Annotated in this window: 41 protein-coding genes and 1 pseudogene; 23 read left to right on the top strand and 19 right to left on the bottom strand. The window is 34.0% G+C overall.

Features of this window, described 5'->3' with window-relative positions; genetic code table 11:
* The first annotated feature begins 383 nt into the window (after window positions 1-383).
* The 9 genes from PGOND44_RS13660 to PGOND44_RS13620 all read left to right on the top strand — a co-directional run bounded on the left by PGOND44_RS13660 (window position 384) and on the right by PGOND44_RS13620 (window position 9,146).
* Window positions 384-593 (top strand): hypothetical protein, encoded by a 210-nt coding sequence (locus PGOND44_RS13660; protein WP_003443965.1) that lies wholly within the window; start codon window positions 384-386, stop codon window positions 591-593.
* 139 nt (window positions 594-732) lie between these two features.
* Window positions 733-1,041, top strand: a complete 309-nt coding sequence (locus PGOND44_RS13655; protein ID WP_003443963.1) for a hypothetical protein — start codon at window positions 733-735, stop codon at window positions 1,039-1,041.
* 92 nt (window positions 1,042-1,133) lie between these two features.
* A complete protein-coding gene (locus PGOND44_RS13650; protein ID WP_003443960.1) occupies window positions 1,134-1,601 on the top strand; it encodes a hypothetical protein in 468 nt (155 codons plus the stop codon).
* A gap of 484 nt (window positions 1,602-2,085) precedes the next feature.
* Window positions 2,086-3,333 carry a DUF2254 domain-containing protein gene (locus tag PGOND44_RS13645; RefSeq protein ID WP_003443956.1) on the top strand — a complete coding sequence of 416 codons (1,248 nt, stop codon included), beginning with the start codon at window positions 2,086-2,088 and terminating at the stop codon, window positions 3,331-3,333.
* Window positions 3,334-3,523: 190 nt separating this feature from the next.
* Entirely contained in the window at window positions 3,524-4,024 is a 501-nt protein-coding gene (locus tag PGOND44_RS13640) for a hypothetical protein (RefSeq protein WP_003443953.1), read from the top strand.
* Between the two features lie 605 nt (window positions 4,025-4,629).
* Complete coding sequence (locus PGOND44_RS13635; protein ID WP_003443951.1) at window positions 4,630-4,908, top strand: hypothetical protein; 279 nt, start codon at window positions 4,630-4,632, stop codon at window positions 4,906-4,908.
* A 58-nt stretch (window positions 4,909-4,966) separates the two neighbouring features.
* Window positions 4,967-5,743 carry a GLPGLI family protein gene (locus PGOND44_RS15050; protein ID WP_003443948.1) on the top strand — a complete coding sequence of 259 codons (777 nt, stop codon included), beginning with the start codon at window positions 4,967-4,969 and terminating at the stop codon, window positions 5,741-5,743.
* Entirely contained in the window at window positions 5,725-8,397 is a 2,673-nt protein-coding gene (locus PGOND44_RS13625) for a carboxypeptidase-like regulatory domain-containing protein (protein WP_003443944.1), read from the top strand. Before PGOND44_RS15050 ends, PGOND44_RS13625 begins: the two co-directional genes overlap by 19 nt.
* Window positions 8,398-8,582: 185 nt before the next feature.
* Complete coding sequence (locus PGOND44_RS13620) at window positions 8,583-9,146, top strand: hypothetical protein (RefSeq protein WP_003443941.1); 564 nt, start codon at window positions 8,583-8,585, stop codon at window positions 9,144-9,146.
* Window positions 9,147-9,276: 130 nt separating this feature from the next.
* On the opposite strand, the pseudogene PGOND44_RS15950 reads toward PGOND44_RS13620, so the two are convergent.
* Window positions 9,277-9,498: pseudogene (locus tag PGOND44_RS15950) on the bottom strand (IS110 family transposase); the annotation flags it as partial.
* Between the two features lie 154 nt (window positions 9,499-9,652).
* On the opposite strand from PGOND44_RS15950, the gene PGOND44_RS13615 reads away from it, so the two are divergent.
* Window positions 9,653-10,099, top strand: a complete 447-nt coding sequence (locus tag PGOND44_RS13615; RefSeq protein ID WP_003443936.1) for a GNAT family N-acetyltransferase — start codon at window positions 9,653-9,655, stop codon at window positions 10,097-10,099.
* Between the two features lie 54 nt (window positions 10,100-10,153).
* Here PGOND44_RS13615 and PGOND44_RS13610 read toward each other — a convergent pair whose 3' ends face one another.
* Window positions 10,154-10,540 (bottom strand): transposase, encoded by a 387-nt coding sequence (locus PGOND44_RS13610; RefSeq protein ID WP_040556190.1) that lies wholly within the window; start codon window positions 10,538-10,540, stop codon window positions 10,154-10,156.
* Window positions 10,541-11,514: 974 nt separating this feature from the next.
* Here PGOND44_RS13610 and PGOND44_RS13605 point away from each other — a divergent pair.
* Window positions 11,515-12,132: a TlpA family protein disulfide reductase gene (locus PGOND44_RS13605; protein WP_003443931.1), complete on the top strand. Its 618-nt coding sequence runs from the start codon at window positions 11,515-11,517 to the stop codon at window positions 12,130-12,132.
* Between the two features lie 437 nt (window positions 12,133-12,569).
* Here PGOND44_RS13605 and PGOND44_RS13600 read toward each other — a convergent pair whose 3' ends face one another.
* The 5 genes from PGOND44_RS13600 to PGOND44_RS13580 all read right to left on the bottom strand — a co-directional run bounded on the left by PGOND44_RS13600 (window position 12,570) and on the right by PGOND44_RS13580 (window position 21,353).
* Window positions 12,570-15,800, bottom strand: coding sequence for an efflux RND transporter permease subunit (locus PGOND44_RS13600; RefSeq protein WP_003443928.1), 3,231 nt, complete (start codon window positions 15,798-15,800; stop codon window positions 12,570-12,572).
* Window positions 15,801-15,805: 5 nt separating this feature from the next.
* The gene (locus tag PGOND44_RS13595) at window positions 15,806-16,873 is read right to left on the bottom strand and encodes an efflux RND transporter periplasmic adaptor subunit (protein ID WP_003443926.1); all 1,068 of its coding nucleotides are present in this window, start codon (window positions 16,871-16,873) and stop codon (window positions 15,806-15,808) included.
* On the bottom strand, window positions 16,863-18,191 hold the full coding sequence (locus PGOND44_RS13590) for a TolC family protein (protein WP_040556188.1): 1,329 nt from the start codon (window positions 18,189-18,191) through the stop codon (window positions 16,863-16,865). Before PGOND44_RS13590 ends, PGOND44_RS13595 begins: the two co-directional genes overlap by 11 nt.
* A gap of 431 nt (window positions 18,192-18,622) precedes the next feature.
* Window positions 18,623-20,920 carry a TonB-dependent receptor domain-containing protein gene (locus PGOND44_RS13585; protein WP_003443919.1) on the bottom strand — a complete coding sequence of 766 codons (2,298 nt, stop codon included), beginning with the start codon at window positions 20,918-20,920 and terminating at the stop codon, window positions 18,623-18,625.
* Between the two features lie 49 nt (window positions 20,921-20,969).
* Complete coding sequence (locus PGOND44_RS13580; protein ID WP_003443916.1) at window positions 20,970-21,353, bottom strand: hypothetical protein; 384 nt, start codon at window positions 21,351-21,353, stop codon at window positions 20,970-20,972.
* Window positions 21,354-21,487: 134 nt separating this feature from the next.
* On the opposite strand from PGOND44_RS13580, the gene PGOND44_RS13575 reads away from it, so the two are divergent.
* From PGOND44_RS13575 to PGOND44_RS13560, 4 genes are all read left to right on the top strand, one after another.
* Window positions 21,488-22,084 (top strand): Crp/Fnr family transcriptional regulator, encoded by a 597-nt coding sequence (locus tag PGOND44_RS13575; protein ID WP_003443914.1) that lies wholly within the window; start codon window positions 21,488-21,490, stop codon window positions 22,082-22,084.
* Between the two features lie 88 nt (window positions 22,085-22,172).
* Entirely contained in the window at window positions 22,173-22,457 is a 285-nt protein-coding gene (locus PGOND44_RS13570) for a hypothetical protein (protein ID WP_003443911.1), read from the top strand.
* Window positions 22,457-22,849: a group III truncated hemoglobin gene (locus PGOND44_RS13565; RefSeq protein WP_003443908.1), complete on the top strand. Its 393-nt coding sequence runs from the start codon at window positions 22,457-22,459 to the stop codon at window positions 22,847-22,849. Before PGOND44_RS13570 ends, PGOND44_RS13565 begins: the two co-directional genes overlap by 1 nt.
* 37 nt (window positions 22,850-22,886) lie before the next feature.
* A complete protein-coding gene (locus tag PGOND44_RS13560; protein ID WP_003443904.1) occupies window positions 22,887-23,348 on the top strand; it encodes a hemerythrin domain-containing protein in 462 nt (153 codons plus the stop codon).
* On the opposite strand, the gene PGOND44_RS13555 is transcribed toward PGOND44_RS13560, so the two are convergent.
* The 10 genes from PGOND44_RS13555 to PGOND44_RS13510 all read right to left on the bottom strand — a co-directional run bounded on the left by PGOND44_RS13555 (window position 23,345) and on the right by PGOND44_RS13510 (window position 32,404).
* Window positions 23,345-24,187 (bottom strand): hypothetical protein, encoded by an 843-nt coding sequence (locus PGOND44_RS13555; RefSeq protein ID WP_236612003.1) that lies wholly within the window; start codon window positions 24,185-24,187, stop codon window positions 23,345-23,347. The genes PGOND44_RS13560 and PGOND44_RS13555 overlap by 4 nt on opposite strands.
* Window positions 24,188-24,590: 403 nt before the next feature.
* On the bottom strand, window positions 24,591-25,310 hold the full coding sequence (gene ric / locus PGOND44_RS13550; protein WP_003443898.1) for an iron-sulfur cluster repair di-iron protein: 720 nt from the start codon (window positions 25,308-25,310) through the stop codon (window positions 24,591-24,593).
* An 80-nt stretch (window positions 25,311-25,390) separates the two neighbouring features.
* Complete coding sequence (locus tag PGOND44_RS13545; RefSeq protein WP_003443894.1) at window positions 25,391-26,173, bottom strand: hypothetical protein; 783 nt, start codon at window positions 26,171-26,173, stop codon at window positions 25,391-25,393.
* A complete protein-coding gene (locus tag PGOND44_RS13540; RefSeq protein ID WP_003443890.1) occupies window positions 26,166-26,873 on the bottom strand; it encodes an ABC transporter ATP-binding protein in 708 nt (235 codons plus the stop codon). The genes PGOND44_RS13545 and PGOND44_RS13540 overlap by 8 nt, the downstream gene beginning before the upstream one ends.
* Window positions 26,867-28,114 (bottom strand): nitrous oxide reductase family maturation protein NosD, encoded by a 1,248-nt coding sequence (locus PGOND44_RS13535; RefSeq protein ID WP_003443887.1) that lies wholly within the window; start codon window positions 28,112-28,114, stop codon window positions 26,867-26,869. The genes PGOND44_RS13540 and PGOND44_RS13535 overlap by 7 nt, the downstream gene beginning before the upstream one ends.
* Window position 28,115: 1 nt before the next feature.
* A complete protein-coding gene (locus PGOND44_RS13530) occupies window positions 28,116-28,568 on the bottom strand; it encodes a nitrous oxide reductase accessory protein NosL (protein WP_003443884.1) in 453 nt (150 codons plus the stop codon).
* Window position 28,569: 1 nt separating this feature from the next.
* Window positions 28,570-29,175, bottom strand: coding sequence for a hypothetical protein (locus PGOND44_RS13525; RefSeq protein ID WP_003443881.1), 606 nt, complete (start codon window positions 29,173-29,175; stop codon window positions 28,570-28,572).
* Window positions 29,176-29,264: 89 nt separating this feature from the next.
* Window positions 29,265-31,229 (bottom strand): Sec-dependent nitrous-oxide reductase, encoded by a 1,965-nt coding sequence (nosZ, locus tag PGOND44_RS13520; RefSeq protein WP_003443877.1) that lies wholly within the window; start codon window positions 31,227-31,229, stop codon window positions 29,265-29,267.
* Between the two features lie 19 nt (window positions 31,230-31,248).
* A complete protein-coding gene (locus tag PGOND44_RS13515) occupies window positions 31,249-31,902 on the bottom strand; it encodes a fasciclin domain-containing protein (RefSeq protein ID WP_003443875.1) in 654 nt (217 codons plus the stop codon).
* Window positions 31,886-32,404: a c-type cytochrome gene (locus tag PGOND44_RS13510; RefSeq protein ID WP_003443873.1), complete on the bottom strand. Its 519-nt coding sequence runs from the start codon at window positions 32,402-32,404 to the stop codon at window positions 31,886-31,888. The genes PGOND44_RS13515 and PGOND44_RS13510 overlap by 17 nt, the downstream gene beginning before the upstream one ends.
* Before the next feature lie 494 nt (window positions 32,405-32,898).
* On the opposite strand from PGOND44_RS13510, the gene PGOND44_RS15945 reads away from it, so the two are divergent.
* Window positions 32,899-33,138: a cytochrome d ubiquinol oxidase subunit II gene (locus tag PGOND44_RS15945; protein ID WP_316928554.1), complete on the top strand. Its 240-nt coding sequence runs from the start codon at window positions 32,899-32,901 to the stop codon at window positions 33,136-33,138.
* Window positions 33,139-33,568: 430 nt separating this feature from the next.
* Complete coding sequence (locus tag PGOND44_RS13495) at window positions 33,569-34,297, top strand: energy transducer TonB (RefSeq protein WP_003443866.1); 729 nt, start codon at window positions 33,569-33,571, stop codon at window positions 34,295-34,297.
* Between the two features lie 113 nt (window positions 34,298-34,410).
* Here PGOND44_RS13495 and PGOND44_RS13490 read toward each other — a convergent pair whose 3' ends face one another.
* Together PGOND44_RS13490 and PGOND44_RS13485 are read right to left on the bottom strand one after the other, a co-directional pair.
* Entirely contained in the window at window positions 34,411-34,800 is a 390-nt protein-coding gene (locus PGOND44_RS13490; protein WP_003443863.1) for a PUR family DNA/RNA-binding protein, read from the bottom strand.
* Window positions 34,801-34,875: 75 nt separating this feature from the next.
* On the bottom strand, window positions 34,876-36,636 hold the full coding sequence (locus PGOND44_RS13485) for an ABC transporter ATP-binding protein (protein WP_003443860.1): 1,761 nt from the start codon (window positions 36,634-36,636) through the stop codon (window positions 34,876-34,878).
* 229 nt (window positions 36,637-36,865) lie between these two features.
* Between PGOND44_RS13485 and nusB the strand changes: the two genes are divergently transcribed.
* The 6 genes from nusB to PGOND44_RS13455 all read left to right on the top strand — a co-directional run bounded on the left by nusB (window position 36,866) and on the right by PGOND44_RS13455 (window position 40,736).
* A complete protein-coding gene (gene nusB, locus PGOND44_RS13480) occupies window positions 36,866-37,807 on the top strand; it encodes a transcription antitermination factor NusB (RefSeq protein WP_003443857.1) in 942 nt (313 codons plus the stop codon).
* Window positions 37,808-37,851: 44 nt separating this feature from the next.
* Window positions 37,852-38,325 (top strand): DUF1573 domain-containing protein, encoded by a 474-nt coding sequence (locus tag PGOND44_RS13475; protein WP_003443855.1) that lies wholly within the window; start codon window positions 37,852-37,854, stop codon window positions 38,323-38,325.
* Between the two features lie 5 nt (window positions 38,326-38,330).
* Window positions 38,331-38,663, top strand: coding sequence for a preprotein translocase subunit YajC (gene yajC / locus PGOND44_RS13470; RefSeq protein ID WP_003443852.1), 333 nt, complete (start codon window positions 38,331-38,333; stop codon window positions 38,661-38,663).
* A gap of 80 nt (window positions 38,664-38,743) precedes the next feature.
* Window positions 38,744-39,304 (top strand): thioredoxin family protein, encoded by a 561-nt coding sequence (locus PGOND44_RS13465; RefSeq protein WP_003443849.1) that lies wholly within the window; start codon window positions 38,744-38,746, stop codon window positions 39,302-39,304.
* Between the two features lie 99 nt (window positions 39,305-39,403).
* Window positions 39,404-39,721, top strand: coding sequence for a thioredoxin (gene trxA, locus PGOND44_RS13460; protein WP_003443846.1), 318 nt, complete (start codon window positions 39,404-39,406; stop codon window positions 39,719-39,721).
* Between the two features lie 82 nt (window positions 39,722-39,803).
* Window positions 39,804-40,736 carry a DUF58 domain-containing protein gene (locus PGOND44_RS13455; RefSeq protein WP_003443842.1) on the top strand — a complete coding sequence of 311 codons (933 nt, stop codon included), beginning with the start codon at window positions 39,804-39,806 and terminating at the stop codon, window positions 40,734-40,736.
* Window positions 40,737-40,888: the final 152 nt, after the last annotated feature.

Genomic DNA, 40,888 nt, shown 5'->3' with positions numbered 1-40,888 from the left:
AAAAAAACTAAAGTTAACAAAGAACTTAGATAAAAAATAACTCTTTTATACTTTAATTTGAAACACTATTAGTCTAGGCTCATGGATTCACAAAGCTGATTCTTTGAGCTTTTTAAATTGATTTTTCTCTATTTATTTAGGCAACACAGAAACGTAACTTTCATCATAAGGTCTACCATATTTTGCAATGGTAAACCTTCGTCGCCTTAGAATCTTGGATGCAGCATTTTTAGTGGTTAATTAAAAGTTCCTTGGATAAAATGTTTGAAAGTGTTAATTTAGTTGATAATAAAACAACGTCCTAAATAGATCTATACCTTATACTGAAGATTTGAATAGGGTTATACGGATGTTGGCGGGCATTGAAAAAAGACGAACAAAGAATGAAAGTACATGGATATTTAACAATAGTATTTGGACTGATTTTATGCAGTTGTAATCAAAGTCCTCAATCGACAACTGTTACGGAAAATAAAATTGAAACACCTACAGGTATGGTTAAAACTTCAATGAATGAAAAACCAGAAGACAAAACTGAAATCCTGAATTTAATAAGAAGTACTAAAATGGGCAGACTCAAAAAATTCAATTGATTTACTTCCTGTTGTTGCTGACAGAAACGACAGCATTTATATTGGATTCGACTTTGACGCACTAAAGCAAAACCTTAGTAAGCTAAAAAATACCAACTTTTTCGCTGAAGAATTTAATGAGAACTACAATCAAATAATTTTGACACTTGACAGAAAACTAAAAGCTAATGAATTTGAATATGGTCCTTGGCTTGTTGGAGATATGCCTCCATTTAATTTCGTAAGTGATGTGAATCCTTGGTGTTCATGCCAAGATAATATGGATTGGAAATCAGTAGAAATTGAACAAATTAATGGAAATGAATATATATGGAAATGGGGCGGATTAAATCAAGATACGCATCAAAGTTGGAAAGATTATAACTATAAATTCAAAGTGATAAAAGTAGAGTCCAAGTGGAAAGTATCATATTTAGATGGATTTAATATTAACGAAATAAAGAAATAACGACCCGCCAACAATGGCTAAAAAATCATAGCTACCCTGCGGGATAGCGACGATTTTTAGCCGGGTCGTTACCAAACATTGAAAACGATATTATGAAAAAATGGAATTTTAAAGTAGAAAGTAGTCCTAAAGAGATTAGTAAGAATATTGAGTCCGCACTTGAATCTGTTAACGGATTAGTGTTTAATATGAATCACGATAAAAATAATTCAATAACATTTAAAATGCGTAAACGGATTCTATATGCATGGTACTTGTTCTATTTAAACAGCATTGTTGTAAATGGAAAATTATCAAAAACAGATATTGAAAAGGAGACCGATGTAGAAATTTCTTTTAATCAACACTTTTTGTGGAAATTAGTAATATTTACAGATATGTCGGTGGGATTAGGTTTTTTAATTGCTGTAATCTCAGGTAAAATTAGCGGTGCTTCAATGTATATAATTGCAACAACAATTTTAGCAGTTGGAGTTATATTATGGATTAGAGTTCAGAAAAAATATGAAAGAAATATTCAAGAATATAAGACAATGATTTCTGAAATATTAGCGATTTAAAAAGGAAAAACGTTTGGCAATAACTAAGCATATGGCGTTCCAATAGGCCATCGCTATATGATTTGTTGACTGATCTGGGATTGCTGGTAAGGGGGAATTCGACGATTAGGTATACACCTTACAAGAGGAGAAGGTCGTTTTTAAACTGCTATCCAAATGGGGAAATACCTTTATGAAAATAAATAATGCCCTTGAAAATAATTGTGGAAATGAAAATAACGAAAACCTGCGTTTGTGATACAAGGAAAAAATAAGCGAGTAGTGCTGGCAAACCTCCGTTACTTTAGAATCTCGACTACAGCATTTTTAGTGGTTAATTAAAATTTCTTGGATAAAATGTTTGAAAGTGTTAGTTTAGATAAAAATAAAACTACGTTCTAAATAGATATATACCTATACTGAAGATTTGAATAGGGTTATATGGATGGTTATGAACCATCTATAAAAACTGTTGTGACCGCCTATAAACTCAACTAAGAATACTATGAAAAAAAAGATCATCATATATTTCAATAGGCTTCGTGAGCATTTATGGTTTAGACCTTTTGTATTTTGTTTATTCTCAGTGGTAGCCGCACTGATTGCCCATCAAGCCGATGGGACCAGACTTAATGATGTTGTTCCAATTATAAAAATAGAATCGATTGAAGGACTTTTGGACATTCTATCAGCTAGCATGTTGGTCATCTCAATATTTGCAGTTGGATCGATGATTTCAGCTTACTCTGCTGCAGGTAGAACAGCAACTCCAAGGTCATTTAAAATTGTAATCACAGACGATGTGTCGCAAAACGCTCTTTCTACATTTATAGGAGCATTTATATTTAGCATTGTGGCTACAGTTGCCATGGATAATGGTTATTATAATCAGGCGGGGAAATTTATTCTCTTCTTGATCACTCTCATATTCTTTGCCTTAGTCATTCTAACCTTTTTAAAATGGGTAGACAATATTTCGAGATTAGGAAGATTGGAGCATACCATCATGCAGGTAGAAGCAGTTGCCACGAAATCTTTGTCCAGCTACATTAAAAATCCTTTGCTCAATGCTCTTCCCATAACTGGAGTATTCCCAGATGGACAATCAGTTCTTGGTGATTCAACTGGATATGTTCAACATATAAATATGGATGCTTTACAGGAAATGGCTAAAGAGATGGAATTGAAAATTAGGCTTAATTGTCTTCCTGGTAAGTTTATTCATGAAAATTTTGAAATTGCTTTCGTCCGCATTGGACATGATGCAGATATGAGTAAAGTGACTCAAAAGGTCAATAGTGCTATTCACATTGGTCATACAAGATTATTTGACGAAGACCCTCGATTTGGGTTAATTACATTAACAGAAATTGCCAGTCGAGCATTATCTATTGGTACTAATGATCCCGGAACGGCCATACAAATTATTGGTAGCCTAGAGCGACTCCTTTTTTTATGGAATGCTGAGACTGAAAATAGCACAGAAACTAATGTACTTTATGATTGTATAGAAGTTCCACAAATCTCGATGGAAGATTTTTTTGATGATGTATTTAGACCAATTTCTAGGGATGGTGCCGAAAATATAGAAGTAATGTTACGATTGCAAAAAGCATTTAATTCATTATACACCATAAATCATACTGAAATTAAAGCAGCCGCAATTCAATATTCAAAGTATGCTTTCAATAGAGCCGAATTGGTGATAAAATTGAAACATGACCTGGATATTTTAGAAAAGCAATGCTTATGAAGTAAATAGAAGACAGATACACAACACATGGTATATTGTATTTGGATTTCAGAGGTTTTTGAAGGTTTGTGGCTTGTAAAAAAAAAGCAGGTGTAACCTTATAGGAAATCGCTTCGTAATCCCACCACGGTTCATACACATCAAAGTTTGGTTAATATAACTTACTTCCCTGAATTCAATAAGAAAAATAATGGAAATAGAATCTGAAATTTTAGTCGTAATTATTGCCTCGATGGCCTCACTTATTATTGGAATTATAAATATTAATTTTAATCAAAAAATTTCCTCAAGACAAAACAAAATAGAACTAAAGAAAACTAAAATAGACCTATTCGAAAACCGAAGGCAAAAGCTAGAAAGGTATAAGTTTGAAATATCAAATCGAGAAAGTGAAGTTCATGAATTAAGCTCAATGGAACATGTCGGTCTGCTTGCTAATCATTTTTCAAAAAACATCAAAGACGTCATTGTAATCTCTCATATATTAAATGAAGAATTTGTAAATAAATTAAAGCTATCTATGAGCAAATTAAACCAGCATAGAATTGATGAAAAAATTGGTAATAAAGCCGATTATGAGAAGGCATTTGAAGAAGTAAAATATATGAGTAAATTGAATGAGCTTATTCCTATTGAGCTTGAAAAAAAGGTGTTCGAGATTGAGAATAAAATAAATAGATTAATAAAATAAAATATTAACCATAATAACTAAGAAGCATTCGTGTTGCCAGTAAAGCTTGTGCCATATTCTTGGTAACCCAACAAGAATGCTCCGATCCTCCTGGCTTGAATGAATCGATTGTTTGACGATGATCCTAGGGGGTGTGTTGATTTTTGGGGATGGTTTTCGAGTTAAGCATAAGTATTTCTTTTTTTTTATATCATCATCATACTAAGTGTATACAAATTTAAGTAGTCTAGACCCCTAGCTATGTTGTGGTCAGCCTGTTTTTAACATTGTAAAGAAAGCGGCATTAAACCATCAGGCCATTGGATAATAGGTATGAAAGTGCTAGTTTAGATGAAAATAAAACAACGTTCTAAATACATATATACCCTATGCTGAAGAGTTGAATAGGGTTTATACGGATGTTGGTAGCCATTTGAACACAAACGACAGAGCAATTACATGACCATCCGACTTACGGAAATGAAAGAAAAAAATGTAAATTGACTCTTGAAAAGTGTTAAATTGTAAACCAAAGGTCTAAAAAAGTGCGGAATAATCCGCTTGTCGAATTACGAAGACCTAAAAGATGTATAGTTTGGCAAACTAACCGTTAAAAACAAATAACGATGAAAAATTTATTTTTTACTTTAGCTTTTATGCTAATGGGAACTTTTGCTTTTGCAAATGTGGATGCAAAACCATCTATTGAATCAACTACAATAACCAAATTAGTTGAAAAATTGACAACAACTTACATTGTTGAAATCAAAAATGCCGATGGCACTTGTAGCATACATCATTATGTTTACAGAGCAGATGGTTCATTAATGGGTAGCTTCACAATTACTGCACCTGACACACATGAAGATTGTAACGGTGTTGTTTTCCATATGACAAATTTATAATCACAAGAGTATGGTCAAAATCCAAATATTGACCATACTCTAATTTAAAAAATTCAAAATGAAAAAATTAAATACTTTAATACTTATTTTATTTATCACAATAAATATTAATGCTCAAAATGACTCAATAATTACTATTGTGGAGTACCAAACTAGCTTAAAGCTTGGATTACCATCACAAAATATATCTCAATTATATTTTAATAAAAATCAGTCATGTTTTATAGAGGGTAAATATCACGTAACAAATATGCCAATTGATGTTAAAATAAAAAATGACGAGAAAAATGAAAAAAAAGAAAAAAAATATTTTGTGGATTTAAGTAAAAAACAATTATACAAAGAAGAATTATTTAATAACGATCTTTATTTAATAAAAGAAAAATTACCAAAAATTAAATGGGATTTATCTTTCAAAGAGACTGATTTAATCCTAGGTTTTTTGTGTAATAAAGCCAAAGGACATTTTAGAGGTAGAACTTATTCGGTTTGGTATACTTCGGGTATTCCCGTACGTTTTGGACCTTGGAAACTTCAAGGACTTCCTGGGTTAATTCTAAAAATATCGGATGATTTAGGACAAGTAGAGTTTACAGCAATTAGCCTACAATACAAAAATAAAGAAGAATATTCTAATATTTTTGAATTGTCCTCAAATCACTTCAAAACTATTAGTTTAGAAGAATCTGTATCGCTCAAAGACAAAGAAGAAGAAGAAGAGTTAAAAAAAATTATGGCAAGTATGCCTAGGGATAGTAGAGTAGGTAATATGAAAATAAATAAAGATAGAACATCAAAAATTGAAATGAAATATGAATGGGAGCAAGAAAATTGAAATTACATTATTTTATCATCGTATTATTCGTTTGTAAGCTCTCGTTTTCACAAACAGAAATATCGGGTATTGTTTCTAACAAATATAACAATACCCTGAATTCGGTCAACGTTGTATTAAAAGGCAAAGCAAATGACTCAATAATTAATTACTGCTTTACGAATGATTATGGAGAATATGAAATCAGTACCAAATCAAAAGGTAATTTATTTTTAGAATTTTCATCATTAGGATATAAAAAATTTAAGGTTGATTTATTTTTAAATGGAACTAAACAAAAAATTATAAAAAATATCACCTTGAGTGAAAAATCATTAAAATTAAATGAGATAATTGTTCAAGCAACTAAACCAACTACACAAAAAAAAGATACTATAAGTTTTATTGCGAAATATTTTACCCAAGGAAACGAACAAACAGTAGAGGATTTACTGAAAAAAATTCCCGGTCTACAAATTGATAGTGAAGGCATCATAAAAATAGGCAATCAAGAAATTGAAAAATTAATGGTAGATGGTGATGATTTTTTTGAAAAAGGATATAAAATTCTGTCCAAGAACATGCCTGCTTATCCTGTTAAAGAGGTAGAGGTGTTATTGAACTATTCCAATAATAGATTATTAAAAAACATAGAAAAAAGCAATAAAGTTGCCTTGAATCTCAAACTAGACGAAAAATCCAAACGTATTTGGTTTGGCAATGTTGAAGCCAGTTTAGGAAATGATACTTTTTACCAAGCTAAAGGTAATCTAATGAATTTTGGAAAGAGTAATAAGTATTATTTCCTAGTAAATTTAAACAATATCGGAAATGATGTTATTGGTAGTATTAATTATCTAATTAGACCACAGCGTAATGATGAACCTGCAAGTATTGGCGATAACCAAAGTGTAAATTCTTTAATCAATTTTACGCAAAAAAATTTAAACTTTAAGCAAAACAGAACAAATTTCAATAATGCAGAATTAGTATCACTAAATGCCATTTTTAACCCAACGGAAAAGTTAAAAATAAAAACACTTGGTTTTTTTAATTGGGATCAAACTAACTTTTTTAGAAATAGCATTGATGTTGTAAATGTTAATAACGCAAATTTTACAAATACAGAAAATTACAAACTACGCAATAAAAATAAAATAGCATTCGGCAAATTAGATATTACAAATAACATATCAAAAACCCAAATGCTTGAATTAACGACCAAATATAATAATGGCAATTTTAACGATAGTTCTAATTTAATATTTAACGGGAATTCTACTATTGAGAATTTACAACATGAAAATACTCTTTTTGACCAAAAAGTGAGCTACACTAATAAATTTAGAGAGAAAAAAGTTTTTTTACTTACAGGACGTTTTATCGATGAAAAAACACCGCAGAACTACACTATTAATCAGTTTTTTTATCAAGATTTATTCCCCAGTTTCAGTAATATCAATAATGTTTCGCAACAAAACATCAATCAAATGCAGTTTGCTGGAATAAATGCACATTTATTAAACCGAAAAGAAAATGGAAATTTATTGGAACTACAAATCGGCAACGAATTCAGAAAAGATAAACTATCAACCATATTTTCACTTTTAGAAGACAATTCGATTATTGAAAAGCCAAATGGCTTTCAAAATCAAACCAATTACAAAGTGAACGATTTATATTTTAAAAGCAAATATTATTTAAAAATTGCAGATTTTGGAGTTATTGGAAAATTAGATTTTCATCAACTTTTTAATCGTTTGGATAATAATGGAAACTCATCAAGCCAAAATCCGTTTTTCATTAACCCTAGTTTAGGTTTCGATTGGAAAATTAATGATAGTAACAATATTACATCTTCCTATTTTTATAACACAACAAATGCAAAGATTTTAGATGTTTTTAGTGATTTTGTATTAACCAGTTTTCGTTCCTTTTCAAAAGGAACAGCAAATTTCAATCAATTAGATGCTTCGGGCTTCGTACTTAATTATCAACTTGGTAATTGGAGCAACCGTTTTTTTGCAAATACATTTATACTTTATAACAAAAATCACGATTTTTTTTCAACAAATACAGCTCTAAACCAAAACTTTACACAATCAGCAAAAATACTAATAAAAGACCGAGAATTTATAACCATTAATTCTAAACTTGACTATTATTTTAAATTTATTTCTTCTAACCTAAAACTGGATTTAGGATATACCAAAAGTGATTTTAAGAACATTGTAAACAATTCCAATTTAAGAAAAGTAACGTCTAATAATTACAGTTATGGTTTAGAATTGCGTTCAGGCTTTAAAGGTGTTTTCAACTACCATATTGGGGCAAAATGGACAATAGCAGAAATAAAAACCACAATTAATAATTCGTTTACAGATAATGTAAGTTTTTTAGATTTATCATTTGTGTTTAATAAAAAGTTTGATGTTCAATTGCAGTCGGAACATTATTTTTTTGGGAATTTGCAAAGTGACAATACCTATTACTTTTTGGACTTTGATGCGAGATACAAGCTCATTGAAAATAAACTGACTTTCGGACTTACTGGTAAAAACCTGTTCAATACTGAAAAGTTTCGAAATTTTTCAAACAGCGACATCGGCACATCGACAACCGAATATAGATTGCTGCCAAGATTTATGCTTTTAAAATTGGAATACAGATTTTAACATTGGAACTGAATAAAAAACGGCTACCAACACCGTATAAAATTAATTGCTTGTTTACGCCTATTTGGAAAATTTATGCATTGTTTTAAGTTAGTTTTATATTTGCAAAGGTTCGTACCAACCCACGCAACTAATCTTATACATAAACGTTGTGAGCCATTTGACCAAAAAACCGAGAAATTCATATGAAAATAAAACCAAATGCAGCTTCTAATGAACTCTCATCGCCATTTTATTTAATAAATAAAAACTTTTGCTCGGATTTTGAAAATTATATTGCGAACAAAAATGGTAAAGTGAAAGGCAATTATAACGCTTGGTCTTATCTGATTTTCGGAAAGATTAATTCACCAAAAAATTGGACTTTGATGTATAAGAAGTCAACATTCACTTCAGGGAATTTATTGCTTTCATCTAAATGTCAGAATTTATTAGTTCTTGCCGAATGGGAAACTGAAAGAAAGGGAACTCATAATTCAGAATTTGAAATCAGGAGAAAATCATCAACAGATTTTTTCAGAAAAATTGTAAATAAATCTTTATCTGATTTGGACTTATCTGACAAATATGTATTGGAAATCAAAAATGCTAAATCATCACTAATTTTTAAATTGACCAGTATATTAAAAAGCCTATTTTTATCTGGAGAAATTTATAAAATTGAGCATCGGGATGACAAACTAAAAATCGAAATGAGAACTGAAAAACACCATTTCGAAATATTTGATAAATTAATAATGGAAATATAGAAAAACGGCTCACAACAAAGAACTGAGGTAAAAAACAACTCTTTTCTACTTTAATTTAAAACACTAGTAGTCTAGGCTCATGGATTCATATAACTGATTCCTTGAGCTTTTTTAATTGATTTTTCGCTATTTATTTAGGCAACACAGAAACATAACTTTCATCATAAGGTCTACCTGATTTTGCGATAGCAAAACATTGCTTGAGTAACTTGTTGGCTACGGCAATTAAGGCTAGTTTTTTGCTTTTTCCTTTGTTTACTATGCGCTCATAAAGTTCCCGACACGCTTTGTTGTGCTTACAGGCATTGAAAGAACATAAAAACAGCAGATTTCGCAGTTTTTTATTCCCCACAAGACGGAAAATCCAGATTAATTTCTCTAGTCAACGTCAATTTTTTAAACTTTTTTAAAAAGAAATCTAATATAAAAATATTAAAAAGGCTAATAAATAAAGGGTTACGACATAAAAATCAACTAAATTTAACGTTAGTCAGAATTTTAAAAATATGATTGAAATAATCAGAACCAATTCAGAAAATCTAGAATTTAAAAAGCTTGTGCAATTATTGAATTCAGATCTTGCAAAAAGAGATGGGAATACTCATTCTCTATCTCAATTTAATTCTATTACCGATTTGAAATATGTCGTTTTGGCTATAAAAGAAGGGAAATCTATTGGTTGTGGAGCTATTTCAATTTATGATTTCAATTTAATGGAAATTAAACGGATGTATGTTTCTCCCGAAGTTAGAGGGCAAAGAATCGGAGAAAAAATTCTCTTTGAATTAGAAGACTGGTCTAGAGAATTAGAAAGTATTAAATGTATACTCTTTACAGGTTCAAAACAGCCTGAAGCAAGTAAACTATATCAAAGAAATGGATACTTTCCAATTGAAAAATATGGCAAACTAATGGATATTCCTGACAGTCTTTGTTTTGCAAAAGTTTTATAACAGAAAAAACGAACGCACAACAAAGTACTGTGTTAAAAAACAAGTAAAAAGTCATTAATTTCTCACTAAAGTACTTCGATAGCTAGCATCGTAGATCAAACCTGATTTAGCAATTGCAAAGGCTTGTTTCAAAAGCTTATTGCAGACCGCAATTAATGCTAGTTTTTTACTCTTTCCTTTGGCTACTATTCTTTCATAAAGATTTCTGCAAGCCTTGGTATATTTACAGGCATTAAAACTGCACATAAATAATAAATCACCCAATTTTTGATTTCCTATTTGACTGATGCGGCTTCGTCCTTTTAAACTGCTACCACTTTGCCTAATGACTGGTGTTAGACCTGCATAACTATTGAACTCACTTCCACTTGTAAAACGGATAAAGCCAACTGACAAGACAACCAACATTATAGCTTTTTTATTCCCAATCTCTAGTGTCATTTTTAGGCGTGTAAAACGTCTTGATCTTTTTTTTGGCTACTATTAATAGTTTGTCTTCCAAGGTTTTTATCTCCTTTGAACTTGTTTTAAATCTCTTTCCAAATAGGGAGCTCTTTTATTCCACTATTTATTTACTAAAATAAATAGTGGCCCTGAAAATAATTATGGTTGTGAAGATAACGAGAACCTGCGTTTGCCTTGTAAGGAAAAAGGTAAACAAGTAGTCTTGGCAAACATCCGTTACTTTAAAATCTTGAATGCAGCATTTTTAGTGGTTAATAAAATGTCCCTTGGATAACATGTGTGAAAGTGTTAGTTTAGATAAAAATAAAACAACTTCCTAAATAGATATATATCCTATACCGAATATTTGAATAGGATTTACATTGGTTCTGTGCATAATTTGACAAAAACTTCCATCCAATAATTTATGAAAACTATATTTTACATTTTAGCTATATGTCTTACTATAGTTAGTTGTCAGAAAGAAAACACAGCGAATTCGATTATATCTGAATTTGAAAATCGAATATCAAACTCTGAATCTTGGCAATATGATGTTCATTACAAAATGAATATTTCAGTTCTGATGAGGATACATTGAATTACTATTCAAACATAAGTCCGATACTATATTCGGTGGTAGTTTTTGGATTAAAAATGATAGTATCGACAGATATTATGATTTAGAGAACATCTATATCATTAATCATAACAGCAAAAAAATAACAAAATTCTTTCCGAAAAAAGGACAAGATTGGGCAATTAGAGGTAATACGGTAAGCGGAGTTTTAAACTCTTATTTTCTTAAACCTAACAGGCTTTCGAAATATCTAAAAGATTCAACTATTGTCGCAAAGTTAAATGACACCATAATAGGTAAAAAGAATCTCAATACAATAGAAGTTGCATTTGAAGACGAATTACCAATTGAAAAACAGAAAAAGATATTTTATTTTAATCATGATAACTATTTGAAAGATATCACTTATTCGGTAAAATTTCAAAACGAATGGCAATATAATGAATGGCATTTTTCAAATGAGAAATTTAATAAAGTGAATGATAAAGTATTAAAATTGGAGTTTGATAGCTTAGCTAAGGACTATGAAATTGAAGATTATAAAGAACCTAATCCTAAAGAAATGCAACCATTGGCTATTGGTTTGAAGGCGCCAAAATTTAAAGGATTAATATTTAAAGAAAACGACTCAATTACATTACAAGATTATAACGGAAAATATGTCATTTTAGACTTTTGGTACAAGGACTGTTTTCCTTGCATAAAAGCAATAGCATCGCTAAATGAATTGAGGACTAAATATTCTGCAAAAGATTTAATAATTCTTGGGTTAAATCCATTTGACAATAAAGAAAAGAATAAAGAAAAGCTGAATGACTTTATCGAGATAAATAAAATGAGTTATCCAACAATTTTCGTGGATCATAAAGTCACTAAAGAATATAAAGTTAGAGCCTATCCTACTTTCTACATCATAGATACTAAAGGAAAAATTGTGTATTCAAAGGTTGGATATAGCGAAAAGAACGAAAAAGAGATAGATAGTTTATTAAACAAGTTGATAAAATAACTTGCTACAATAATTTATGATTGTTGTTGTCGGTATAGCTTATGCCGAATTTTCGGTAACCTCACCTTAATGCCCCGATCCTTTGGGAATGTCTGTATCGATCTTTCGTCGATGATCCTATTGGGATGAGTTGGTTTTGGTGATGGTTTCTTAGATTTAGAAGTGTCATCCTTTCTTCTTCACTTTAGTGACTAGTAGGCTATTTGTTTTTTTAATTTTTCTCATTAACAACCGATATATAAATGGTGTTTAATAAACCCAAACTATTAGTTCTATCTCAAAGTTCTCTGCGTTCGTGATGGAAGTGGATAGCCCGTAATAGCCAAAAGCCAGAGAGTCTTGGCTGTGGAGAGCGACCTTAGAAGCTCCTTTACAGCCCTAGAATATCCAGCTTTTAGCTTGCGGACTAGAAACGGACAGCACGTTGAAACGCTCTATTATTTATACTTATTTTTCATCACTATATAAAAGACAAGAGGAACCAAAATAAGGGTTAGGAATGTTGAAACAATTGTTCCACCCATCAAAGACAGGGCAAGACCTTGAAAAATAGGATCGAAAAGTATGGCGACTGCTCCTATGACCACGGTTCCTGCTGTGAGTAAAATGGGTGTGGTTCTTACGGCACCTGCTTCAATGATGGCTTGCTTAAAGGCAATACCTTCGTTGAGGCGGATTTCTATGAAATCGATAAGCAAAACGGAATTTCTAACCATAATTCCTGCTAGAGCAATCATTCCAATAAAAGAAGTTGCTGTAAAAAATGCATCGAACAGCCAATGTGCTAAAATAATTCCTATTAATGAAAGCGGAATAGCAATCATCATCACAATTGGGGAACGGAAGCTTTGAAACCAGCCAACGATTAGCATGTAAATGATAAAAATAACCACTAAGAAAGCAATACCAAGATCTTGGAATACTTCCAATGTAATTTGCCATTCACCATCCCATTTTACAGAGTAATCTTCTGTATCAACAGGAATATCTGTGTACAATTCTTCTATAGAGTAGCCTTCTGGTAAGTGTATGTCTTTAAGATACTTTTCCATACCCAATATGGCGTAAACGGGACTTTCTAGTTCTCCAGCCATTTCTGCTGTGACATATACTACACGGCGCTTATTTTTTCTGTAGATGCTTTTTTCAATAGGTTGTTCTACCAGATTTACTAGGTCGCCGATGTTTACGGTATGTCCTTGCTGAGACTTTACTTTTAATTTTAAAAGATCCTTGGTACTGGACTTTTCTGAGTTTGGTGTATAGTAGGTTATGCTAACTTGTTCAGGTTCATTTTCTCTGTAAGCCTTACCAATGGAAGTATTCCCGAGACTCAACCGCATGGTTTCAACAATTTGCTGAGTGCTTATGCCTTCTAGGTTGGCTCGCTCGGTGTCAACTTTAAATTCAATCTCCTTTTGGTCGGCTTCTACACGCCAGTCGATGTCGACCACATCTTGGGTCTCGTGTAAAATATCCTTTACCTTTTGTGCAATTTTGATTTGCTCTTCGTAATCTGGTCCGTAAATTTCTGCAACAATTGTTGATAGCACTGGTGGCCCCGGGGGGACTTCCACAATTTTGATAGCTGCGCCATAGCGATCACCAATGGCTTTTACCTCTTTCCTAAACGATTTTGCGATATCGTGGCTTTGTTCACTTCGTTCGCTCTTATTGGTAATATTTACCTGAATGTCTGCTAGATGATCACCATCTCTAAGATCGTAATGTCTTACAAGCCCATTAAAGGTGATGGGAGAAGCAGCACCAACGTAGGTTTGATAATTAACCACTTCCTCTCGGTCTTTTACGTACTCTGCAATTTCTAATGTGACGGCTTGCGTGCGCTCCAGTGTAGTACCTTCTGGCATATCAATAACAATTTGAAATTCATTTTTGTTATCGAAGGGAAGCATTTTTACCAAAACAGATTCATTTAAGAATAAAAGTACAGAAGCGATAAGCAATACAAATGTACTTCCAATGAAAAGCCAACGTTTCTTAGAACTCTCTAGAAGTGGTCTCTGTACTTTTTCATAAATTTTATAAATTCGGGTCGATTTTAATTTTTCATCACCGAGTTTGTCGGCTTTCTTAATAGCTTTTTCATCATCCTCTTCGCCATCGTCTTGTTTGCCTTCACCTTTCAAAAAATAAAAGGCCAAGTAAGGCACAATGGTAAGCGCTATAAATAGAGAAAGAATCATAGTAATAGATGCACCAATGGGCATTGGACTCATGTAAGGACCCATAAGGCCACTTACAAAAGCCATGGGAAGTACAGAAGCAATAACAATAAAGGCAGCTAAAATAGTAGGATTACCTACTTCATTTATAGCATAAATGGCGGCGTTCCTTAAGGATCGTTTCTTCATTTTGAAATGCCGGTGTATATTTTCTGTAATGATGATAGAATCATCGACTACAATCCCGGTAATAAAAATGAGTGCAAAAAGCGTGATTCTATTTAGCGTGTAACCAAATAAATAGTAACTAAGCATTGTTAAAGCGAACGTAACAGGAACAGAAATAAACACAACAAGTCCGCCGCGCCATCCCATAGATAACATAACAACTAAGGTTACAGCAATGATTGCACTTAGTAAATTGAAAAGTAAGTCGGATACCTTCTGTGATGCTGTTTCTCCATAATTACGAGTCACCTCGAGTTCCACACCTTCTGGGATTATATATTGTTCCCAGCGTTCTTGTTGAGCCAAAATCTGGTCGGCAACTTGCATGGCATCAGCGCCCTTTCTTTTTGCAATAGATAGGGTAACGGCAGAATAGGAGGAAGGCATTTTTGCCTGTTCTGCACTTGCAGCACCGAAGCCAAACTCCACATAGTTCTTAGGTTTTTCTGCACCTTCTTCCACATTTGCTATTTGATGCAGATATACGGGTCTGTTTCCAGAAGTGCCAACAACTATTTGCTTTAGGTCTCTTTCAGTTTCGATGAATTTTCCAGTGGTGATGAGGATGTTTTCGTCTTTGGTCTGTATAGTTCCACTTTTGGACTTGGAGTGGTTAGCCTGTATCATCTTGGTAACACTCAAAATATCTAAATTATAGGAAGCTGCTTTTTGATGATCAAAATTAATTTTCAACTCTCTACTTCTGCCTCCAATGACTTCACTAGAAGCGACATTCTCTACCTTTTCAATCTCCAAAATCAGTTCATTGGCGATTTGTTTGAGGCGGAAGTCATCGTACTTTTCGCTAAAAAGCGTAAGGCCAACGACTGGCACATCGTCTATAGATCTTGTTTTGATAAGTGGCTGAGTAACGCCCTCAGGAATTTCATCCATATGGCGCATAATTTCATCATGAAGTTTTACGTAAGACCTTTCTATATCTTCACCCACATAGAATTGCGCTATGAGCATTCCTTGTCCCTGCATAGAGGTGGTGTAAACATATTCAATACCATCAATATTAGAGATAACACGCTCCAAAGGAATAATAACTTTAGATTCAATTTCTTTAGGACTCGCACCAGGATAGCCAACAAATATATCGGCCATAGGCACGTTTATTTGTGGTTCTTCTTCTCGTGGAATCAATAAAGCAGCATAAATTCCCACGGCCATAAATACAACCATAAGTAAGACTGTAATTTTGGAAGTCATAAATGCGTTGGCTAGTTTACCAGCAATACCATTTTTCATAAGATCTAGTATTTCACGGTTATACCGTTATAAAGTTTGGAGTCTGCAGAAGTTACAACGGACTCATCGCTGCTTAGACCAGAAAGAATCTCTATATATTCATCGTAGTTTACCCCAGTCTCCACCCATCTCAGCATCGCTTTATTTTCTGGGCTAACTACGTATAGACCCTGTAAACCGCCTCGATCGATAAGTGCTGATTTGGGAACAAAAATTCCTTGATCCAAAGAATCCGTAATAAGTTGTATTTCTCCTTGTTGTCCAGAAAAAAGCTGGACATCATTTTCGGTTAGTAATTTTGCTTTCACAACATATTGTCCTCCTGTTTCTGAAGACGATAAGCTCAATTCTGATATTTGGGCATCGATTTTTTGACCATCTGTCGACACTACAACGGTGGCCAGTTGTCCTTTTCTTAATGAAGAAATAGCTCGTTCTGAAACTGAAAAGTGAAATTCAAATGCATTCTCAACTTCCATTTGTAGAATCGAAAATCGGGGGTTTGCTAAATCTCCCTCTTGAGCCATTTTTGAAGTAATTACACCCTCAAATGGGGCCTTGATATTGAAATATTTTAATTCTGATTGTATTTCTTTCAACTGACTTTCTACTCCTGCTTTTTGACTTTTTACAGAGTTATATTTTAAGGAGATAGACTCCAGCTCTTTTTCTGAAACACTATTTTTTTCTCTTAAACTTTTGTATCGTTTATAATCCTTTTCGGTGTTTTCTAAAGTGGCACTTACCTCGTCGAGTTTGGCAGTAAGCTGATTTTGTTTCGACATGAGGTCATCGCTGTTTAATTTAACCAGCAACTGGTTTTCATGAACAGCATCGCCTACATCTACAAGGATTTTATCCACGTAACTTGATCCTCTAGATTGAATATCTATCGATTTTGAAGACTGAATTTTCCCCTTATAGCTTAAAAGCTGAGGTAAACTGGTGGTAGGATACTCGATTTTAACATCGACAGATATCTGCTCAGGCTTTTCATCTTCGGTTTTTTCTCCGCAGCTCAAAATGCTTAATAAGAACACAGAAAAAAATATAGGCAGTAATTTATTTTTCATAAGTATAGGTGTTTGCTAAAAATTGAATGTATAACTGAGCGTAGTTAAACTCGAATATGGATTGGTTGTAAGCCAGTCGCATAGAAGATTGTAGTTGTTCTGCCCGCAGCAAATCTGTAGTGCGCTCAAGACCTTCTCCAAATCTATCTTTCCTGATTTGGTATGCTTTTTCTGCTTGCTTCAGGGATAGTCTATTTCTATTAAGTTTTTGCTCTGCCTCGCGAAATTGGCGTTTTGCTTTTTCCAACTCCATATTGGAATTGGAGGCATACCTAGAAGCTTCTAGTTTGGCTTGATCTAAACTTGCATTTTCTTCTTGAAGTTTTGCAATATTTTTACCACCTTCAAAAATATTCCAGTTAAGTGAAGCACCTACAAAAAAGTTTCTTGTGTTGGTTGTAAAGGCTTCATCTGAAAACCATTGTAGGTTTCCAAAAGCGTTAAGCGTTGGCAAAAAGGAATGTTTGGCTGCAGTTTGCATTTTGGATTGGGCCTTGGTTTGCAAATCGACTGCTAAAATGTCTTCTCTTGTTTCTATTTGACTTGCGTCCATAGTCTCCACAATATTAAGCCCAAGTTTTGAAACTGGTTTTACCACAGTATTAGCATCTCTGTTCATTAAAAACAGAAGATAGTCTGAAAGATTTTGGAGTTGATTGTAAGCCGCGATGTATTCGTTTTCAACTTCATTTAACCTTACTTCTGCACTTAGTAAATCTGGCATGATCAATAGACCTTCGTCATAAAAATTTTGAATACTTTCAAAATTTTGCTCGGCAATTTTTCTAGTTTGCTCTAGTACTTCAACCCCTTTATAAGCGAGCTGAAGTTGCATATAAAGTTTTTCCACTTCAACTAAAAGCGCTTTTTCTTCAAATTTATTTTGAAGTTGTTGTGCTTCTTTTTGAGCGTTTAGTGCAGAACGTTGAGCCCACTTTTCAATATTGATAAGAGGTTGTTGAATGCTTAAAGCAGTGGTAAAATTGGAAATGGCACTTGGATTGTTCAAATTATCGATTTGAAAATCTTGCTCTGTAAAAATTCCTTGGTTCAATAATGTTCCAAATGCTTGGACGGGATTATTGGTTCTATAAAAATTATGCGAAACACTAAGCTGAGGTAAAAACGCAGCATTGGTTTGCCTATAGCGGGCTCTTGCTTTTCTAAATTCACTTTCATTAATTTGAAGTGATCTATTATTTTGAAGCACTTGGCTCTTGAGTTCTTCAAGAGTAAACTCCATTTCTTCTTGGGCCTGAAGTTGCCCAAAATTAAATAGAAAAGCTATAACTGGAATTATCATTAGGTATGCCTTCATTTTATTTTGAATTTATAATTGCAAAATTAGGAATTAAGAGGTGCACTGAATGTAACAAATGTTCTATAAAGCTTGGTTATAAAATTTTGGTTTCACACCAATTTGCCTCCCAAATGTCGAAAAAACTCTGAATTATTTTTTTCTTCCGGGATCCAAAAAAAGCTAAGCATTCCAATAGTCATCTTGGAATGCTTAGCTTTTTTTTTGAAAAATGAGTACTGAAGCTTCAATAAAAAAAAAGATGATTTGCCACATTTGAAGTGAAATTGGTAATATGCGTTCGTGATGGAAGTGGATAGCCCGTAAAAGCCAAAAGCCAGAGAGTCTTGGCTGTGGAGAGCGACCTTAGAAGCTCCTTTACAGCCTTAGAATCTCTAGCTTTTGGCTTGCGGACTAGAAACGGACAGCGCGTTGAAACGCCCAATACCTAATTAAAATCCATATTTAACGAAAACTGTAAAATTTTGACCAGGATCGGTAAGGCGTTCCAGTCCGCTTAAGTTGGCATTGGCTTGGTTTCTAAAGGCAAAATTTAGGTGATCGTAATACTGCTGGTCAAAAGCATTTAAAACCGCTGCTCCTAAGTCTAGCCCAGGGAAAATTTCGTAACCCAATCGAAAATCGACCAATTCGTAACCAGGTGTAGCTTCATTTTCGCCAAACGATGTAGCCAGCTCATCTTGTTGGCTGACCATCCTTAAGTCGGTTGCTGCCCAAAACTTGTTCTTGCTGTACTGCAAACTTATTTTACTGCGAAGGGGAGGAGTAAGGGGCAAAGACTCGCTTAAATCTTCGTTGCGGGTATACACGTAAGCCAAATCAGCATCCAACTGAAAATGGGTTAAGAAATTAACGCCCAAGCTAGCTTCAAATCCTGTTTTGTAAGCATCATCTAGATTTCTGAATACTTTTGGATGGATAGGTTCTTGGTTGGGCATAAATTTTCTCGTTTTGGTAGGATCGATGATGGCTACGATGTAATTTTCGAAATGAGAGAAATAGACAGAAGCTCCCCAATTTAACTTATCGATGAATCCATCTATTTCTTTTTTCCCGGTGTACGCAACTTCAAATTGATTGTTGACTTCTGCGTCCAAGTTAGGGTTACCAATGTATTCAAACGGATCTTGGCCAACTTGAAAATGATTGATGAATCGCTCAATCATATTCGCAGAGCGCACACCACGCCCAAAGGCAAATTCTAATTGATTATCGGCATCTAGTAATTTTTTGAGCGATACCGTAGCACTAAAATTATGCTCGGTTCTGCTTCCCAAACCTGGATAGTAAGCTAGGAAATCTGCTTCGGGATCCTGAATGTCTGAGTTGACCATATCATATCGAACACCTGCATTTATTACCGTAGAACTATTGATTCTGTAGCGTGACTCTGCAAAAAGGCCATAGTCGTTGATAAACGAATCTTGCCAAATTTTGTCGGTAAGCTGCAGAGGTGGATCGAGGGGCATTCCCATCATATTTTGTTTTATTAAGCGATTTCTCACACCGTCTCTACTTATTAAAAGCGCATCGGTTCCAGTAAAAAGCGTCCAGAACTCAGCAAGTTTCCATTCTAGTTCAAATCGACCACCAGCTGTTGTCGCTTCAACAGGAGAGACAGCTTCCACTGTTTCGAAATTGCTTCTTCTGCTGTTACTCATGAGATGATCTACATAAGAAAAATAGGCTTTAGCTTGAATTTTCTGCAAGGTCTTCCCGGGTCTTTTCTTGTAATAATCCAGAGATAGCATGGAAGAATCATCATAATCTGAATCCATTGGTAAAGAGGCATGAAGCACATCTCTACCAAAAGATTGTCTCCAATGCAATTGTAAACGCTCAAGACTAGTGAAATTATAACCCATACGCAGGCTATAATCTATACTTCTAAACGATGATGGAATTTCTCTTCCAGCACCGTCTTCATAATTACCAAAATCACGATAGCCATACATCCCAACAACATCAAACTTGTCTTCGGCATACTGAAGCCGAACCATATTCACCAATGAATTTCCATTGGTTTCATATCCAGTTGAAGCACTTCCAGAAAAGCCATAGTTTCCTAGTTCTGGTCGTTTGGACACCATATTGATAAGTCCTCCAAAAGTAGCTCCATAACGCATGGTATAGGGTCCGCGAACAACTTCAATTTTTGCAATATCCTCTGGCATGACGTGGGTGGTGATAGGATCCATCCGGTTTGGACACGCATGCATAACTTTGGTTCCTCCGTCATATTGAATATTCAATTGCTCATATTGTGAAGCACGGAAAGAGGGATCAATAGCGTAATTCCCGCGTTTGATGAGTCCAAATCCATTGATGTCTCTAAACAAGTCTGCTACATTTTTAGGCTGAGTCACTCTTTCACTTAAGTCTGGTGTAGTGATGTTCATCACTGGATCTTCAAAAACTCTACCTGTGACCAAAACTTCTGCTAGCTCTGTATTTTCAGCTTCCAAATACAGGATATCTGGCGTTGTAGTTTCAACTCTTAAAATTTTAAAACTATAGCCAATGTGACTAATCTTATAAGTTTCACCGATTTTTAATTGTAAGATTTGGTTGTTGGTAATATGATAATTCTTGTTGTTGTTTTGATCGATAGCGTAAACCCCAGTAAGGGTTTCTTTGGTTTGTGCGTCTTTAACCTCTATAGATTTAGTTTGAGCTATAAGCATCATAGAACTAAACAAATAGATGAAGGCGCTTAAAATAATTTTCATGTTTAAGCCTTTTAAAAGTCTAACTAATTTGTTTTAAATAAAATTGGAGTTAAACGGAACGTATAGGTGGCTTAAAACTTCTGTTTAAGAGTTGGAATTTATAGTGCGAGGTATACAAAAAAGAGTGTTCTACCTCGGTGATAGAAAAACTTGTAAAAGTATTAGTTTCAGAACATAGAGTTGTGAAAATAAGTTTGCTTTCAAGAAAAATAGAAGCATTTTTTGGAGTGTCGGTTTGTTTGTTATCGAGGACATCACTCAAAAAGCATTTCCCATCACATTCCAGCTCAGGGCGATCCGTATTTTCACAATAATTCTCTACAAAATTATCGGTGAAAACAATATAATACGATAGCCAAAACGCAGACTTTACGGTGAATAAAAGCACCACGAGGCTTAAGGTAAGAGCTATCTTGAGTTTGATATTTTTCACTTTACAAAAGTAATGAGAATGCTGGCTTTGAATTGTGACTTAAATCACATTACCGATAGATTTATAAAAAATTCTGATTCTAAGACATTTAGTTTTCAGAAAAATCCACATCTTTAAGTTTATAAATTAGTTTTATGATAGATCCCAAATTATTGATCCAATTTAAGGCAGAAATTCTCGAAATTGAAAGAGGTAATATTATTTTCGATTACGGAAGTAAAGCTCAGTTTTATTATCAAATCAAAACGGGTGAAGTGAAGATGAATAACTTTAATAGAGATGGCAAAGAATTTATACAAGGGATTTTTTATCCAGATCAAAGTTTTGGTGAACCGCCTTTATTTGCCGATGTAGGCTATCCAGCAGGAGCAGAAACTATTACAGACGTAGAGATTTTTCGTTTGCCAAAAGATGATTTTTTTGATTTGCTAAAAAAACACCCAGAAGCGCATTTTAAAATTTCTGAAGTATTGGCGTCCCGCTTGTACTACAAAGCCATTATGGCTTCTGAGATTTCCTCACAAGATCCCGAGCATCGCATTGTAAGGTTGCTGGATTATACCAAAACGCATATCCATAAACTAGATCCTGAGGATGTTTTAGAAGTCGATTTTACTCGCCAGCAGATTGCCGATCTCACTGGATTGCGCGTAGAAACTGTTATTCGTGCCTGTAAGGCCTTGGAAAAAAAAGGTGAAATTCAAATTAAAAAACGAAAGATTTTGAGGTAAGATGAGTTGAAATAATTCCGACTTGATTCAAATCATAAACAGTGGTCATACATACTTGTATTTTTGGATAACTTAAAAATACAAGACAATGGATCTAGTTAAGAGTTTAACCGATGATTTTACAAAGTATTACATGGCTAATTCTGTATTGGGTATTATCGCTTCAAGTTGCTTGGGCTCTATTGCCGCAATGATGATTTTAGCTGATGGAAACACACTATTCCATGTTGTTCACCTGAGTTGGATTGTAATTATTTGTATGATTTATAATGCAGCTGTTTTAGTTGGTTTTAAACCAAAGATGGCCTTTCTTATTCAGGTAATTAGTGTTTTATCAAGCCTATTTACAATTGCTTATTATATTTTTTTCTAATGAAACACGACTTAAAAACAAGGGAAGACGTATCCAAATTAGTAAATCATTTTTATGAAAAAATTCGTCAGAATAAAGATATAGGTCATTTTTTTAATGAAAGCATTTCAGATTGGGATGAACATCTAGAAAAGTTAACCGATTTCTGGGAAACGAATTTGTTTTTTAAACAAAAATATAAGGGAAATCCCAAATTGGCACACCAACGTGTAGACAAACACTTTAATGGAAGTATTGAGCAAAAACATTTCGGTATTTGGTTAAATCTTTGGTTCGAAACTATAGATCAATACTTTGAAGGTGAATTAGCCGATCGAGCAAAGAACAATGCTAGAAAAATGGCTTCACATATTTTTATGAATATTTATATGGATAGAAATACTATAAGTTAACAGATGTGGTTAGATTTGCTATAGAGTATTTTTAATCATGCCCAACCCACCAATAAAACGCCATAAAGCCCTACGAAATTTAAGTCGTGAACATCACGACGGACTTGTTTTTGCTCTGCGTTTGCAAAAAGGAGTGTCTAAGAAAGCCGATCTTCAATCTATGGAAGAGTATGCCACTTGGTTTTGGGAGAATCATTTGCTGCCGCATTTTCAGCTAGAAGAAGAACGTTTATTTCCAATGCTGAAGGGCGAATATGAATTAGTAAGTGAAGCAATAGATCAACATCAAGACTTAAAGATGCTTTTTCAAATTCAGCAAAAAACCCATGCAGATTTCAAAAGAATTTATGAATTACTTCAAAAGCATATTCGTTTGGAAGAACGGGAGTTATTTAACTTAATACAAAGTACATTGAGTGAACAGCAACTTGCTATTTACGAGGAAATACACAAACATCAACAAAGTTGTGCCATGTGGCAAACGCCATTTTGGTCTTAAAACCTCTGGGTTTTACTTTGAGGTGCAAAAATAGACTGTAAGCTTATTCCAATAATTGAAACGCTGAATAATAAAGAAGCGACTGCCAAATATAAATTCAAATTTGGTAAAAATGCCCATTGCAGGACAACGGTTGCAGCACGATAAAAAATAAGAAATTCAGTTAAAATAAAAGCGAGAAGGTAAAGGCCTAAATTGAAATTAGAAAGTTTAATCCATTGCAAATAAGAGGCTAAAAACAATAAAAATAAGCTTATAAAGCCTAAGAAAAACCAATGTAAATATCCGATGACTACATCTAAGTTTGAAGTAGCAATTTCAGCTATGTAAGGTATGCCGCTTAATGTTTGCACAAGTAACTTCAGCAGGAAAACTAAGACTAGAAATTGGAGTATAAACCGGGATTGATTACTCAGTGTTAGATAAAATGTGCTAAACTCACTTTTTATGGAATTCCACAAATAGTATAAACCTATCCATAAAGTTAAACTTCCTAAATTGCTCAACAAATACAAAGACCAATGTGAGCTTGCCCAGAGGCAGGATAGGAAAAATGTACCTACAATACCAATATTGAATAGCACTATGAATTTTGAGAATGCTCTATTTTCAATTTTCACTTTAGATTGTTCCAGTAAAAACACCATTAACCCAATTGCAGCAAGCACAAACCAAGCATTATACTGAAAGTGCAGGTAAAAATAGATCGCTAATTTATACCATACCGATTCGCTCCCTAGAGTTGTCATGATTGCGCCTAAAGCCCAGGGTCCAAGCGATGAGATCACCATATACAATAAGGCATATTTGATAAGTAAGAAGGATTTCTTTAATTTCAATTGTGTTTTTGTATGTTTTAGAATAAACCCAAAAAACACATAACTAACTAACAGAAAAAGGCTTGAGAAAATTATAGAAAACAACGCATAACCTTGAATGGGAAAAAAGATAAGCATACCGATTATGCAAAATTGTGTTGCCCAAAAAACTTTTCTATAGTGTTTATTGATGTTCCATTTTTCAACAAAAAAATAAACGATAAAACTGCTTAAAGCTATATACACCCAGCCAAGTAAGGCGATATGTGAGTGTGTGTGGACTATAAATCGATACTGTGTTGGGATGTCAACACTAAATGCTGTCGATTCCAGTCTAAGAAAAAACCCTAAAACAGCTGTTATAAGAAAATAGTAAAGACTATTTATAAAATGCTGTTTTAGGGTCATCATCAATCAAAACAAACTATGAAAGGGTTTCTTTTTCCATAGCTAAAGCTTTTGGAAAAAGGATATTATTTTCTAAATGTATATGCAAATGTAAATCATTTTCAAACTCTTCAAGCTTATGGTATAAAGCTTTGTAAGTATTGCAGGCATTTGGTGGTAATTTGTAAGTGTTGGTTAAACCTGAGATTTCCTTAAAAATATCCCCTGCCGCTTCATGTTCATCTTCCATCATAGCAATTGGATTCTCTATGGTCCCAAAATGTGGTCTTTCTACTTTTTCACCCTTTTTAAACGCAGCTTCCATTTTTGCAATAAAAGGAAATAGAATTAACTCTTCTTTCTTTAAGTGCTGAGTTAGTTCGTTAGCTACTTCAGCAAACAATTCTTTTATCTTAATTAACTCAGGATTGGTTTTACTATGCACACTAGCAACTTTGTTGGAATACTGTATAAGTATCGGTATGCTGTCTTCTACATAGCTGTGATGCACATTTTGAATATGTTGTGCTAGAAAATGCAAGTCCCATTTTTTATAATCATATGTCCGGCCCTTATCTTCCAGATTTTGAAGATCATTTAATAATTCATCAAGTTTAACTTGGTTTTTTTCGCAAGCATTGTCAATACTTATACCACCGCCACAGCAAAAATCGATGCCGTGTTTTTTGAACACATGAGCAGTATTAATATTTTCACTTACTAATTCGGCTACTGTTTTATCTTTAATTGAAACCATAATAATTTATATTTAAGTTACATTAAAATTACCTCCTTTATAAGTCTTGGTTTATGACTTGAATCAAGTCCATAAACTTTTTAAAAATCTTTTCGTTTTGCTTGTCTAACCATCCGCCATAGCGGTAAAACCACCCATATGACTAAAACCCCAAAGGAGACTAAACTACCGAACAGAGTCCCGAAAAAGTCTTTAAAAATAGCCCCAGTATAACCCAGCAAAGCAGAGATATCGAGTTTTAAAAGAATTAATATTCTCGACAAATCAATTGGGTTAAACAGTGTTGCAATTAAGGTAAACTTGTCTAATGGATATTCTTGAAAATAGATCAAGGCAATGAGAAAAGCACCGTCATAAATAACGGCTAGAAACAACCAAAGCAAGATGGCATACCCAAAACCTTTGATTTTGTTGGTATTCGATAATGCAATATTGAAGGCTAAAGCGCTAAAGATGAAACTCAAAAAAACAGCAACAACTATCAAAATCAAAAAGTCGAAAATAACGTTGGATTGAAATAAGCCATATAAGGCAAAAGGAATACCCAACCCTAGCAATACGCTTAGCGAAAGCGAGGTGGCTACCCCTAGGAATTGCCCCATAAAGATAGATTTTCGCTTTATGGGTTGTGCTAAAAGGAGTTGAGTAAATTCTTGCGAATCGTAGTAATACATCACCCCGAAGATAGTTCCGATAAGTGGTACTAAAACAATGACGACATTTAACAGTGTAATTATGGCGTTCGATATATTGTTGTTCAAAAACAATAACACTGAACTTAGAAGTAAGTAGAATAGGAAATATACGTAACTCCAGCGACTTCTTACCAAGTCAAAAAAACTGTATTTTAAGATTTTAAGCATGATGGTTTTTTAATAAGTTAGCAATAGCATATTCAAAATTGGTTTCTTCTGTAGTCGATTTTAGCTCCTCGATACTCCCGTCAAAGTAAACTTTCCCGTCTAAAATAAAACTGATATGGTCTGAGATTTCTTCCACAAAACTCATGATGTGAGAAGTTATTAAAATGGTTTTTCCGTTAGCTTGTTCTTTTTTGAGTAAGTCTTTCAATTTGATTAAAGAGACTGGATCCAAACCAGATGTAGGTTCATCCAAAATGATAAAAGGACTGTTAAACATAAGACTGAGAACAAGATTTACTTTCTGTTTGTAACCTCCAGAAAGGTGACTGAGTTTTATGTTGAGGTAGGGGGTAAGCTCAAAATATTCGATCAATTCTTCATCGCGAGTTGGCTGACTTCTCAAGTCTTTGATCATCGCTATGATTTCTTTCACTTTTATATTACCAGGGAAGTTGGCTATTTGTGGTAGGTAGTCGATATATTTTCTATACGACCAGTTATTTTTGATATTTGATTCATCTACAAAAATTTCGCCTTTATTGGCATGATTCATTCCTAGTAATATTTTAATTAAGGTGGTTTTTCCAGACCCATTTGGGCCAAGAATTGCTGTAGTTCTGCCTTTTTGAATACTTAGGTTGATGCCGGTAAGCACATCATTGTTATCAAATCTTTTATGTATATCATTAAATTCTACCATTGTACTTTTCGCATTAAAGGGTTTTGATCTGTGAGATTTTCTGGAGTGAAAATGGGGGTTACTTTTTCAGAAAAATTGATTATGTCAATAAATAAACTTCTCAATAAAATGATGCTTTCTGGAGTATTATTCACCAGATAACTGAATAATTTCACTGGCCGGTAAGGTACATCGCCGTAACCGTCTTTATCTAGATCATAACCCGTGTAATCGCTCCAAAAATTATTATCGAAACTATTATCGTTTAAGCCTCCAGAATAGCTCAAATCGAAATTATTGTAGAGAAAATTATTTTTCATAAAATTGTTTTCATAGCTACCGCCTATAAATATTACGGCGTAACCATTGTTGATGAAATCATTTTCTCGATACGTTATTCGAGTAGAACCATCGGCGGTAATACCTACCGTATTATCTTCAAAAGTGTTGTTATAAATCTCGGCATCGTTTATTTCTTTCAGTAATAGACCATAAGATGCCGTGCCCCAGTTTTTTTTAAATACATTATTATTCATTACAATGCGCTTAGAAAACATGACCGCAACACCAGCGCTATTGTTCCTGAAAATGTTATTGCTATAGCGATTATCATTGGAGAACATAAAGTGCAAACCATAGCGCATATTATCGTGGCTATCGTTATTTTCAAAAATGTTATTGCTCCCAAATTCGATGTATATGCCATCACGCATGTTATAGACATGGTTATCCCGCACTTCAATTTCTTCTGAATCCCAAAGATGAATAGCATTTCCAGAGCTGGCTTCAGAATCACCAGTTCCCGAAATATCATTTTGAAGCACTAAACCGTTTCTAGACTTTTCAATCAAGAAGCCGAAGAATGCGTTTCTTAAGGTGATGTTTTTTAGTTTAAAATCGAAACATCTAAAGAGGTAAATAGCGGCATAATCTGATGTGTAACTTACTTCAATATTTTTAATTGTTAAATCTGTAATACTAAAATCTGTAGCTTCAACCTTGAAGCCATAGCCCTTGTGTTTGCTATCTATTACACTGCCTTCTTCTCCATACAGATGAAGTGATTTCTTGTTGATAAAAATATTATGCTCCTTATAAATTCCTTTTTGAATGAAAATAGAGTCACCAGATTGCGCTTGGTCAATTGCCTTTTGAACAGAAGAAAATTCACAATCTTTGGCACAAACTTCTATAGTTCTGTTTTGTGCATAGGCATAATTTAATGCTGAGATAAAGCAGAAGATAAATAAGCTGAATTTCATTTTAGTGAGTTTTATGAATATCCTTTTTGATGACTTTTTCTAGATCATCCCATTGGTAAATCTTACCCTCCAGTTTTTCTTGGGCAGCTTCAGCATCAGATAGCGATGCAAATGCAGTTAAATAGGCGCCCATTGGACTAGGTAAATTTTCACTTATTAAATAAGATGCGTTTTCTGCAGGAATCATTTCCCCAGGTTGGTTATAATTGGCAACCAATAAGGTGGCGTTATCAAATTTCCCTGATTCGTCTTTAATAAAATTCACCATGCATTCAATAGCATCAAATTTATGTTGCTTTCCTTTTTCAGTTACCATTTGAGCAGCATGTGTTTTCTGAACGATGCCCATGCTACAAAAATCGCATTGGTCTTCACCATAATTAATTGGTTTAGCCGATTTATCGCAGGCTGTTATCGCCACAAATAAGAATGCTAAAACGATGTATTTATTCATATTAATTAGCTTTTTTAAGTCCAATGATGTAAGCTATAAAGGTAAGAAACATGCCAATACCCATTAATACGGCTCCTATAGCAGGATAAGAATGTGCAGTAAAGTTCAAAATATCTCTAGAGCCAAATAATGGAGGTTTGTAGCTTAAAGGATTTCCATCTTCATCAGTCATTTTCATGATGGCTTTTGGATCTAGGTTGGTACCGTAATCTGTCATCCAAGCATTAAAATCAAATATGCCCATAACACCCAAAACAGTCATTAAAACAAGCCAGCCTAAAAACCATTTGTAAGAGACTTTTTTAAATAAGCCCAAAAGGCCAATGAGAATTCCTAAGATGGCCATTCCTCCAATGACTTTAGGAAATACAGAAAATTCCCACATTTCATCTTGTTTAGGCAGTTTACGCATGCCAATATAATGGTTAAGTCCATCTATATTCTGAATATCGTGTTTTTCATGTCCTTCCAGTCCATCGAGGTTAATGTACATTCCAATGCCACTTGGGTACTGTGGTGCTTCTAAGGTTATACTCCAAAGCGGGAAGACGAACAATCCCAACAGAAATGCAGAACCAATAATCATAGTGATACTTGCCGTTTTCATAATTTAAATTTTTAAATGAAAAAGGGACGAGCAGAGAATCTACTCGCCCCAGATTGAGTAATCAAAACCAAAACATTCAAATTAACTCATTACTCTTTCCATTCGTCGTCTAGTGACCAACGTAATTTAGTATCGCTATTTTTCGCAGAAACTCTTACGTAACCTTGCATTTCTTGGTGAAGTGCAGAACAGAAGTCTGTACAATAGAATGGCCAAACACCTTCTCGTTTAGGTTCCCAAATAATGGTTTTAGTTTGCCCAGGCATGATCAAAATTTCTGAAGTGTTAGCTCCAATCATTGCAAATCCGTGAGGAACATCAAAGTCTTGCTCTAAGTTAGTAATGTGGAAATACACCTTATCGCCAACTTTAACTCCTTCGATATTATCGGGTGAAAAGTGACTTCTAACTGTAGTTGCATAAACATGAACTTCGTTTCCCTTGCGTTCTACACGTGTAGCCGATTCACTTTTAGCAGCGTATTTGTGATTGTTGTCTTCTAAATCGTAGTATTTTTTAGATTTAGATTTTATCAAATCTGCAGGTATAGCAGCTGCATAGTGAGGTTCACCGTGGGTTGGGAAATCTAGTAGCAATTCCATTTTATCGCCAGAAATATCATATAACTGCGCTGAATGCTCCAATTCTGGACCTGTTGGTAAATATCTGTCCTTCGTGATTTTATTCATACTAAACATATACTTACCAAAAGGTTCTCTAGAGTTACCACCAGGAATAGTTAAATGACCAACCGAGTAGAAAGAAGGTTGTCTATCAACTACTTCCCAAGTCCCTACTTTCCATTTTACAACTTCAGAAGAAATAAAGAAACTAGTGTAACCAAAACCTTTACCATCAAATTCAGTATGCAATGGACCTAAACCACCACTATCTACAACACCTTCAAGAACAGATTCGTATTTTAAGATTGGGATACCATAAGCATCACCGTCAAAGTCTTTATTTTTGATGGCTTCTTGCATTTTCGCAAATGAATAAACACTCAACTGTGTAGATAGTTTTCCATTTCCAATGATGTATTCACCTGTAGGGTTAACATCTATACCGTGAGGCGATTTTGGAACTGGCATGTAATAGACAGCGCCTGGAACCTCACGCGGATCAACTGAAGTTACGCCTTCTTTCATTTCTGTGGTGGCCATCATAGTGGATTCATCGTAAATGTTATGTGCATAAGTACCAGCCACTTCAGTTCCACCACCATTCTCAACGTATTCTTTAATTTTCATCCAATTTACAGCGGCGATAAAATCTTTATCGTTTTGTGATGCATTCACTTCTTGCATAGAATGTGCTTCTTCAGTATTATAAGAGGTGAAGAAAAACCATCCATGAGATTTGTCACGACCAGGATGTGATAAGTCGTAGTTGAAACCAGGCATATTTATTTGGAAATCAATTTCCATGTGTCCATGTTCTTGATCAACCTTAATAAAGGTTAAAGGGCCTTTAAATTCACCTTTCATTTCATCGATAGGCATGTCTTTTTGAGGATTTGGAACAGCAAAACGAGTACCTGCAACAACATATTCTGTATTTTCAGTCACATACGATGAGGCGTGATTTCCAGCAGAATTAGGAATTTCGATAATCTCCTCGGTTTCGAAAGTCTCTAAGCTTATCCTAGCAATACGAGGTGTATTGTTTTCATTTATGAAAACCCATCGACCATCCAGTTTTCCGTTTGTCTGGGATATATCTGGGTGGTGAGAATCACCCCAAGGCACAAAGCCAAAAGAGGTATTAAGCATAGCTTTGCTTTCTTCAGAATACCCGTACCCATTGGTAGGAAATTGAGAAAAAACTGGTATTTCTTTAAACATTCTTCCGCTTGGTAAACCGTAAACTGTTAGGTTTCCGGAATATCCTCCCGACAAGAAGGCATAAAATTCGTCGTGCTCACCTGGAGCAACATACACCTTTTCTGCATTAGATGATGCCATAGCACCAGAGTCCGATTTTGAATTATTACCACAGCCTATAAGCAGTAATCCTGCGCCTAGACCTAGTAAAAGTTTTTGAATTGTTTTCATTGTTTGAGTTGTTTTAAAATTAGTTTTTTGGTAATAATACGTCTTCAATAATATGCACCCAGCCATTGCTAACATTTACGGAGGCAATGATTTTGGTACCACCTACATAAATGTCTTGACCTTGCTTAGTCACTTCTAAATATTGACCACCTGCCATGTAAAGTTTCCTTTCTTTCTCTATATTTTTTTCTAGAGTCTTGATAGGATAATTACTTGGAGCAACATGATGAATCAAAATACTAGCTAGTTTAGACTTGTTTTCAGGTTTTAGCAAATCTTCTAAAGTTGCTTTATCAAGTTTGTCAAAAGCTGCATTAGTAGGCGCAAATACTGTGAGAGGTCCTACGTTTACTAAGGCATTTTCAACACCAGCAGCTTGTACTGCCGCAACCAAAGTTGTATGATCTGGCGAGTTAATTGCTAGTTTCAGCGCATTTACTGCATCGCTATCTCCTTCAATAAAAGCTTGCCCTTTATTGGATAAGGAAACTTCATCTGAGTTTGTTTTAGCGTCTGTAATTTTGTCTACACTCTCAGATTTTGCTGAAGAATTGCAACCTAGTAGACATAACATCAAAAAAATAGATGCTGATGATTTTAATAAAAATGGAATATTCATAGGATTAGGATTAAAAAAAATAAATATTAATTCGTGCTTAATTATTCTTGTCATACTCTCTGAAATATTCTAAAATAGCTCGAGTATCTTCTTCTGAAACATTTTGATTGGCCATCACCGCCATGTTGCTTTCCATCAACAAACGTTTAGCAATTGGATCTTTTTTGATCATTTCCTCCGGATTCATAATCATATTCATGATCCATTCTGGGCTTCGTCTTTCTGAGACCCCAGATATTGATGGTCCCACATACTTCTTTTCCATTTTATGGCAAGCTGTACATAAATTTCCGAAAACTTCTTGACCTCGATTTGCAAGTTTTTTATCTATGCCTTCGCCAATGTCTAAGGATTTTATGGGACCAATACCCAAATTGGCTAAGTCCTCTTCTGCTGAAGTTGTAGAGGTTGATTTTTTTGCGGGTTCAGCTTTTTTTTCAGTTTTTGGTTGTTGACCAATTTTTACTTTTTTGTTTCCTTTCTTCTCTTCATTTCCTCCACAGGCTAATAATAAGCTGATAAGAAAAACAAAACTGATTTTAGTAAATGATTTCATGTTTACGATATTTAAAATGCTTCCTCAAAGTTAAAATTTAAGACTTGTTTAATATATGATTAAGGTCATAAGAAAATCAATCCTTTATGTCAATAGGCATGTAAGTATCTATAAATCAGGTATATAAATTCAGGGAGAGGATTTTTTTAATTTAACCTTATCCATATAAAAACTGATATATATCAGCTTTTATATGGATAAGGTTAAATTTTTTACATTTAAAATTAAAAACTATTTATCGATTAAATGTTGCTACAGTCTTATTCTGAATTTTATTTAGAGTAACCCTGAAATCTTAGGTATTTTGATTAACTCTAATAGCCGATCAAGCTTTCAATTTCATCGTCTTCAAGGCTTATGGTCTTGCCTTTCTAGAGCATCTTTCGCAAGTATTTAAAGTTAATGAAGCCTTATTTATCGTTCCATTGCTCGTGTTTTTGAGCATAGCCAACGTTCCGAGGCTTGTAAGCAAGAAGCAATACGGCTAGGCTTTTATTTTTACTATTGCTCTTTTGCTTGTCATCGTCGCTTTTGAGTTGTATCCGCGTTTATTGTTGTCTAATTCAGAAATAGAGAATAGTATTACTATATATAATGCAGCAGCCTCTACCAAAACTCTAGAAATCATGATGGGCTTTGTCGCTGTGGGTGGACCTTTGGTTCTGCTTTACAGCTATTTTGTATATAAAACGTTTTGGGGTGAAATAAAATTGGATTCAGATGAATCATACTAAGTTTAAATTTTAGTAGTCCTATTTTTTGTAGTTATAGTGGCAAAACTTATTTTCTACTAAAAGCTAGGTCATTTTGTAATGCTTTAAATTTTCTATTGAAATAGCTGAAGCTAGTATAACTATGCTCAAAGTTTAGGTCCATAATGCTTCACTTGTTTTTTATGTAGCATTATGCTAAAGCAGGTCAACTCTGAAGCCCTAAAAGATTCAGTACAGTTTTTCCAACAGTTTTTCAAGAAATCTATAAAACTTAACTCAAAGTTTTTCTTAGTGCGTTTTTGATTGTTAAAAATTTTGGCATTGTTCTTGGTCTCTAAAAATTCACTACTAGTGTTTATTTCGAATTCGTTTAGAACATTAAAGACTTCAGTCTCCTTTACAGGATGGAAAGTCTTCACTTAGTCACACTTTAATTTTAAAACGAATACTTATGGAGCCTAAAAAATATCCAAACAAAAATTTAAATAATAAAAAGCTAATTTTCTTTCAAGTCGGATTAATCGCTGTGCTTTTACTCGTCTTGATTTCTGTAGAATGGAAAACGGAAACACAACTTTTGGCTAGTAACGATCAGGTTACCTATCAATTTCTTCAAGTTGAAGAGATGCCAAATGTGACATTACCCGAAAAGGTATTGGAGCCTCTAAAAAGGCCAAAACCAGACATTGATGATTTCATTATTGATGAAAAAGAACCTGAATCCAAAACAGAAGAAAAGCCAATTCTTAAGAAGACTCCATCCAATCCTGGACTTCTAGATTTTGATGATTTTGAACCTGTAGAAGAGGAACCTATGAGGGAAATGGGATTTGACTTTATTGAAGATGTTCCTATTTTCCCAGGTTGTGAACAGTATACCGATAACAAAGCGCGAAAAGCTTGTATGAGTGAACAACTCAAGATTTTTATAAATAAAGAATTCGATACGGGCTTAGCCACAGATCTTGGTTTGACAGGCATAAATAGAATTTATACCTCTTTTAAAATAAAAGCAAATGGAGAGGCTGAATTTATTAACGCCAGGGCTTCACACCCAAAATTGAAGGAAGAAAGTCGACGTGTCATCGAAAAATTACCCAAGATGCAACCTGGCAAACAACGAGGAAAGCCTGTAGATGTCATTTTTGCCTTGCCTATTACCTTCAAAGTTTCAGATTAGCCTCTAGTTAATCACTAATCACTGAAAGTCTATTTTTACATCAATACCTATTACCAGAAAAGCCAGCTTTACAAAGCTGGCTTTTCTGGTAATAGGTATTTTAATATTGAATTTTATATATCGTCAAAGCTAACATTAGTAAATGCCGTAGCGCTTGAGCTTGGAGTAGTTTCTTCAGAAGTCTCTAAATTCTCTTCAGAAGGTTTTGTGAAATCTTTTTGGTGACGATCGCTTATCACCTCTTCCCCTTTTTTATCAATAATATAGTTTGTCGTTTCTTCTAAAGCTTCTTTGAAGTTTTCGAAATCTTCTTTGTACAAATAAATCTTATGTTTTCTATAAAAGAAAGATCCATCGTCATTTGTAAATTTTTTACTTTCTGTGATAGTTAAGTAATAATCGTCAGCTTTTGTGGATCTCACGTCAAAAAAGTAAGTCCTTCTTCCTGCTCTTATAACCTTCGAGAAAATATCCTCGTTCTTCATCGGCTCTTGTTCACTCATAATACTTTAGTTAAATAAGATTAATATAACATTTGTTCAAAAGTCTTAAAAAAAATTAAAAACACAAATAAAAATTCAATTTTCTTTTTCTGAAAGCTGTTTGGTATATAAATCTTTATAGTATCCGTTGTTAGCAAGTAGCTCACTATGAGTGCCTTCTTCCAAAATCATACCCTCATCTAGGATGATAATATGATCGGCATTTTTTGCAGAGGAGGCCCTGTGGCTAACCACAATTGAAGTTTTATCATTAGAAATTTTATTTAATTTACTGAAAATTTCCTCTTCTGTTTCAGTATCAACCGCCGATAGACAGTCGTCAAATAGGACTATTCTAGGATCTTTAATGATAGCTCTTGCTATAGAGACCCTTTGTTTCTGCCCACCAGACAATGTTATGCCTCGTTCTCCTAATATGGTATCATAACCCTTACTAAATTCTATAATATTATCATGTACTGCAGCATTTTTTGCAGCATCTACAATATCTTCTTCGGTGGCATCGACCTTACCAAATTTTATATTATCGCGTAAAGAACTACTAAATAGGAAAGCATCTTGTGGAACATAGCCAAGCTGTTTTCTTAATTCATCAAGATTGTAGCTCTCTATTGGCTTACCGTCAATTAATATTTCGCCCTTATTCACATCATACAATCTCCCAATCAACTCTAGGATAGTAGACTTTCCCGAGCCGGTCTTACCCATAATAGCAAGAGTTTCCCCCTTTTTAACTTTAAAGGAAATATTCTTTAAAGCTACTATATTGGTGTCTTCGTAGGTGAAACTAACATTCTTAAATTCAATGTCACCTAAAACATTTTCAGAAGACTCTGGGGAATTATTTTTGATATTTGGAGATTCACTTAGAAATTCGTTAATCCGTTCTTGAGAGGCTTCAGCTCTTTGAACCATAGATGTGATCCATCCTACAGAGGCCACTGGCCAGGTAAGCATGTTGACATAAAGCAAGAATTCCACAATAACTCCAACGCTCTCAATCTCTCCGTTGATGTACTGCATCCCACCGAAGTAGATGACAAATAGGTTACTAAAACCTATCAGAAAGATCATCAGTGGAAAAAAGAACGCCTCCACTTTTGCAAGATTTACATTCTTATCTCTACTCTCATTGGATAATTTCTCAAAGTCAGAGTTGAAACGGTTCAAAATTCCGTAAGATTTAATAACCGCAATACCACTAAAACTTTCTTGTGTATAGGTGTTGAGGAGTGATAAAAATCTTTGTATTTCAGCACTTCTTTTGTTGATGGACATACTTAGTTTGTAAATCGCTAAAGAAAGTACGGGAAATGGAATTAAAGTGTATAAGGTAAGAGTAGGTGCGGCTTTTATCATAAAATAAATGACTACAACAAATAGGGTTAAGGTTTGCACACCGTACATTAATGCGGGGCCAACATACATTCTCACCTTAGAGACATCTTCAGAAATTCTATTCATCAAATCCCCAGTTCTGTTTCGCTTGTAGAAGTCTAAGGATAAAGTTTGATACTGAGTATATACTTCATTTTTCAGGTCGTATTCAATATACCTAGAAACCACAATAAAAGTTTGTCTCATTATAAAAGTAAGTACAGCAGAGGCTAAAGCTGCCCCAATAATAAGCCCAATATTGATGAGAAGCTCTTGTTTAACTTCTGCAATGCTTACCACATCTCCATTTAAATAGTCTTCTATGGCAACAGTAGAATTTCTTATGAGTTGAGGTATAAATACAGCAAAAACACGAGCGCCTATCGTAATAATAAACCCTAATAGGAGTCTTCCTCTGTATTTGTACAAGTATTTATTTAGACTGAGTAAGGCCTTCATTCACTTTTAACTTTTTGGTTGCAAATGTAACCAAAAGATAGATTTAGCTTCTTTAATAACATAAGTTTAATCCTTTAAGGGTTGTGCTAAGGGCTAATATCCTTCAATTCATAACCCATTTAAACCTTAAGGCGTTAGGAAAGGTTTCAATTAGGATTTAAATAAATACAAATACGGGTTAAACTCTTCTTTTAAATATTATTTTTGCGCTAAAATTTAGAACAAACAGATGTTAACAAGACGACATATTCGTGCCAAAGTAATGCAATCTCTTTATGCCTTTCACCAAGGAAGCAAAGACTCCATGCAGGCGGAAGAGAAGTTTCTCAAAAAGAGCACAGAGGAGATGTACAATCTTTTCTTACTCGATTTTGAACTCCTTGTCAGCATTAGAGACTACGCGGAAGAATATTTTGAGATTGTGAAAAAGAAATTCTTAGCCACAGAGGAAGAGAAGAACCCAAACAAAAAACTTATTAATAATCAACTTCTGAAGAGGATCTCGGATAGTACGGCCATAAGCAATCTTATTGAAGATAGGAAGTTAAGCCATTGGAAACGAGATGATGAATACCCTAAATTAATTTGGGATAAAATTTTAGAGTCAGATCTCTACGCCGATTATATTTTTACGGAAACGTCCAGTTTTAAAGAAGATAAAGAATTTGTCGTGGATGTTTTCAAACAAATCATTGCGCCCAATGAGGACCTTTACGATTATTATGAAGATCAAAATCTGACTTGGATAGACGATTTTCCAATCGTAAATACTACCTTTTTGAAATTTCTTCAGAAGCAAAAAGAAAGCGATGAGGTGATTACAGTGCCTAGATTGTATAAAAATGTAGAAGATGAAAATTTTGCAAAAGAACTTTTTACCAAAACACTTCTTGCAAATGATCAACTTACTGAAATCACCAAAAATAAAACCCCAAACTGGGACCAAGATAGAATCGCAGATATAGACAGTATTCTTATTAAAATGGCTTTGTGCGAGTTTTTAAAATTCCCATCTATTCCTGTTCGAGTAACTATCAACGAATATTTGGAGTTGGCCAAAGAATATAGCACACCTAAAAGCAGTACTTTTATAAACGGCGTTTTGGATACAGTTTCCAAAGAATACCAAACCAATGGGAAAATTAATAAAATAGGCAGAGGATTAATGTAATTGCTTAAAATGTCATATTTTTGTAAAAATTAAAATTAATTATCATGAGAAAGTTTATGTTAGCAATCGTTGCAATAGCAACACTGTCTTTAACGGCTTGTAAAAATGAAGCTTCGGAGAAAGTAGATCAATCTAAAAAAGAAATTGCAGAAGATCGTGATTCAAAACAACAATCATTCCCTGTAATGGAATTTGAAGAAAAAGAGTTTGATTTTGGTACTGTTGATGAAGGAGAAGTTGTAGAGCATACATTTGTATTTACGAATACTGGTGATGCACCACTTATAGTTTCTAATGCGACTGCAAGTTGTGGTTGTACAGTTCCTACTTGGACCAAAGAAGCTATTGTTCCTGGTGAAAAAGGCGAAATGCTTGTAAAATTTAATACAAGTGGTAAGCAAAATCAGCAAATGGCGCAAGTAAGAATTACAGGAAATACTGCATCTGGAAAAGAGACTTTAAGAATTAAGGCTTTTGTAAATCCAAAAAATAACAATGCTGGTTCTCCAGTGAAATAATTTATATGGATCAATTAGGAAGTTTATTACCTTTAGTTTTGATTTTTGTTGTGCTTTATTTTTTTATGATAAGGCCACAAATGAAAAAACAAAAAAAAGAAAAAAGCTTTATTGAATCTATCAAAAGAGGAGATAAGGTAGTTACTAAAAGCGGTCTACACGGTAGAATTGCTGATCTAAGTGAAAAGTTAGATGCCGTGATCCTAGAAACAGGATCTGGTAAAATGACTTTTGACAAATCATCACTCTCTTTTGAGCTTTCTCAAAAGGTGAATGCTCCCGCTAAAGAAAGCAAGGAAGCCAAGGAAACTAAGGAAAGTAAAGTAATTAAAAAGTAAGTCTAACTTACAATGTGTCTCAAAAGCTATCGTTTACGATAGCTTTTTTGTTTAAATTTGAGAATAAAATATTTTCAAGAATGTCATTAACACCTTCTACAATGTTGGAGCTTGGTACAAAAGCTCCAAATTTTAAACTGTTGGATACTGTTTCTAATACGGCTTTGTCTTTAAATGACTTAAGAGGTAGCAAGGGAACAATCATTATGTTCATTTGTAACCACTGTCCTTATGTAAAACATGTGAATGGCGAAATCGTAAGATTGGCCAATGATTATAGAGTTTTGGGTTTTGGCTTTGTTGCTATTTCTAGTAACGATGTAAAAGCCTATCCTGATGATAGTCCAGAACATATGTTCAAAATAGCTAGAAAACTCAATTATCCTTTTCCTTATTTATATGATGAGACCCAGGGAGTTGCTAGAGCTTATAATGCAGCATGTACGCCAGATTTTTATGTGTTTGATGAAACTCTAGAACTTGTTTATCGAGGACAATTGGATGATTCTAGACCCAAAAATGGTATTCCAACCTCTGGTAGATACATTCGAGAAGCTTTAGACGCTTTGCTCAATAATAGAACGGTATTAAAAGACCAGAAACCTAGTATGGGCTGTAATATCAAATGGAGAACTTATTAACATAAGAAAGTCTGATTCTTAAATAAGATTAATTAATATATAATTAAGTTACATATTCCACCTTAAACCCTAATTTTGTATAAATAAATAAATTGAATTATGACATTAGAGATAACAGATAAAGATTTTCAAGAAAAAGTTCTAGAAAGTGACATACCAGTATTAGTCGATTTTTGGGCTGCTTGGTGTGGGCCTTGTAGAATGGTAGGACCCATCATCGACGAATTAAATACCGAATATGAAGGAAAAGCTGTCATTGCTAAAATGGATGTAGATCAAAACCAAGAGTTTGCAGCTAAATATGGAGTTAGAAATATTCCAACTGTACTGTTTTTTAAAAATGGAGAAATGGTAAACCGTCAAGTTGGTGTTGCTCAAAAAGAAACTTATAAAGAAGCTATTGATAGTTTATTATAGTATATCTCTTCAATAGTTATAAATTTAAAGGCTTGGTTTTATTTAAATCAAGCCTTTTTTATTTTTAATAAAAAATCTATTTATGGATATCAATTCTGAAACTAAGCGGTCCTCAACGATTTCAAATTTGCCCTTATTAGCGTCTCAAATTGTTGAGGGATTTATTTCAGGAATTCATAAAAGTCCATTTCATGGGTATTCTGCAGAATTTGCAGAGCATAAACTTTACAATACGGGAGAAAGTACCAAACATATAGATTGGAAATTGTTCGCTAAGACGGACAAATTGTACACTAAAAAGTTTGAGGAGGAAACGAATTTGAGATGTCATTTTATTTTAGATCAGTCTGCCTCAATGTATTATCCTGAAGTTAAATCACCGTCGTTATCCAATTTAGATAAAATATCATTTTCTGCCTTATCAATTGCTTCTATTATGCAGTTATTAAGCAAGCAGAGAGATGCTGCAGGACTTTCTATCTATGATGAAGAACTTCGCTTTCAAACCACAGAGAAGGGGAGCAGTTCGCATTTCAGTATGATTTACGATCAATTGGAAAAATGTATTCAACACCCTCAAGTAAATACCAAAACCAATACCTATCAATTTTTACATGAGGTCGCTGAAAAGTTGAAGCGTAGATCTCTAGTATTTTTGTTCACAGATTTATTTCAGCCTGACGTTTCTAAGGCAGATCTGTTTGAAGCTTTAAGGCATCTCAAATACAACAAGCATCAGGTGGTTCTTTTCCATACATTGGATTATAAAACAGAAGTTGATTTTGATTTCGATGATGCTCCAAAACGTTTTTTCGACTTAGAAAGTGGTTCCAAAATCGATTTACAGACTCAGCAAATCAAAAAAGAATACGTTCAAAAGATGTCAGAATTCATACAAGAATTGAAGTTAACCTGTGCAAAATATAAAATTCGATACGTTCAAGCCGACATTAGAAAAAACTTTGAAAAGATTTTATCCACTTACTTAATTGAAACACAGAAGCTAAAGTCATAAGGCTATTTTTTGTTGAATTATTTTTGTCAAACATGTTTGTGTAATTAAAAATTGGGTTTATATTTGCACTCGCAATTAAGCACGGTCTGGTAGTTCAGTTGGTTAGAATACCTGCCTGTCACGCAGGGGGTCGCGAGTTCGAGTCTCGTCCA

The organism is Psychroflexus gondwanensis ACAM 44, from assembly GCF_000355905.1.
In the GTDB taxonomy this organism is placed as follows: Bacteria; Bacteroidota; Bacteroidia; order Flavobacteriales; family Flavobacteriaceae; genus Psychroflexus; species Psychroflexus gondwanensis.
The sequence above is the reverse complement of the archived record's forward strand: the minus strand, read 5'-3'. Positions and strand labels throughout refer to the sequence as shown.

What these genes read in the sequence shown, in the direction of transcription:
- PGOND44_RS13545 (WP_003443894.1), bottom strand. Translation starts at nt 26,173, where the DNA reads ATGCTTAAAATCTTAAAATACAGTTTTTTTGACTTGGTAAGAAGTCGC.
- PGOND44_RS13640 (WP_003443953.1), top strand. Translation starts at nt 3,524, where the DNA reads ATGGAAATAGAATCTGAAATTTTAGTCGTAATTATTGCCTCGATGGCC.
- PGOND44_RS13620 (WP_003443941.1), top strand. Translation starts at nt 8,583, where the DNA reads ATGAAAATAAAACCAAATGCAGCTTCTAATGAACTCTCATCGCCATTT.
- PGOND44_RS13465 (WP_003443849.1), top strand. Translation starts at nt 38,744, where the DNA reads ATGTCATTAACACCTTCTACAATGTTGGAGCTTGGTACAAAAGCTCCA.
- PGOND44_RS13650 (WP_003443960.1), top strand. Translation starts at nt 1,134, where the DNA reads ATGAAAAAATGGAATTTTAAAGTAGAAAGTAGTCCTAAAGAGATTAGT.
- PGOND44_RS13615 (WP_003443936.1), top strand. Translation starts at nt 9,653, where the DNA reads ATGATTGAAATAATCAGAACCAATTCAGAAAATCTAGAATTTAAAAAG.
- PGOND44_RS13560 (WP_003443904.1), top strand. Translation starts at nt 22,887, where the DNA reads ATGCCCAACCCACCAATAAAACGCCATAAAGCCCTACGAAATTTAAGT.
- PGOND44_RS13510 (WP_003443873.1), bottom strand. Translation starts at nt 32,404, where the DNA reads ATGAAATCATTTACTAAAATCAGTTTTGTTTTTCTTATCAGCTTATTA.
- PGOND44_RS13610 (WP_040556190.1), bottom strand. Translation starts at nt 10,540, where the DNA reads ATGACACTAGAGATTGGGAATAAAAAAGCTATAATGTTGGTTGTCTTG.
- PGOND44_RS13475 (WP_003443855.1), top strand. Translation starts at nt 37,852, where the DNA reads ATGAGAAAGTTTATGTTAGCAATCGTTGCAATAGCAACACTGTCTTTA.
- ric (WP_003443898.1), bottom strand. Translation starts at nt 25,310, where the DNA reads ATGGTTTCAATTAAAGATAAAACAGTAGCCGAATTAGTAAGTGAAAAT.
- nosZ (WP_003443877.1), bottom strand. Translation starts at nt 31,229, where the DNA reads ATGAAAACAATTCAAAAACTTTTACTAGGTCTAGGCGCAGGATTACTG.
- trxA (WP_003443846.1), top strand. Translation starts at nt 39,404, where the DNA reads ATGACATTAGAGATAACAGATAAAGATTTTCAAGAAAAAGTTCTAGAA.
- PGOND44_RS13660 (WP_003443965.1), top strand. Translation starts at nt 384, where the DNA reads ATGAAAGTACATGGATATTTAACAATAGTATTTGGACTGATTTTATGC.
- PGOND44_RS13485 (WP_003443860.1), bottom strand. Translation starts at nt 36,636, where the DNA reads ATGAAGGCCTTACTCAGTCTAAATAAATACTTGTACAAATACAGAGGA.
- PGOND44_RS13515 (WP_003443875.1), bottom strand. Translation starts at nt 31,902, where the DNA reads ATGACAAGAATAATTAAGCACGAATTAATATTTATTTTTTTTAATCCT.
- PGOND44_RS13590 (WP_040556188.1), bottom strand. Translation starts at nt 18,191, where the DNA reads ATGAAGGCATACCTAATGATAATTCCAGTTATAGCTTTTCTATTTAAT.
- PGOND44_RS13455 (WP_003443842.1), top strand. Translation starts at nt 39,804, where the DNA reads ATGGATATCAATTCTGAAACTAAGCGGTCCTCAACGATTTCAAATTTG.
- PGOND44_RS13595 (WP_003443926.1), bottom strand. Translation starts at nt 16,873, where the DNA reads ATGAAAAATAAATTACTGCCTATATTTTTTTCTGTGTTCTTATTAAGC.
- yajC (WP_003443852.1), top strand. Translation starts at nt 38,331, where the DNA reads ATGGATCAATTAGGAAGTTTATTACCTTTAGTTTTGATTTTTGTTGTG.
- PGOND44_RS13540 (WP_003443890.1), bottom strand. Translation starts at nt 26,873, where the DNA reads ATGGTAGAATTTAATGATATACATAAAAGATTTGATAACAATGATGTG.
- PGOND44_RS13625 (WP_003443944.1), top strand. Translation starts at nt 5,725, where the DNA reads ATGGGAGCAAGAAAATTGAAATTACATTATTTTATCATCGTATTATTC.
- PGOND44_RS13535 (WP_003443887.1), bottom strand. Translation starts at nt 28,114, where the DNA reads ATGAAATTCAGCTTATTTATCTTCTGCTTTATCTCAGCATTAAATTAT.
- PGOND44_RS15050 (WP_003443948.1), top strand. Translation starts at nt 4,967, where the DNA reads ATGAAAAAATTAAATACTTTAATACTTATTTTATTTATCACAATAAAT.
- PGOND44_RS13645 (WP_003443956.1), top strand. Translation starts at nt 2,086, where the DNA reads ATGAAAAAAAAGATCATCATATATTTCAATAGGCTTCGTGAGCATTTA.
- PGOND44_RS13635 (WP_003443951.1), top strand. Translation starts at nt 4,630, where the DNA reads ATGAAAAATTTATTTTTTACTTTAGCTTTTATGCTAATGGGAACTTTT.
- nusB (WP_003443857.1), top strand. Translation starts at nt 36,866, where the DNA reads ATGTTAACAAGACGACATATTCGTGCCAAAGTAATGCAATCTCTTTAT.
- PGOND44_RS13575 (WP_003443914.1), top strand. Translation starts at nt 21,488, where the DNA reads ATGATAGATCCCAAATTATTGATCCAATTTAAGGCAGAAATTCTCGAA.
- PGOND44_RS13600 (WP_003443928.1), bottom strand. Translation starts at nt 15,800, where the DNA reads ATGAAAAATGGTATTGCTGGTAAACTAGCCAACGCATTTATGACTTCC.
- PGOND44_RS13565 (WP_003443908.1), top strand. Translation starts at nt 22,457, where the DNA reads ATGAAACACGACTTAAAAACAAGGGAAGACGTATCCAAATTAGTAAAT.
- PGOND44_RS13585 (WP_003443919.1), bottom strand. Translation starts at nt 20,920, where the DNA reads ATGAAAATTATTTTAAGCGCCTTCATCTATTTGTTTAGTTCTATGATG.
- PGOND44_RS13570 (WP_003443911.1), top strand. Translation starts at nt 22,173, where the DNA reads ATGGATCTAGTTAAGAGTTTAACCGATGATTTTACAAAGTATTACATG.
- PGOND44_RS13495 (WP_003443866.1), top strand. Translation starts at nt 33,569, where the DNA reads ATGGAGCCTAAAAAATATCCAAACAAAAATTTAAATAATAAAAAGCTA.
- PGOND44_RS13530 (WP_003443884.1), bottom strand. Translation starts at nt 28,568, where the DNA reads ATGAATAAATACATCGTTTTAGCATTCTTATTTGTGGCGATAACAGCC.
- PGOND44_RS13525 (WP_003443881.1), bottom strand. Translation starts at nt 29,175, where the DNA reads ATGAAAACGGCAAGTATCACTATGATTATTGGTTCTGCATTTCTGTTG.
- PGOND44_RS13490 (WP_003443863.1), bottom strand. Translation starts at nt 34,800, where the DNA reads ATGAGTGAACAAGAGCCGATGAAGAACGAGGATATTTTCTCGAAGGTT.